This window comes from Vibrio sp. PNB23_22_6 (assembly GCF_052877535.1).
In genome coordinates this window covers 1-57,671 of record NZ_JBNFXP010000015.1, presented here as the reverse complement: position 1 = coordinate 57,671, position 57,671 = coordinate 1, and the positions used below count along the sequence as shown (strand labels likewise).

Below are 57,671 nucleotides of genomic sequence, written 5' to 3'. Positions count from 1 at the left end.
TCGTGAACCTGGTGTTGTGGGCGCTATTTACGATACGCCTGAAGTTTACGCAGGCATCATTGCAGACGGTTTCCATGTTGATTACGCGAACATCCGTATTGCGCATAAAATCAAAGGTGAAAAGCTTGTTTTGGTGACCGATGCCACAGCTCCAGCAGGTGCCGACATGGATCACTTTATTTTTGTTGGTAAGAAAGTATATTACCGAGATGGTAAGTGTGTTGATGAAAACGGCACACTAGGCGGCTCAGCTCTGACAATGATTGAAGCAGTTCAGAACACCGTTGAGCACGCGGGCATCGCTTTAGACGAAGCTCTACGAATGGCTACGCTTTATCCAGCTACCGCTATCGGTGTTGAGGAGCGTCTTGGCCGAATTCGAAAAGGTATGGTGGCAAACCTAACTATTTTCGATCGTGACTTCAATGTAAAAGCGACGGTTGTTAACGGACAATACGAGCAAAATTAAGCATGAATGGCGGACAGATTGGTAATGTAGATTTAGTAAAGCAGTTGAACAGTGCTGCTGTTTATAGGTTGATCGACCAACAAGGTCCTATCTCCCGCATACAGGTAGCCGATGTAAGTCAGCTTGCTCCAGCAAGTGTTACCAAAATAACCCGTCAACTTTTAGAGCACGGCCTAATTAAAGAGGTCGCGCAACAAGCTTCTACTGGTGGTCGCCGAGCTATCTCGTTGACCACTGAAGTGAAGCCATTCCACTCTATCGCCATTCGATTGGGCCGTGACTATGTTCAGTTCTGTTTATACGATCTGGGCGGAACGGCTTTAGTTACCGATCAGCACGAACTTCATTACTCAAATCAAGCTGACTTGATTACAGGGTTAATTGAGTTATTGAAAGGTTTTCGTGATCGTTGCCAAGATAAGATTGATCAGCTCATTGCAATTGGTATTACCCTTCCTGGTTTGGTTAACCCAACCACAGGGGTTGTCGAGTATATGCCAAACACTGATATCGATAACCTCGCGCTTGGGGAGATCATTAGTGAAAAGTTTAATACTGCCTGCTTTGTCGGTAATGATGTTCGCAGCATGGCATTAGCCGAGCACTACTTTGGTGCAAGTCAAGACTGCCAAGACTCTATTCTAGTTAGTGTTCACCGAGGTACGGGAGCGGGTATCATTGTAAAGGGAGAGGTATTCCTTGGTTTTAATCGCAACGTGGGTGAAATCGGCCATATTCAAATCGACCCTTTAGGCGAACAATGTCAATGTGGCAACTTTGGTTGCTTGGAAACGGTGGCTGCAAACCCTGCCATCGTAAAACGAGTCAGACAATTGATCGCGCAAGGCTACGAGTCCAGCCTCACTCAGCTGGAACACATCACTATCGAAGATGTTTGTAGTCACGCCATTAGCGGGGATGAATTGGCAAAACAAAGCTTGGTACGTGTGGGTAACCAGCTAGGTAAAGCCATCGCAATTACAGTTAACTTGTTTAACCCACAAAAGATTGTCATTGCGGGTGATATCACTGCGGCCGAAGAAATTGTTTTCCCAGCGATTCGACGTAATGTAGAAAACCAATCTTTAAAAACATTCCACAACGAACTCCCTATCGTCGCATCACATATTGATAAGCAACCAACCATGGGTGCATTTGCAATGATTAAACGTGCCATGTTAAACGGTGTTTTGTTACAAAAGTTACTAGAAGACTAAGTTTATACATCCAATTAAGTTACAATCTCGGGCTGTGATTTCACAGCCCGTTTTTGTATATCAGGAATATAGCTCAACAGTATGGAAATTATTCTAATTACAACGGCTTTTATAGCTGGTTTTATTGCGCTCAAGTGCAACCTCCCACCTCTGGTTGGCTTTCTGCTTGCGGGCTTTGGCTTGCATGCTTTTGGTTATCAGAGCAATGAGGTCATCATCACCCTCGCCGATCTCGGTGTGACGCTTCTACTTTTCACTATCGGTTTAAAGCTTGATGTCAAAACCCTACTTTCCAAAGAGATCTGGGGTGGCGCGACCGTGCACAATATTATTTCCACTCTGTTCTTTGCGCTGGTTCTTATCGGATTAAAGCTGCTTGGCCTGTCCTCGTTAACGGACATGGACAGCACGCAAATATTGCTCTTAGCGTTCGCCCTCTCATTCTCTAGTACCGTTTTTGCTGTTAAGACTCTGCAAGAAAAGGGGGAAATAAATGCCACTTACGGCACTCTGGCTATCGGTATTCTTGTTATGCAAGATATCTTTGCCGTGGTGTTCTTGACCGCATCAACAGGGAAAATCCCTGAATGGTATGCCATTGGCCTGTTTGCCCTGCCGCTACTTCGTCCACTGTTCTACAAAGTGTTAGACAAAGTCGGCCACGGTGAAATGCTGGTGCTATTTGGCATCTTTTTCGCACTCGTTGTCGGCGCAGGCTTATTTGAATTGGTTGGTATGAAGCCAGATCTCGGCGCGCTGATCCTTGGCATGCTACTCGCCGGCCACCGCAAAGCGTCAGAGCTTTCCAAAGCCCTATTTAACATGAAGGAACTGTTTTTAGTCTGTTTCTTCCTAAACATTGGCCTATCCGCATCACTGAGCTTTAACGGTGTAGGCCTCGCGCTGCTCTTTATTCTGTTACTACCAATCAAAGGGGTGCTTTACTTCCTAACCATCAACTACTTTAAGTTCCGTGTTCGTACCTCTTTACTTACATCACTTTCACTGTTCAATTACAGTGAATTTGGCCTGATTGTGGGTGGCCTTGCGTATAATATGGGATGGATGCCAAGCGATATACTAGCCGCGATTGCGGTCGCCGTTTCTATCTCATTCATCATTTCTGCGCCACTAAACAGACTTGGTCATCAAATTTACCAACACTCGGGTAAGTGGCTACAAGAAACGGCGGCAGAGAAGCTGAACCAACGTGACCAACTCATCAATCCAGGGCATGCGCAAATATTGATTTTAGGTATGGGTCGAATTGGTACAGGTGCTTATGATGAACTTCGCGCTCGCTATGGCAAGATCTCTCTTGGTGTCGAAGTTCGTGAAGACGCTGCCCATAAACACCGATCTGAAGGCCGTAATGTGATTTCCGGCGATGCGACTGACCCGGATTTTTGGGAACGTATCTTAGATACCGCGAACGTGAAGATGGTTCTTCTGGCGATGCCACACCATCAAGGAAACCAAACCGCACTTGAGCAATTACAAAGCCGAAACTACAAAGGCCAAATTGCTGCAATTGCCGAATATCCCGATCAGCTAGAAGGCTTACTAGAAAGTGGAGTCGATGCAGCATTTAACATCTACAGTGAAGCTGGTAGTGGCTTTGCTCGTCATGTTTGCGATCAACTTCAACCTCAATTTACCCCTATCAAATAAGCATCAAAAACCCTATTTTTATTGAGCCCTCTGCGAATAAGAGGGCTTTTTTGTACACTATTTCAACCAAACCTTAATCACATTCACCAAAAACTAGATTTTGTTAAATATTTTCCAACCAACAAGCCTTTTTATGATTTTTTTATTCATGAAACGTTGCTTTTTTTACTCAGAATGGCAAATTGGAGTCATACCGATTAAAAATTGTCTAGTTTAAAAAGGATGTTGTATGTGTTCAGTATTTGGCATTTTAGACATTAAAAGTGATGCTGCTTCATTGCGCCCTATCGCATTAGAGATGTCGAAAAAACTTCGCCACCGTGGCCCTGACTGGTCTGGTATTTACTCTTCAGAACGCGCTATTTTAGCGCACGAGCGCTTAGCCATCGTTGGCCTAAATAGCGGTGCTCAGCCACTATACAGCCCAGATAAAAAACTCATCCTTGCTGTAAACGGTGAAATCTACAACCACAAAGAGATCCGTGCGCGTTACGAAGGCAAATACGAATTTCAGACGGACTCTGATTGTGAAGTGATTCTCGCGCTTTACCAAGACAAAGGCGCAGACCTTCTTGAAGAACTCAACGGTATTTTCGCATTCGTCCTATACGACGAAGAAAAAGATGAGTACCTAATAGGTCGTGACCACATCGGTATCATTCCGCTTTACCAAGGTTACGACGAACACGGCAACTACTATGTCGCATCTGAAATGAAAGCACTTGTATCGGTATGTAAAACCGTCAGTGAATTCCCTCCTGGTTGCCATTACGCTAGTGCCGATTCAGAGCCACAACGTTACTACATCCGAGACTGGAACGAATACGCGGCCGTGCAAGGTAACTCAACCAGTAAGGAAGAGTTAACCGAAGCGCTGGAAGCCGCAGTAAAACGTCAGCTAATGACAGACGTTCCTTATGGTGTACTTCTTTCTGGCGGTCTGGACTCGTCGATCACTTCGGCAGTAGCAAAACGATTCGCCGCGATGCGCATTGAAGATGATGAGAAATCTGAAGCGTGGTGGCCACAACTGCACTCTTTTGCTGTTGGTCTAGAAGGTGCGCCCGATTTGAAAGCGGCCCGCGAAGTCGCAGAGCAAATTGGCACCGTCCATCACGAGATGACTTACACCATCCAAGAAGGCTTAGACGCAATTCGTGACGTGATTTACCACATTGAAACTTACGATGTCACAACAATTCGCGCATCAACACCAATGTTCTTAATGGGACGTAAGATTAAAGCGATGGGCATTAAGATGGTACTTTCTGGCGAAGGCGCGGATGAGATATTCGGCGGTTACCTTTACTTCCACAAAGCACCGAACGCACAAGAGTTCCATGAGGAAACCGTACGTAAACTGCTTGCTCTAAATATGTTTGATTGTGCACGAGCAAACAAATCGCTGGCAGCTTGGGGGGTAGAAGGCCGTGTGCCTTTCCTAGACAAAGAGTTCATCGACGTGGCAATGCGTTTGAATCCAGCAGACAAAATGTGCGGCAACGGTAAAATGGAAAAACATATTCTTCGTGAGTGTTTTGAGCATTACCTACCGGAGTCGATTGCATGGCGCCAAAAAGAGCAGTTCTCTGATGGTGTTGGCTACAGCTGGATCGATACGCTAAAAGAAGTCGCGGAACAGAAAGTGACCGAACAGCAAATGGAGACCGCTCAATACCGCTTCCCGTACAACACACCAACCACAAAAGAAGGTTATGTGTATCGTGAGATCTTTGAAGAGCTCTTCCCCTTACCTTCAGCTGCAGAATGTGTCCCTGGTGGCCCTTCTGTCGCATGTTCATCTGCGAAAGCGATCGAGTGGGATGAATCTTTCCAAAACTGCGTAGACCCATCAGGGCGTGCGGTACAAACCGTTCACAACGACGCTTACTAAGTCATTTTCATGACATAACGATTGGACTGGCTCCACCAGCCCTTTCAGACAAATAAATTCACTACGATCAAAAAGAGGTGCTTTCGCACCTCTTTTTGATTTGAATTCGTGTTACTTCAGATCCAAGTCACTGTTGTTTAAGCTAACTGGCACGTGCTTAGTGATCATCTGCACCAACAGAATAGAACGCTTCTCTCCATCTTGCTCTTGGTAGATAGCGTCAATACCGGCAAACTGCCCACTTTTGACTCTAATTTGGTCACCAGGTTGCGGCATACACTCCGAGTTTATATCTTCTACGGTGCATTGCTCTAACTGCTTAAGTTCGAAGATTAAATCTCCTTCGATTTCTTTTGGTTGAGCTCCAAAACGGACGAAGTCTACCACTCCACGAGTAGAGCGAATCGACGTAAAGCTCGGCCCTTGCTCATAGTCAAATCGAGCAAATACATAACATGGAAATAACGGTTCTTCGACTTTTTGTCGTTTACTACGCAAGATCTTTTCAACCTCAACAGTAGGGTAGAAACATTCCACACCTTGATTCTCTAAGTGTTGCTTCGCCCTTACTTGCTCTCCACGCTTGCAATAAAGTAGATACCAACGTTTCATTTCATGACTAGCCAATTATGTATTTTTTATCATCCTAGCATTAAGCCAATATTGAGTCATGGACATTCAAGCAATCTATGTGCATATGGCTAAATCTTCGCCATGATACTTTTTTATTTTCAGACACTTAACGGGCAAGTCCATAGACAAAAATGGAAAGTAAGTTTGTAACACATCAAATACACCGACAAATATTCCACAATATCACCACAAAACAGCAACATAATAAAGTTATTGAATCGTCACGTGAAATTTTATTGTTTGTCACCGCCTAAATAGCCATGTATACGTAGACTCCGTTAAAAAATGTAATAACGACTATTAGAAGAGCTTATGTCAAACCAACATCAATACTTTGGTCACCCACGTGGCTTGTTCTTATTGTTCGGAACTGAACTATGGGAACGCTTTTCTTACTACGCAATGCGCGCCATTCTAGTACTTTACCTGACTGACGCAACCATGAACGGTGGTCTTGGCTGGTCGACTAAAGATGCTCTAGATCTTTACGGCATCTATACTGGGCTTGTCTACATCACTCCTCTTATTGGTGGTTACCTTGCGGATAACTACTTAGGTCAACGCCGTTCTATCCTGATTGGTGGTGCGCTGATGGCGATAGGCCAGTTCACACTAGCAATGCCAGCAGACATTCTTGGCCTTAGTTCTCTACATACCTTTTACCTAGGCCTTGCTTTACTTATCTGCGGTAACGGTCTATTCAAGCCAAATATCTCGACCATGGTTGGTGATCTATACAACGAAGGTGATAACCGTCGTGATGGTGCTTTCACTATTTTCTACATGGGTATCAACATCGGCGCACTGCTCGCAGGTGTGATTTCAGGTTCAGTCACCAATGAGTTCGGTTGGAAAGCCGGCTTCGTAGCCGCTGGCATTGGTATGCTTATCAGCCTTGTAATGCAAATGACATTTGCTCAATCTTGGCTTGGTGATATTGGCCGTGAACCTGCTGCGAAGCGTGACCTAGCACTCAAGAAGTCAGCAAAAAAAGAGCCTCTGACCAAAGAAGAAGCGGATCGTATCAAAGTAATTCTTGTGATGAGCATGTTTACCATCGTCTTTTGGGCAGGCTTTGAGCAAGCAGGCGGTCTAATGAACATTTACACGCAGCAATACACCGATCGTATGATTGGTGGCTTCGAAGTACCTGCAGCATGGTTCCAATCACTAAACCCATTTTTCATCATCACACTAGCGCCGGTATTAGCTGTACTTTGGGTGAAACTAGGTAAGCGAGAGCCAAACTCACCGGTAAAATTTGCTTTGGCGATGTTCTTCCTCGCGCTTGGCTTCCTATGTATGGTTGGTGCGGTCATTGAACAAGGTGGCGACACTGCAGTGAAAACATCAATGCTATGGCTAGTAGGTGCATTCTTCTTCCATACGCTGGGTGAACTATGTCTATCTCCTATCGGTCTATCGCTAGTCACCAAGCTAGCTCCGCTACGTCTTGCTTCACTTATGATGGGAGCATGGTTTGGCTGTAACGCAATTGCAAACTATGTTGCTGGTTACGTGGGTTCTCACGTAGGTGAGCTCGGTGCTCTAGCAATCTTCAGCGGTATTGCAGTCACAGCAACGATCTCTGGTGTGATTCTACTACTGTTCTCTAACACGCTAGTACGCTGGATGCACGGTGCAGAAAAGACGAACAGCACAATAGAACAGATTGAAGAACAACAAACACAAGTTGCTTAATATAAAGTGTAAATAACAACAAAGGGTCGCAAGTGCGACCCTTTTTGTATTCAAAAAGAATTTAAAGCTTGGCTCGAACTAGCTCGGCCATCATCTCGATGTGTAAGTCGTTGTCATTTAAACAAGGAATATAGCTAAAGCTCTCGCCGCCCGCTTCTAGATAAATCTCATGACACTCTTCAGAAATCTCCTCAAGCGTTTCTAAACAATCGGCAGAGAACGCTGGTGTAATGACATTCAGCTTTTTCTTACCTTGGCTTGGTAGTACTTCCAACGTTTTGTCTGTATAAGGTTGTAGCCACTCTTCACGGCCAAAGCGTGACTGATATGTCATGCCGATTTGCTCTTCATTCAAACCCAGCGCTTCCCCCAACAAACGCGTCGTCGTTTCACAGTGTTGAGGGTAGATATCGCCATTATCGGCGTAGCGCTTTGGAATACCGTGGTAAGAACACAGCAGATAATCGCCACGGCCATGCTCAGCCCAATGGTCACGCACCGATTGAGCCAATGCCGCGATGTATTTGGGATGGTTGTGGTAATCACGAATAAAGCTGAACTCTGGCATTACTGGCATCTTTTTGAATGCCTTCGTCATGCCGTCAGAGACTGCGGCTGTCGTTGTGCCCGAGTACTGTGGGTAAAGAGGTAATACAATCACTTCCTCTACACCTTGAGCTTGCAGCGCTTCAAAGCCCGACAGCAAACTTGGGTTGCCGTAAGTCATACCAAGCTCAACTGGCATCTCTAATGCTGATCGCAGCTTCTCTGCTTGTCGTTTTGAGTACACCATTAAAGGCGATCCCTCTTCCATCCAGACGGATTGATAAAGCTTGGCTACTTTTGGTGAACGAATTGGCAAGATGACACCGTGAAGAATCGGACACCACAGCCACCTTGTCATGTCGACAACGCGGTGATCATGGAGGAACTGGCTTAAAAAGCGTTTTACCGCAGTCGTAGTTGGCTCGTCAGGCGTACCTAAGTTCACCAACAACACGCCCTGTTTATTATTGTTTTTCATAACATCCTATTCATGGTAAACGACTTTGCTTGTACGGTGAAATACACGAAATCGTTCACCATACTTACAGGCTGAATAAAAAAAGCGACCCTGAGGTCGCTTTTCAATATATCAAAATATTAAATTTTGCCGTTAGCAAATTATGCCAGTGCTTTCTCAATATCTGCACTGACTTCTGCAACTTGCTTAGTACCGTCGAATTTAAGGTACTTAGTGTTACCCGCTTCTGCTTCTTTACCGTAGTACTCGATTAGTGGTGCAGTTTGCTCATGGTAAACACCGAGACGTGCACGTACTGTCTCTTCTTTATCGTCATCACGAACAACAAGATCTTCGCCTGTCACATCATCTTTACCTTCCACTTTAGGTGGGTTGTAAACAACATGGTAAGTACGACCTGATGGTAGATGCGCACGACGACCAGCCATACGCTCAACAATAACGCTGTCTGCAACGTCGAACTCAATCACGTAATCTACGTCAACGCCCATTTCTTTTAAACCATCTGCTTGAGGGATAGTACGTGGGAAACCATCTAGTAGGAAACCTTTCGCGCAATCGTCTTGAGCGATACGTTCTTTGATAAGACCAAGGATGATTTCATCAGAAACTAGCTGACCAGCGTCGATAACAGCTTTAGCTTGCTTACCAAGCTCTGTACCTGCTTTGATAGCAGCACGAAGCATATCACCAGTAGAGATTTGTGGAATACCGTATTTTTCCATGATGAAGTTTGCTTGTGTGCCTTTACCTGCACCTGGAGCACCTAGAAGAATGATGCGCATGATTTATCCTCTTTACTATTTAAGATTTATACCGAAGCTCACAATAACTAACCTTCCCGGACATCAACCCTTAGAAGCACGCAACGATAAGTTTCGGTATAACGTATTAGGCGAGCCAAAATACACGCCTTATTAGTCACATTCAAGTTTGGGATTCTAACACAGGTTCATCATTCAATGAGCAGTTTAAGACTAAAGAATGTTAGTGAAGCCTGCTTTCTTGCCTTATTGATTACTAACTCAACACTTAAAGGGTGAATCTATGAGGTTGCAAACAAAAAGCCCACATTTTGCGAGCTTTTTGCTGATATTTGACTATTAAACCTTAGTCAAAAGCTTATTGATAGCACCTACAAATTGCGTAGGATCTTCCATAGAACCTCGCTCTGCCAGCATTGCTTGACCTAGTAAAACTTCAACCCAACGGCCAAATGCTTCTTCATCGGCTTCATCCGCCATGCGCTTCACTAGTTCATGTTCAGGGTTAATTTCGAAGATGTACTTCACTTCTGGTACCGCTTGGCCTGCTGCTTCAAGAAGCTTCGCCATTTGCGTTCCCATTTCAAAGTCATCTGTAACAACCACTGCCGGTGTTGTTGCTAGTTTGAAGGTAGTACGCACTTCTTTCACACGATCGCCTAGGTAAGACTTAGTGCGCTCAACGACAGACTTAAACTCTTCTTCCGTTTCTTTCTGCTTTTCTTTTTCCGCTTCGTCTTCAAACTTGCTTAAGTCTAAGCCTGCTTTCGTGATCGATTGGAACTGCTTGCCATCAAACTCTGTCAGGTAGTTCATCAGCCACTCGTCAATGCGGTCGAACATCAAAATCACTTCGATGCCTTTTGCTTTGAACTGCTCTAGGTGAGGGCTGTTTTTCGCTGCTGCGTAGCTATCTGCTGTTAGGTAGTAAATCTTATCTTGGCCTTCTTTCATGCGTTCAACGTAAGACGCCAAACCCACGGTTTGCTCAGCCGAATCCACTTCTGTTGTAGCAAAGCGCAATAGACCGGCCACTTTCTCTTTGTTTGCCATGTCTTCTGCAACGCCTTCTTTCATCACAAGGCCGAACTCTTTCCAAAATGATTGGTATTTCTCTTCATCATTCTTAGCCATGCGCTCAAGCATTGTCAGGACGCGTTTAGTACAAGCATTACGTAACGACTGAGTGACCTTGTTGTCTTGTAGGATTTCACGCGATACGTTTAATGGCAGATCATTGGAGTCAATCAAACCACGAATAAAGCGCAGGTAAGACGGCATGAACTGCTCTGCATCATCCATAATGAAGACACGCTGTACATACAGTTTGAGACCCGATTTATGGTCGCGATTCATCATATCCCAAGGCGCATTTGCTGGAATGTAAAGTAAGCTAGTGTAGTCGTTCTTACCTTCTACACGGTTATGACTCCAAGTAAGAGGGTCTGCGAAATCGTGAGAGACATGCTTGTAGAACTCTCGGTACTCCTCTTCAGAGATATCTGACTTATTGCGAGTCCAAAGTGCTTGAGCTTTATTAATTTGCTCCCACTTCTTCTCACCCGTTTCTTTACCTTCGTCATCGCGAACCGCAGTTTGGATAGAAACTGGGATGCCGATATGATCAGAGTATTTGCTGATCACATCACGTAGACGCCATTCATTTAGGAACTCTTTTCCTTCCTCACGCATGTGAAGCACGATATCAGTACCACGAGAATCTTTAGTGATGGTCTCGATGGTGTACTCTCCTTCACCCGCAGAGCGCCATTGTACGGCTTCATCAGCGGCAAGACCTGCGGCACGAGTGCGTACCGTTACCGTATCAGCGACGATGAACGCAGAATAGAAGCCTACACCAAATTGACCAATCAACTGAGAATCTTTACTTTGTTCATCAGATAATTTTGAGAAAAATTCTGCCGTGCCTGACTTTGCAATCGTACCAAGATGCTCGATAACGTCATCACGGCTCATACCAATGCCATTATCAGAAATCGTTAGCGTATTCGCATTTTCATCAAACGCCAGTTTTACGCCGAGATCCGCATTACCGTTATATAGGTCTGGATTCGATAACGCTTGGAAGCGCAATTTATCTGAGGCATCAGATGCATTTGAAATTAGCTCGCGTAAGAAAATTTCTTTATTGGAATAAAGAGAATGAATCATCAGGTGAAGTAACTGTTTTACTTCTGATTGAAAGCCACGAGTTTCTTTGTTTTGTGATACGGTTTCGCTCATGTTTACTCCATAACATCTAAATTAAGGGGGCGTTATCTGACATACCCCTAACAGCAATCTCATCGAAATTGCATTACTAATATGTCATTTAACATGTGGCTGACAAATGTAAATTCAAGGTCAAAATTGCTAAAAACAGTGTTTTTTAAGATAATTTTAATTATCCTACTTTCCTAAAATCATCTAAAACGTAACACGTGCCTTTGCGTCCGATCCAATTGTGTGACGTGAATCACTTTGTATATAGAATCATCCACTTAAGAAGAGCTAAATGACAAACATCGGCACCAAGTTTTTAATTGCTCAAAGATTTGTCTTTGATCCAAATAGCAATTCGCTCACTGACCAACAATGCGACAATGAAGTTGTTCGATTAGGAAGTAACGAAAGTCGTATCCTCCTGATGTTGACTGAGAGACCTAACGAAGTATTAACACGCAACGAACTGCACGAGTTTGTTTGGCGTGAACAAGGCTTTGAGGTGGATGATTCAAGCCTAACTCAAGCCATTTCAACTTTGCGTAAAATGTTGAAGGATTCAACAAAGTCACCTGAATTCATAAAAACCGTTCCTAAACGTGGCTACCAACTGATTTGTTCCGTTGAACGCTTAAGTCCACTTTGCTCAGATTCCCCCTTTTCTCACGAAAACCTTGATAGTGAAAGCGAAGCGCCTATCGTTGATTTAGAGCAGTCTACGGAACAGCCCACAGAAACCACTGCAGACGTAAACAAAGACGGTGAAACACCGCTAGAAACCTCACAAGCAGCCCCTGTTTCTACCACAAGCAACTGGCTAGTGCGTGCGCTTCTCCTACTGGCATTACTATTACCAATTTGTGTTGTATTGTTCACCTCTCCTGCAGAATCGCAATTCCGTCAAATTGGCGAGTATCACAATGTGCCCGTCATGACACCAGTGAACCATCCTCAACTGAACCGTTGGCTCCCGTCTATAGAGCAATGTATAAAGCGCTATGTTGAGCACCACATCGAAGACTCCTCTCCGATGAAGGTTATCGCAACGGGTGGTCAAAATAACCACCTAACCTTGAACTACATCCACGATAGCAACCATTCGTATGAGAATGTGACGCTGCGTATCTTCGCTGATCGTAACGACCCAACCGATATTTGTAATTAAAGGAGGCTGAAATGAAGATTAAAGTAGCATCTGCGGTTTTAGCCGTATCTATCCTTTTTAGTGGTTGGCTATATTGGGGCAGTGACCTAAAAATAGAACAAGTTCTGACCGCCAACGAATGGCAGTCAAACATGGTGACACTGATTAAGGATACCACCCCCGATAGTACGATGGGGCCACTTCGCCGTGTCAATGTTGAATCAAACGTAAAATACCTACCAAATGGTGATTACATTCGCGTGGCGAACATCAAGTTGTTTGCGCAAGACTCAACTTCTGAATCCACCATCAACATTTCAGAAAGAGGTCGCTGGGAAATCAGTGACAATTATTTGTTGGTCACGCCATCTGAATTCAAAGATATCTCCTCATCTCAGTCCAAAGATTTTTCTGAGGATCAACTTCACTTGATTACACAAATCTTCAAACTTGATGCGGAGCAAAGTCGCCGCATCGATATCGTTGACGAAAAAACACTGCTATTAACTAGCCTCAACCACGGTTCTACGGTACTGTTTAGAAACTGATTTTGATTCGATAGTAGGGGGCAAGACGCCCCCTTTATTTTGCTCATGGATTGGCTAAATACTCTTACTCTCTTTCTCGGCTCTCTTATCGCCAATACGCTAGCTTCGCTTTCTGGCGGCGGTGCTGGCTTGCTGCAATTCCCTCTTTTGATCTTTCTTGGGCTGCCTTTCTCTGTCGCGCTAGCGACTCATAAAGTCGCTTCAGTGGCGCTCGGCTTAGGAGCAGCGAGTACGCATCTAAAAGCAGGAACAATCAAAGCCAAAGTTGCACTCTACCTAATACTGGTTGGTAGCATTGGTGTGGTTCTAGGTGCCAACCTCATCGTGCAGCTCCCTGATGGTATTGCAGAAAAAATGCTTGGTACCATGATCCTTGCACTCGGTACTTATTCTCGCTTTAAAAAAGAACTCGGCCAAACTGAAACCAGATCGCACCGAGATCCCTTTGGCTTGGCTGTGGGCGGTATGGGCTTAATGGTTATCGGCGTGATCAACGGCTCACTGACAGCGGGTTCAGGTTTACTCGTTACGCTATTTTTAGTCCGCTGGTTTGGCTATGACTACAAACAAGCCGTTGCTTATACCATGGTATGCGTTGGGCTATTTTGGAATGGTATTGGGGGAATCGCCGTGGTTCAAGCTGGCGCTCCGATCCACTGGGCATGGCTTCCAATATTATTAGTGAGCTCTTTCTTGGGGGGGAGTCTAGGCGCATGGGCAGCAACGCGTTATAGCAATCGAGTGATTAAAATCGCCTTCGAAATCCTCACTTTTACTGTTGGCATCAAGCTGCTAATGTAATGTTGTTCAATCAAAAACAAAGGAAAAGAAAGGAAACCAATGGATCCCTTTCTATTCATTCGACTAAACGGCTAAATCGTTGTTTGTGCCAACACCTCACCTTCCGGTGTCTGCACTGTTAGCGTATTATTTTCCAGTAAGCCATAGCTTCTTGGTAAGCCATTACGTGGAAACGTCATCGAGCCAGGATTAAATATCACCGCGCCATTTTGCATCTCAGCAACCGGCACGTGTGTATGACCAAGCGCAATGACATCACCTTCACGTAGCGAAGGACGCTTTTCACTATTATACAAATGACCATGGGTCAAAAATAAACGCTTACCAGACTCAAGTAAAACCCAGGCGTAATCCATCATCATAGGGAAATTAAGTAGCATCTGGTCAACTTCGCTGTCACAGTTACCACGCACAGCAATAATCTGATCACTGTACTGATTCAGTAACTCTGCAACTTGCAGTGGGTCATGGCCATCTGGCAGCGGGTTTCTTGGACCGTAATTAAGTATATCGCCTAACAAAATTAAATGGTCAGCACCTGATGCCAAGTATAGCTGGATGGTCTCTTCGGTTGCCGGTAAAGAACCGTGCAAATCTGAGGCAAAAAATAGTTTCACAACACCGTCTCCTCAAAAAGTAAGCGGGTATTCTACGGTATTCTTGAGGAAGCTCAACCAACGTGCGAGATTACTGATGGCGAACAAACTCAATCAACATCGGGAGTAAATAAAACCAAGCGACGTATCCAACCCCAACTAGCACGATGAACCACACGGTGAGTGATAAGAACTTAGATTTCGCGAGATGGTTGAGTGGATCCGGTTCCCCACAACACGGGCAGGTATGAGCGCGTTTCGATATTGGCTTCTCACACACAGGGCAATCAACTAATGGCATGATGCGAATTCCTCAACGTCTTTCTGAATTATCAAAGAATAAGCATCAAGAAAAGGATATGCAACTCATACAGTCAATTCAGGCAAGGATACTTTTCGATTCAGAAAATGAGCAAATACTGAGCAAGGTGCACGAAATCGAACCTAGCTTACATCTCTTCCTTCACCATTCCATTTATAACAATATTGTTATAACTCACCATTCCAATCACTTGTCCATTTTCAATCACTGGCGCACGACTAACACCAAAGCGTTCAAACAAACGAGCGCAATATTTAACGTTCATGTTAGGGTCTACGCACAATGCAGGTTTTGTCATGATCTCATAGATATTTGTGCGCTGAGGTGCTCTGTTTTTCGCTAATACCTTCTTCGCAATATCATTCATCAGTACGATGCCGTATTCATCATCTTCATTGCGTTTTTTTACCACTAGCGCTTTCACCTGATTTTTTTTCGCTAATGTAATTCCCTCATAGACCGTCATCAATCCATCAACCATTACGTATGTCGCTGCCATAACGTCTCTTACCCGAATCCGCTCATGATCACTCATAACTCACCCTCTACCACTTTCGTCAATGTCTCTACCTGATGGGCCACCCCCACCGCATCTTCCACATCAATCTGCACCGCGATGCCTTGTCCCGACTCTTGGTCAAACTCACCGACTTCGTTAATGGTTTCCAATATGTGGCGTGACAAATGCTCTTCCACCACAAACAACAACACATCTCTTTGCACTTCGAGCGTAAGCCCGAAAAAAGTACGTTTTTGGTTTAGGCCTTCACCCCGAGCATTATTTATCACGGTGGCTCCGGTCGCCCCTGCTGCACGTGCGGCATCAAGTACTTTGTCTGTTTTACCATCTTCCACAAAAGCTAGGATGAGTTTAAAGCGCATTTTCTTTCTCCTCCGATGGTTTTTTATTTAACCACTGAGTTATTTGAGCGTATGCCATAACAGAAATAATAGGGAATAGGCTGGCAAAAGCGATCAAGCCGAACCCATCAATCATCGGATTACGACCAGGAACGGTAGACGCCAAACCAAGCCCTAGTGCGGTGACTAACGGCACCGTAACCGTGGATGTCGTAACCCCACCGGAATCGTAAGCTAACGGCACAATCAGACGAGGAGCGTAAAACGTTTGAATCACCACCACGATATAACCAACAATGATGTAATAATGAATCGGATCGCCAACCACAATGCGATAGCTGCCTAGCGCAATCCCTACGGCAACCCCTAACGCCACAGCCCCCCTCAAACCATTAACGCTAATACTCCCCCCGGAAACTTGATTTGCTTTTATCGCCACGGCGATCAAAGAAGGCTCAGCGATGGTGGTACTAAAACCAATCAAAAACGCAAATAAGTACACCCAGTAATAATCAACCCAACTCAGCACCTGGCCTACCGATATCTTAAATTCGTTCAGAAACTCTGGCGCGGTCAGTTGTACTGCCATCGTTTCACCAAGAGGAAATAACGCCATTTCTAAGCCAAGCAGAAATAGCGAAAGCCCAAAAATCACATATAAGAAACCCAGTAATACCTTAGGTAAGTTTGTAACTGGACGGCGCAACACCGCGAGTTGGAAGCCAAAGATTATCGTCGCAATAGGTACAACATCACGAATGGTAGAAAGAAAAGTGTCAGCGAAATGATCAAACGAAATCATGCAACCACCATCCCGTAAACCATCACAAACATCATAGGCAGCAATGAAGCAAAAGCTATCAACCCGAAACCGTCGATCATCGGGTTTCGTCCCTTAATGGCAGACGCTAACCCAACCCCAAGCGCCGTCACTAAAGGCACCGTAATGGTGGACGTAGTCACACCACCAGAATCATAGGCAACACCTATGATGGATTCTGGTGCAAACCCAGTCAGTATGACCACACCAATGTAACCACCAATAATCATATATTGAATTGGCCACCCTTTTAGAATTCTGAGTACACCAAGAACAATCGCAAGCCCCACTGAAAGCGCCACTGTCATTCGTAAACCCTCGGCATACTCTTGCATTGACTCCTCAGTATTTAGGATCATCCCCCCTTCGGCAGCGACCTCCGATGCCTCTTCTGCGACTGCCGTCAGTGCTGGTTCGGCAATGGTCGTTCCAAAGCCCAAACAAAAAGAGAAGATGAGAAGCCAAAACACGCTGCCTTTTCTCGCAAAGGCTTGCGCCATATTTTCACCAATAGGGAATAATCCAAGATCTAAACCGAAAATAAAAAAGGTGAGTCCAAATACAACCAGCAGTAGACCAAATAGAATTGAAAATAAATGGGGTAATGGCTCCTGTAACACAACGAGCTGAAAAAAAGAAATAACAACAACAATCGGTAACAGATCACGGGCACTATTGAGTAAGGCTCGAACTAGAGCAACAAACGAAGCCATATACTCTCCTTACCGTAAGTTGTGATTGTGATTAAATTCAGCATGGCATACTTTTCTATAGGTAAGTGTGAGCGACTCAAAAAGCTCCATAACATAATGTTACCATTAGCCAAAATTGTGAGCTTCGAGTAGAAAGTTAGAAAAATGCGTCTAACTCATTAGTTACTAATAATAAAAATAGCAGTACAAGTGGTTGAAATGAACACGCCTAGCGCACAACGACTATAATATGTACATCGTTTTAACAATCGAAGGGAATTCATGAAGATATTATTGACTGGTGGTACAGGCTTTATAGGGTCAGAATTACTCAAGCTCTTAACCACTCATCAAATTATGTTGTTAACGCGAAACCCTGCACAAGCGAAACAACGTCTAAAACATGCCGATGTTGGTAATATTGACTATTTGGATTCCCTTGATTCGATCGAAGATTTGAATGACGTTGACGCTGTAATCAACCTCGCTGGTGAGCCGATTGCCGATAAGCGTTGGACAACAAAACAAAAAGATCTTATTTGCAAAAGCCGTTGGAAGGTAACCGAAAGAATTGTAGAACTGATCCACGCCAGCACCGAACCACCTTCTGTATTTATCAGTGGCTCTGCGGTGGGGTATTACGGCGATCAACAAGATCACCCCTTCGATGAATGCTTACAAGTCAATAGCGATGAATTCACTCATACCGTCTGTGCGAAATGGGAGCAAATTGCTAAGCGCGCAGAATCAGAGCAAACTCGCGTGTGTCTGTTGCGAACTGGTGTGGTACTCGGCCAAAATGGGGGCGCACTTGCCAAAATGCTCTTGCCTTACAAACTGGGCTTAGGCGGCTATTTGGGCAATGGCAATCAATACATGCCTTGGATCCACATTCTCGATATGGTACGCGCCATTATGTATTTATTGGAAACACCACATGCCCACGGAGAGTTTAACTTGTGCGCTCCTCACCCTGTCAGCAACCGGAACTTCAGCCGTACCTTAGCAAAAACCCTCAAACGTCCTCACCTCTTATTCACCCCGAAATGGGTGATGACCATGGCAATGGGTGAATCCTCATGCCTGTTATTCGATAGTATTCGAGCCAAGCCAAAGAAGCTCACCGAGCTAGGCTTTAAGTTCAGTTATTCGCGAGTCGAACCTGCACTCAAGCACTTGCTTAACGATAGAAGTTGTTGAATGATAAGGATCACTGACCCTTTGTGAGCCTTCTACATGAAAAAATCGATTCTAATCACCGGATGCTCGACGGGCATCGGCTACGTATGTGCCCATGCTTTACAGAAAGAGGGGTTCAACGTCATCGCCTCTTGCCGTCGCGATCAAGATGTTGAACGTCTAAACCGAGAAGGGTTAACCTGCATAAAACTGGACCTCAATGATCCTGGCAGCATTTCCCTCGGGGTGAAGCGCACACTCGAATTGACAGATGGAAAGCTTTACGCCGTCTTCAATAATGGCGCTTACGGCCAACCTGGCGCATTAGAAGATTTACCTACTCAAGCACTTCAAGCGCAGTTTCAAACCAATTTCTTTGGCTGGCATCAGTTGGTTCGAGAAATCCTTCCTCAAATGCGAGCACAAGGTGAAGGGCGCATCATTCAAAACAGTTCAGTACTAGGCTTTGCGGCAATGAAATATCGTGGAGCCTATAACGCCTCTAAGTTTGCGCTCGAAGGTTGGACCGATACCCTCCGCTTGGAGTTGATGGACACCAACATCAAAGTCGCGTTGATCGAGCCTGGCCCAATTGAAACCCAATTTAGGCACAATGCTTTAAAAGCTTTTGAGCAATGGATTGACGTTGAAAGCAGCCCACATAAAGCGGCCTACGAAGGGCAAAAACAACGTTTAGACAATGATAAATCGAACAACAAATTCGTCCTCCCTGCGGAATCTTGCATTGATCCCGTGCTACACGCATTAACAAGCGACAAACCCAAAATTCGCTACCGAATCACGACACCAACCAAAGTCTTTGCCGTACTGAAACGCCTGTTACCGACTCGTTTACTTGATAAAATTTTGCGACAAACCGCATAAAAACTTTTTATCACCATGTAATTTTACCGTAACAATATGATGTCATTATGAGCATGTAGGTTAAGAAAACCTCAATGTTCGAATCAATTTCTTAGTCAGTATCTTTATCCATCAAGCCTGAACGCGATGCCGATACTCACTTAGATTTGGTATCGCCACCCTTTTCTGTTTTGTATTTGCACGAGACAATAATGACATTAAATCAGCTTAACTGGCTTAGTGTGGGTGTAGTGTTGGCCATGCTCATCCTATTTTGATTCCACACCTAGCACACCAATAACGTCTACTCTACATCGTACTGGAGCTGGCCAAATTTATTAGCACTTTCGCTTGCTATCTGGAACACGCTGCTTCGGTAGCGTTTTTCCTTTCTATCTGCTTGAACGCTTGAATTTCCATAATTTCAACTCCATATCTACAATCAACAACAAGAAACAAAAGCAAGGATACTCTGATGCAATCCCCATTTATCGTTGAGTTAACAGAACAAAATTTCCGCGAAACACTTGAAGGGTCAATGAACACGCCTGTGTTGATCCAATTCTGGGCGAGCGCTCAACCTGAAAGTGCGCAGGTAATTCCTGAGCTACAAATGCTGACTCAGCAATACAATGGCACATTCACACTTGCTTTATTGAACTGTGAGCAACAGCCCGCACTTGCCTCTCAGTTTGGTGTTCAAGTACTGCCAACCATCGCTTTATTTATCAACGGTCAAGCCGTCGATGGTTTAGGCGGGCCGCAAGCTATCGATACGATTGCGGCAATGCTACAAAAACATTTGCCAAGCCAAGATGAACTCCGGCTCCAACAAGCAAGTGATCTATTACAACAAGGTGAGCATGCGCAAGCGCTCACTATCCTACAAACCTTACCAGAAGAGATCCAAGCTCGTGGTGATGTAAAGCTCGCCAGCGCAGACTGTCTACTTGAAACCAAGCAGTTTGAGTTGGCACAAACGCTGTTGAACGCGATCCCACTTGAGTACCAAGACAACTACTATAAAGGCTTGATCGCTAAGTTAGATCTGCATCTTCAAGCAGCAGACAGCCCAGAACTTCAGCGCCTTGAGCAAGAGCGAGCAACAAATCCTGACAACTTAGAATTGGCGTGTGAACTTGCGATTCAATACAACCAAGTTGGCCGTGACGAAGAGGCATTAGAACTGCTTTGGAACATTCTCAAAGTAAATCTCGGCGCTCAGGATGGCGAAGTGAAGAAAACCTTTATGGATATCTTAAGTGCACTAGGCCAAGGTAACGTAACCGCAAGTAAATACCGTCGTCAGCTATACTCTATCTTGTATTAGCCTTATTAAGGCAACATGTAGTACAACTATAAGGCTGGATTATTCTGGCCTTTATTCTGTCAGGAATCTAGCACAACTCTCATTTATTCAATTGTTTAATCCCCCTTAATGCGCAAAAATAAACCAACACATTATGCACTTTAGGGAATAGCACATGCCAATTGACTCATTAATTACCATCGGTATTTTCGTCGCTCTGGCGATCATCATTCTCGCCTCTGCAATCAAAACGGTTCCGCAAGGCAATAACTGGACGGTAGAACGCTTTGGGCGCTATACCCACACTCTCAAGCCCGGGTTAAATTTGATTATCCCTTTCATTGACCGCGTTGGGCAAAAAATCAACATGATGGAGCGCGTTCTCGATATTCCAGCGCAGGAGGTCATTTCCAAAGACAACGCGAATGTCGTCATTGATGCCGTTGGCTTTGTTCAAGTGATTGATGCCGCTAAAGCCGCTTACGAGGTCAACGATCTTGAACATGCGATCCGCAACCTTACCCTAACCAATATTCGTACCGTCCTTGGTTCTATGGAGCTGGATGAAATGCTCAGTCAGCGAGACATGATCAATACAAAATTGCTGACCATTGTCGACCAAGCAACGAACCCATGGGGAGTAAAAGTCACTCGTATCGAGATAAAAGATGTCCAGCCGCCAGCTGACTTAACAGCAGCAATGAATGCACAGATGAAGGCAGAACGTAACAAACGTGCCGAGATCCTAGAAGCTGAAGGTATCCGTCAGGCAGAGATACTTCGAGCTGAAGGCCAAAAACAATCTGAAATATTAAAAGCTGAAGGTGAGAAACAGTCTGCTATTCTTCATGCTGAAGCACGTGAACGTGCGGCTCAGGCGGAAGCGAAAGCAACACAAATGGTTTCTGACGCGATAGCTCAGGGTGATATGCAAGCGGTCAATTATTTCATCGCTCAAGGGTATACCGACGCACTGAAAAGTATCGGCCAAGCGGAGAATGGCAAAATCATCATGTTACCTATCGAAGCGACGGGCCTGATGGGGTCTATTGCGGGCGTGGCAGAAATGTTTAAACAAGGCAAAGCGTAATGAGCTTATTTAGTTTTCTGCAAGGGGTAACTTTTTGGTATTGGATCGCATTTGGTCTCGCATTGCTTGCCGTGGAGTTGCTAGGGACAGCCGGTTATTTTCTCTGGCTCGGGATATCGGCTCTACTTGTCGGCATGATAATGTCCGTCCTCCCCATAAACTGGCAACTCCAGTGGCTTGCTTTTGCTACGTTCAGTCTCGTCACCACTTGGTTATGGTGGCGTCGCCAATGGGCGAAAGACAGGAAAAACGATCAAGAACGGGATCTTAACCAAAAACATAAACAGCTTATTGGTAATATCGTCACCCTTGAAGAAGATTTTAAGGTTGGAATCAACCGACTTCGTGTGGCAGATACCACTTGGTCTGCCCAATGCGAACATGATCTCCCTGCCGGGACCAGAGTCGAAATCGTCGCGATTGAAGGTATAATCTTAACCGTAAAACCCGTCTCTCAATAATTTTTGCCAAAATAAAGGGGTGACTATCACCCCTTACTTCAGTCCTTTCTAACTACCTATTATATTTCATTACGTTATTTTAATTACCAATGGAAATTAAGTGATAGATATATTAATAAAATCCTATCCATTTTTAAAACACCTTCCTTGAAGTTGATAAACATTCAGCAACATACATATCAAAATAGACTAAATGTAAATCTAAATTCATTTTAAAAAATAAAAGCTTATTGAATTTATTTTTGATCTTTTCGGGTCTCTATACATACTTAACGCATAAGCATGGGTATGAAGTGCTTATATTTTTAAAGGTAAGTAAGAGGGAAAACTATGAAATCATTTTTACCATTACTTCTCACAGCGTTGTTTGCATTTTCAGCATCAACGACTGCTAGTACACTAGGTTCAACCGCTTTAGGGCCTTTAGTAAATTGTAATATGGACAACAATTCTGTTGAGTACATCCCTAGCGAAATGTGTCGTATCCAAGGTGGTACATACTCTTGGCCGCAATAAAATAATGTTGGGGGCTTATATCGCCCCCAATTTGATCATTCTTGATTTATTAGCCATGTGGCAATTGACTTTTTACCGCTTTTTTCAGTCTCATTAAACCAATAAATCATCATTTCTAAACTCTGAGATTGTTGGTTATTTTCTTGTTTTATTTCTGAGTTTCTATTGCTTAATGCTAAATCAGTAAAGGTTTTTCTATCACTACTGTTGGCTTTTTCATACCAATACTTAATCATTTCAACCGATTTACTATTTGATTCCGCTTTCGCGTTTTCTACTGCATATGAATTATTATTGACACTACCTTTTTCGTCTTTTGCTGCTAAGTAGCCAATCGAGAAGCCGTTTTTGTGATTGTATTTGGCAACTTCTTTTTCATAGTCACGGGTTAGGCCGCCGCTGTCTGGCAGTATTGCTTGAACATTTTCGACGAGTTCACCTGATTTTTTGTTTCTCAAAATATAGCTTGGAGATTGATCAAATTTTTTCGCGTCTTCAATTTTGGTGAATGTAGTAGGTAAAAGCAGTTCAAGATCCGCATTCGATGATTCAAACGTAATGATAAATGGCTTTGAATTAAATTTTTCTCGTTCACCGTATTGATTTTGCACTAACTTACCAACACTCACGACCATTTGATTGAGTCCATCGTCTAGAGCAAGCACACTCTTTTTGTTAATAAAAAAACCCAGTTTTTCACCATTGACTACGATTGGCTCGATATCTCGATGCAAATCAATATTGACTGCTGACATCGCACTACAAGAAAAGACGCCTACAGATACTGCAAGCCACTTACCTATTGATTTCATATCCTTCCCCTCAACTAAAAAGCGAGCGTCAATGACGCTCGCTAATAATACATTAGATAATGACTTAGCTAAATTAGAAGTAGTATTCTACGCCAGCTAGGACACCGTTTGTCCACTTGTCAGAGTCATTCATCTTGTAGTTACGAGAATCTAGGTATAGGTATGTGCTCGGTAGTAGGTAACCAAGACGTGCTGTTACCGCTAGGTCGTTGGTATTAGCTTGCTTATCACCACCAACTTTTGCGTCATCAGTTGAGGCGTAACCCGCTTTAAATACCCACTGACCATCAAGTACGTATTGTGCTGTTGCAGAATAAGCATTTTGCTTAGCCTTAACTGCTTTGCCATCGTAAGCGTTGTTTTCCATACCTTTCATTGCTGCAGTCAATGTTAGGTTATCTAGGAATACGGAACCACCTACTACGTAGTAAGAGATGTCACCCGCTTTTTTAGAAACACCCTCAACTTCTGTGTCTACATTGTAACCTTTTTGCGTGTAGTAACCCGCGTGAACGCTGAACATCTCTTGTGAGTAAGAACCCGCAATGTTAGATACGATTTGCTCTGTAGACGCACCCATACCGCTTAATGTTGCTTGGAAGTTAAAACCATTAAAGTTCGCTGAATCAAAACGCAATACGTTGTTTGCACGATCTTCGTAACCAGCACCGATATCGTTGTTCCAGTCAAAAACGTTACCAAGACCTGGGTTTGAGTGCGGCCAGTCTACGTAGTTGTATGCTGCAACAAGTTGGCGACCCCATTTGAAAGAACCAACACCGTCAAAATCAAAACCTAGGTAAGTATCACGTGCACCTAACTGACCGTTATCTGTGTGCGTCCAAGATTGGTTAGGATCGAAACCGCCGTTGTTTGCGTTACCGCCTTCGATTTGCCAAATGAAGTTAGGGCCGAAATCTTCGAACTCAACCACACCACGGAAACCTATGCGAGATTCGATAGTTGTAGCAACTGAACCGTCACCTTCTGCTGGGTCGACATAAGTCATGAAACCTGCTGCTTGGCCGTAGAATTGAACCGCATCACCCGCTAGTGGGATTGCTGCGTTTGCTGTGCCCGCGAAACCTGCTGCAGCTACAGCAGCGCCTAGTAGTGTACGTTTAAACATTTTGTCCATGGAAAACTCCTAAAAATGGATATAGCTGTATTTTTCTTGCTCACCTTAAGTTGGCCGCCAAAGGGGAGAAGTAAATTCCTATGTGAACCTCATTGTTTAAAATTCAGTTCTTATTTTTTTCTGCATACACACTGTGTATCCATGGTGCTAGACTAACTTCGCGGCGATAAACATCCAAATGGAACTTATTTTTTTTCTAAAAAAATATGACCAACGCCAAAGTTCCATACAAGTTGTTGATCTAGATCTTACTTTTTACCATAAGATTTCATTCTCAGTAAAAAATAAATACTTTCAACAACTTAAGTGCTAGCACTGAAATTTAACTTGAAGCAGATCGCAGACTAAACAGAAGAATAAACGCAATAGCGTGTTGAGAGATCCCGATCACTGAAATGATTTCATTGCCATTGGCCAGCCTTAATTGCACGCTTTTTAATCAACACAAAAAAGCCTCAGGTGATTGTCATCTGAGGCTTTTAAGCTATTTCTTAGCTTTCTTGACAAGAATTATTTCATCAAATCAAGTAAGTCTTGCTCGGTTTGAATCTCAATTCCAAGCTCTTGTGCTTTGGCAAGCTTGGAACCAGCATTTTCCCCAGCAAATAGAATATCGGTTTTCTTAGACACACTGCCCGTGACTTTTGCTCCTAGACTCTGTAGCGCCTCTTTTGCTTCCGAGCGACCCAACTGGGAAAGCGTTCCTGTTAACACAACCGTTTTACCGTCTAGCGGAAGTTCAACACCTTCCTGTGGCGCAGCGATTTCTGGCCAATTGATACCTTGTGCGAGCAAGTCTTGCACCACGGCTTGATTGTTCTCTTCACCAAAAAAGGTCGTAATGTGCTTCGCCACAACCACACCAATATCTTGCACTTCAACGAGCTGCTCTTGCGTAGCGACTTGAATGGCGTCAAGTGACTTGAAATGTTGTGCTAAGTTGGCAGCGGTCGCTTCACCGACCTCTCGAATGCCGAGCGAATACAAGAAACGTGGCAATGTGGTGAGTTTCGACTTTTCTAACGCATTGACAATGTTTGTCGCCGATTTAGGCCCCATACGATCCAGAACCGTCAACACGCCCGCAGATAACTTGAACAAATCTGCCGGTGTTTCGACCATTTCACGGTCGACTAACTGTTCGATCACCTTCTCTCCAAGTCCGTCGACATCGAGCGCTTTACGAGAAACAAAATGTTTTAGCGCTTCTTTACGTTGCGCTTGGCAAACAAGTCCCCCTGTACAACGTGTTACCGCTTCCCCTTCGATACGTTCAACGTGTGAACGACATACTGGACACAAATTAGGGAAGACAATTTCACGCGCTGATTCAGGTCGACGTTCTTTGATTACAGAAACCACCTGCGGAATGACATCGCCCGCACGGCGAATCACAACTTGGTCGCCAACCATCACTTGTAAACGTTCGATTTCGTCCGCATTGTGCAGTGTCGCATTACTTACAGTCACACCACCAACGAAAACAGGCTCAAGCTTAGCGACTGGGGTAATTGCACCGGTACGACCAACCTGAAACTCGACATCATTTAGGGTTGTGATCTCTTCTTGCGCGGGGAATTTGTATGCAATTGCCCAACGTGGAGCACGAGCAACAAAACCGAGCCTCTCTTGAATCGCAATATCATCCACTTTGATAACCACACCATCAATTTCGTACGCTAGGGCTTCACGGCGTTCCAATATATCTTGATAGTAAACTTTGACATCATCTAGGCTACCTACACGCTTGGTTTCAGGGCACATGGGTAAGCCCCAAGATTTAATCTGTAGAAAGCGCTCATAGTGGCTGGCAGCCAACGTCGCCCCTTCCACAACCCCCACGCTGTAGGCATAAAAGCTTAACGGACGAGAGGCGGTAATGCGTGAGTCTAACTGACGCAAACTACCCGCAGCCGCATTTCTTGGGTTAACAAAAACTTTGTCACCTTTTTGACGAGCTAGCTCATTCAGTTTGTCAAACCCTGCTTTGGGCATAAATACTTCGCCACGTACTTCAAGGCGTGCTGGCCAGTCTTGCCCTTGTAGCTTGAGAGGAATCGCACTGATAGTACGCACATTCTCGGTAATGTTCTCACCCGTCGTACCATCACCGCGTGTCGCGGCTTGAACCAAAATACCATTTTCATACAGTAGACTGACTGCAAGGCCATCAAGCTTTGGCTCACAGCAGTACTGTTTGATGGTTTGTCCCGGAATTCGGTCTTGAGCACGCTTATGAAAACTGCCGAGCTCGCCATCATCAAACGCATTATCTAGCGACAACATCGGAACTTCGTGTGTCACTTGGCTGAATTCAGACAAAGGTTGACCACCTACGCGCTGGCTTGGTGAGTCAAGTGTGATCAGTTCTGGATGCTCGGCTTCAATATCCAGCAGTTCACGCATCATACGGTCGTATTCTGCGTCAGGAATCTCTGGGTTATCTTCCACGTAGTAACGAACGGCGTGGTAATGCAACGACTCTTTTAGCTCTTCTAGTCGCTGAAGTACGGATTCAGACATATTAAAGCCCCGTGTATAGTCAATCAATGTAGTTGGAAATCTAAGAAAAAGGGCTCCTAACGGAGCCCTATCATTATTTGGTGCTAAGATTATGCGCTAGCGGTGGTAAACTCAACTATTTGACGGCGATAAGACGATAATCGATCAGGCGTCATTAAGTTTCGTTTGTCATCAAGTACATTACCGCCCATATCATCAGCGATTAACTGCGCTGTGCGAAGCATAAGGTTAAAGTTCTGATCAGCCTCACCATAACAAGGTAAAGTCATAAAGAAGGAAATACCTTTGGTGGTAAACTCAGCCGGGTCATTGTGTGCCAATGTACCAGGATGCATCATATTGGCGACACTAAAGAGCACTTTTCCATTGCCAGACAAATCTACATGGCGGTGGAATATGTCCATTTCACCATAGATCAAACCATTTTGTTGCATACTATCAAACAGTTTAGTGCCAACAAATGGCTCATCACCTGCGCAATGTACGTTTAGCACGATCACTTGCATTTCTGGCGCTGACTTCGGCTCTTCTGCTTGCTCTGCCTGCAGCGGAGTATCTTCAACCGGCGTCACTTCAAGTGGTTCGAAAACAGGTTCAATGATGCTCTCATCAACAACAGGCTGAATGGGCTCTTGCATCAGTGGCTCAATATCACTTTCTGCTTTGGTCGCAACAAATGCAGGGATGGCCTCTTCTTTTCGCTCTCTCTCTTTTTCATCAAGAACATCATCAATAAGAGGATCTGAAGCGAATTTGTTGTCAAATGAACTCTCTATTCCAAAATCTGGTTCTTTGCGATCTTTACGGATAATCTCAAAGTCATCTTCCGGCGCAGGAGCAAACTCACGCTCTAGTTCTTTATTTTCTCTATCCACTTGGTCAACATCCAACTTACCAAGTGGCTTGTTACCAAATTTTGCTTTGCCTTCTTTTTTACTGGTCCACAAACCGTGAAACAGCAATGCGGCGATGGCTAGTGCGCCAACGACAATGAGTACGAATCGCAATTCCTGCATTATTTACTCTCAATCTACTTGTTCTTGACTACTCGCCATTCCATGAGTAGCAACCCAAGTGCAATAAATCTGAATGATGCTTTACTTTACCAAAACTATATGTAGGTTTAGAACAACTTAATGTAAGAAGTTCCATTTTTTGTTGTGATACTTGCCACGATTCTACTTTACAAGCCCATTTTTGTTGGGCATTGAAAGAAAAGTAACCACAGGTACAATGAGTATTCACTCCCCAAAATACATAATGGATATGAAATTAAACAACCAGAAAAGAACCGGATTCGGTTATTTCCTATACGGAATGCAACTCGCACTCTCTCCAGAAATTAGACGTTTTGTCTTGCTCCCTCTACTGGCGAATGTCTTGCTTGTGGGCGGTGCCATCTTTTATCTATTTTTTCATTTAGACCGTTGGATTGAAGGGTGGATTGGCCAGCTTCCTGAGTTTCTGTCTTGGTTAACTTATATTCTGTGGCCAATCCTAGCTCTGACAATTCTCGCCGCTTTCTCCTATTTTTTCAGTACATTAGCAAACTTCATTGCTGCTCCGTTCAATGGTTTACTGGCTGAGAAAGTGGAAGAGTTACTAACAGGACAAAAAGTGAATGACGACGGCTTAACTGCACTGATTAAAGATGTGCCTCGAGTCATGGCCCGTGAATGGCGTAAACTCCTTTATGTATTGCCTAAAGCGATTGGACTATTCCTGCTTTTATTAATCCCTGCGTTAGGGCAAACCGTCGGGCCTTTCTTATGGTTTTTCTTTACTGCATGGATGCTAGCAATCCAATACTGTGATTATCCGTTTGATAATCATAAAATGCCATTCAATGACATGCGTTACAAGTTGAAACAAAAACAGGGTAAAGCGTATGGGTTCGGTGTGTTGGTTTCGGTCTTTACTACCATTCCAATCCTCAATCTTATCGTAATGCCTGTTGCGGTATGTGGTGCGACCGCTATGTGGGTGGCAGAGTTTAAGCATCAGCGGTAAACCAGATTTATACCAACCGGAGAGGATATGTATACCTCCCCGGTTATTTTGCATAATTCTCGATCAACCTCATAAGATATAACTTTTTAATCCTTTTCCCTTTTTTCCATACAGCATATTCTTCTAAACATATTTACAAATCGTGTAATGAAGGAACATCACTATGAGCAAGATCTACGAAGACAACTCTCTTACCATTGGTAATACTCCTCTCGTTCGCTTAAACAAAGTGAGCAATGGCAAGGTTCTCGCGAAAATCGAAGCGCGTAACCCAAGTTTCAGTGTGAAATGCCGTATCGGTGCAAACATGATATGGGAAGCAGAAAAAGCTGGCACACTAAAACCCGGGGTTGAACTCGTAGAACCGACAAGTGGTAATACCGGTATTGCGCTTGCATTCGTAGCAGCCGCTCGCGGTTATAAGCTAACGCTCACCATGCCAGAGTCAATGAGTCTTGAGCGCCGTAAACTGCTTAAAGCTCTCGGCGCAAACCTTGAACTTACTGAAGCCGCAAAAGGCATGAAAGGTGCGATTGCTAAAGCGGAAGAGATTGTCGCCAGTAACCCAGAAAAATACCTACTTCTGCAACAATTCAACAACCCTGCCAACCCAGAAATTCACGAGAAGACGACTGGCCCAGAAATCTGGGAAGCCACTGACGGTGAAATCGATGTATTCGTCGCGGGTGTTGGTACTGGCGGTACGATCACAGGAACAAGCCGTTACATCAAAGGCGAGAAAGGCAAAGCCATCACCTCTGTCGCGGTTGAACCAGCAGAATCCCCTGTCATTGCACAAGCACTAGCAGGTGAAGAAATTCAACCAGCACCACACAAAATCCAAGGCATTGGCGCAGGGTTCATCCCCGGCAACCTAGATTTAGAGCTGATTGACCGCGTGGAGCAGGTAACCTCTGAAGAAGCGATTGAGATGGCTCGTCGCTTAATGTCTGAAGAAGGCATCCTTGCCGGCATCTCTTCAGGCGCAGCCGTTGTTGCAGCAAATCGCCTTGCAGAACTGCCTGAATTTGAAGGAAAAACTATCGTAACCGTCCTTCCAAGCTCTGGTGAACGCTACCTAAGTACTGCGCTATTTTCAGGCATCTTTACTGATAAAGAGAACCAACAGTAATATGTGGTCAAATCAATTTTTCGTTTAAAATAGCCCCGGTCAGGGGCTTTTTTGTTGATCCCTGCCTCACCTTTGGTAATATCAGGGCGTTTTATTTTAAGCTTCAAAATAAAGAAGCTAGACCAAAAAGGTTTCAAAGTTATTACGCACGCAAACAGTTGCGTAGTGACCAAACTTTTGACTAGTATCAATTCTGACGTGCTTGAACTCTCCCGCGGTAGCGCACAAGACATAAAGCAGTTAAGCTAGAATTTAGTCACAACTAACAAAAAATACATTTATTGGGGTATATCACATGTACGAGAAGCAAGTAGAAATCACTGCAGAAAACGGCCTTCACACTCGTCCAGCTGCACAGTTCGTTAAAGAAGCTAAAGCATTCGACGCAGACATCACTGTGACTTCTAACGGTAAAAGCGCTAGCGCTAAGAGCCTTTTCAAACTACAAACACTAGGCCTAGTAAAAGGCACACTAGTGACTATCTCAGCTGAAGGCCCACAAGCTCAACAAGCTGTAGACCACCTAGTTGCTCTAATGGACGAGCTACACTAATCCGGTCTCCTATTTCAGAAGCCATTTTGTGCAAGCAAAATGGCTTTGTTGGAAATAGACTCAAAACTAAGCTAAAACTATTCGTTAGCGCACCCATTATTCTCCCGTTTTATAAAGTTGACCAACTTAAGGTAAAGCTATGATTTCAGGCATCCTAGCATCTCCTGGTATTGCAATCGGTAAAGCACTACTACTTCAAGAAGATGAAATTGTCCTAAACACAAACACTATTTCTGATGATCAAGTAGAAGCAGAAGTTGCACGTTTCTTTGACGCTCGTAACAAATCATCTGCTCAACTAGAAACTATCAAGCAAAAAGCGCTTGAAACGTTTGGTGAAGAAAAAGAAGCGATCTTTGAAGGTCACATCATGCTTCTTGAAGACGAAGAGCTAGAAGAGGAAATCCTAGCCCTGATCAAAAACGACAAAATGTCTGCTGATAACGCAATCTACACCGTTATCGAAGAGCAAGCATGTGCTCTAGAATCTCTTGACGACGAATACCTAAAGGAACGTGCAACAGATATTCGCGATATCGGTTCACGCTTCGTTAAAAATGCTCTAGGCATCAACATTGTGTCTCTAAGTGACATCAATGAAGAAGTTATCCTAGTAGCATACGACCTAACGCCATCTGAAACAGCACAAATCAACCTAGACTACGTTCTTGGTTTTGCTTGTGACATCGGCGGTCGTACTTCTCACACTTCAATTATGGCTCGCTCTCTTGAGCTTCCAGCAATCGTTGGTACTAACGACATCACAAAACAAGTTAAGAACGGCGACATGCTGATCCTTGACGCGATGAACAACAAGATTGTTATCAACCCTTCTGAGCAAGAAATCGCTGATGCAAAAGCAGTTAAAGCGGCATTCATTGCAGAAAAAGAAGAGTTAGCGAAGCTAAAAGACCTACACGCAGAGACTCTAGACGGTCACCGCGTAGAAGTGTGCGGCAACATCGGTACGGTAAAAGACTGTGACGGTATCATCCGTAACGGCGGTGAAGGCGTTGGTCTGTACCGTACAGAGTTCCTATTTATGGACCGTGATGCACTTCCAACGGAAGATGAGCAATACCAAGCTTACAAAGAAGTTGCTGAAGCAATGAACGGTGAAGCTGTGATCATCCGTACTATGGATATCGGCGGCGACAAAGATCTTCCATACATGGATCTTCCAAAAGAGATGAACCCATTCCTAGGCTGGCGTGCAGTACGTATCAGCTTAGATCGTCGTGAAATTCTACGTGATCAGCTACGTGGCATCCTACGTGCGTCTGCACACGGTAAGCTACGTATCATGTTCCCAATGATCATCTCTGTTGAAGAAATCCGTGAGCTTAAGAAAGCAATCGAAGAATACAAAGCAGAGCTACGCGCTGAAGGCCATGCATTCGACGAAAACATCGAAATCGGTGTAATGGTTGAAACTCCAGCTGCAGCAGCTATCGCGCACCACCTAGCGAAGGAAGTGGCTTTCTTCTCTATCGGTACCAACGACCTGACTCAGTACACGCTAGCCGTTGACCGTGGTAACGAGATGATTTCTCATCTTTACAACCCACTATCACCAGCAGTACTGACTGTTATCAAACAAGTTATCGACGCGTCTCACGCGGAAGGTAAATGGACAGGCATGTGTGGTGAGCTAGCAGGCGATGAGCGTGCAACACTTCTACTTCTTGGTATGGGGCTAGATGAGTTCTCTATGAGCGGCATCTCTATCCCAACCGTGAAGAAAGTGATCCGTAACGCTAACTTCGCAGAAGTAAAAGCGATGGCGGAAGAAGCATTGGCTCTACCAACAGCTGCAGAAATCGAAGCCGTTGTAGAAAAGTTCATTGCTGAAAAAACTCAGTAATCGCTAGTACCAGGTTATTCAATACTTAATGGTCATTAGGCGGCGAAAAAAGTCGTCTAATGAACGTTATTGGTATACTATAATTCGACAGAATAAAATCAAACCTTAGGAGCATGACACAATGGGTCTGTTTGACAAACTTAAGAAGCTTGTATCTGATGACAGCGCTGCCGCTGGTGCAATCGAAATCATCGCGCCACTTTCTGGTGAAATCGTGAACATCGAAGATGTGCCAGATGTTGTTTTCGCTGAAAAGATCGTTGGTGATGGTATTGCTATCAAGCCTGCAGGCAACAAAATGGTAGCTCCTGTAAACGGTACTATCGGTAAGATCTTCGAAACTAACCACGCATTCTCTATCGAGTCTGACGACGGTGTTGAGCTTTTCGTTCACTTCGGTATCGATACTGTTGAACTTAAAGGCGAAGGCTTCACGCGTATCGCTGAAGAAGGTCAAACTGTCAAAGCTGGCGACACTGTAATCGAATTCGATCTAGCTCTACTAGAAGAGAAAGCGAAATCGACTCTTACTCCAGTTGTTATCTCTAACATGGACGAAATCAAAGAGCTGAACAAGCTTACTGGTTCTGTAACTGTTGGTGAAACTCCAGTACTACGTGTAACTAAGTAATCACTACTTAGCTCAGCACGAAAAAACGCTGCCAATGGCAGCGTTTTTTATTTTCTAAAATTGATTAGTTGAGTAATCCCAACGCCTCCCTTGGCCTTTGCTTTGCTTGTGCCAATAACGCGCTTGTCGCATCTTGTAAGACTTGAGAACGCACCATCTCCGTTGACTCCCGAGCAAAATCGGTATCGCGTATCCGGCCTTTTGATTCAGTCACACTGCGGTTAACCGTGTTTAAGTTATCCATAGCACTGCTGACGCGATTTTGAAATCCACCGATTTCGCTTCGGTGTGAATCGACATACTTAATTGCCGCATCGATCACCCCAATAGAAAGCTGTGCGCCTCCAACGGTTGACATGTTGATGTCATCCATCGTCACCAGCACGCCTGAGCTCACATCAAGCTCATCAGCTAGACTTCCGGTCAGCTTAAGCCCTTCAGGGGTGTTCAATGTAGAGGAAAAGAATTGCAGCTCGTTGTCCTCAGTCACCGACACACTCACCGCCGATTGCTGGGCATTAATATAAGTCGCCACTTGCTCTATACGGTCACCCAACTTAAGCATAATAGACTCATTTTGGCTCTGGCCGGTACTGTCTTGATATTCTAATACGAGCGTTTGATTGTCTTTGGTAACTCGCCAGTCCTTATCGATGGCATCCCCAATATAATGTTGACCACCCATCTCGGGGATATGGTTACGCATGTTTTTAAGAGTCAGAGAAATCGAATTAGCATTCGCCCCAATATGGAAACTTTGCGATCCGTAGGAGCCATCAAACAAGTTCTTGTCGCCAAATGTCATCGTGATCGCAAGACGTTCAAGCTCATCTTGTAGCGCGATGACTTCGTATTGAATACTTTGCCGATCACTTGAATCGTGACTGCCGTTTGCCGCTTGAAGCCCGAGAGAGCGTAAGCGTTGCAAAACCTCGCTACTCTCATGCAAAGCACCTTCCGCCGTTTGTGCGACAGAATAAGCGTCATGTGCATTTCTCAACGCAACATCAAGCCCTCTCGTTTGAACATTCAGAGTATTGGAAATCTGTAAACCAGCAGCATCGTCACTGGCCGAATTAATCCGATAGCCAGAAGTCAGATTGCGTTGTGACTCAATGCTTTGCTCAGCTGCATGGCTGAGATGCCGCTGCGTCATCATCGCCGTAATATTGGTATTTAGAGAGACCATTTAATCGAAATAAACGCCTTGCACCATTCACTTATTAGCTTGAAGCAAAAAGCCAGGAATAAACCTGGCTTTGGTATCTTTCGTATGAAGTCGGTTAACCTAGCAGACTTAACGCTGAGTTTGGCGCTTGTTTCGCTTGCGCAAGGATAGAGCTTGATGCTTGCGATAGAATTTGTGACTTCGTCATTTGAGTCGTTTCTTTCGCAAAGTCAGTATCTTTGATTCGGCTCTTCGACGCATTCACGTTCTCGTTGATGTTGTCTAGGTTGTTAATTGCATGGTCGAAACGGTTTTGGAAGGCACCTAGCTCTGCGCGGTGGCTATCAACATATTTTAATGCAGCATCGACAATAGCCACTGATTCTTGTGCACCACCAACCGACGTTACGTCGATGGTATCAACGGTTACGTTTTTACCTTCACCGAAACCGAGTTCACCCGATAGACCACCAGAGAAAGAAACTTCGCTATCTACCTTGTTGTTATCAGCAAAGATCTGCAATTTGCCATCTTGGTCTACTGATGCTTTTACTAAATCAGTTTGACCGTTGATGTAGGTTGCTAACTCTTCGATGTCATCGCCCGCTTTCGCATTGATGTTGATTTCTTGCTCTTGACCAAAACTATCCGTTAAGCTGATTTTTAGATCGTTTTTACCCTCAGCAACGTTCCAGTTTTTGCCTTTGCCATTTTCAGCTTGGTAACTTACACCACCCATCATCTTGTTGTCTGAACGCATGTCTTTTAGCTCAAGCATCACTGCTTCACCGTTGTCAGCGCCGATTTGGAATGATTTTGAACCGTGCGTACCGTTCAGTAGCTTGTTACCACCGAAAGACGTGGTTTCCGCAATACGATTTAACTCGTCATTTAGCGCTGTCACTTCTTCTTGGATCGCCACGCGCTCTGCTTTTGAGTTAGAGCCGTTTGCTGATTGAAGAGAAAGATCACGCATGCGTTGCAGGATGTTCGTGGTTTCATTCATTGCACCTTCAGCGGTTTGTGCAATTGAAATGCCGTCGTTCGCATTACGAACGGCCACATCAAGACCGCGGCTTTGTACGTTCAAACGGTTTGAGATTTGTAGACCCGCAGCGTCATCTTTCGCGCTGTTGATTTTTGAACCTGAAGCCAAACGCTCCATTGAAGTTTGCTGTGCTGAATTTGCGCTATTTAGGTAACGCTGAGCGGTCATTGCTGATACGTTTGTGTTTACATTCACTGCCATGGTGATTTCTCCAATTGATTTTCCGTTGGTGCGGTTTCCGACGTCTCGGAAAACCAAGTAGTTCTCTCAAAGTTACTTTTATTAACGACACCAAATACAGAACCTTTAGATAAATTTTCAAAAAAGTGAAATAGCGAGATTTGTCTAGAAGAATTGAGGAAAAGTCGATAAACGTGCTCAAGTTTCTTCGACTTAAGCCGAGTGACGAAAATCGAACAAAAAAACAGCCGTTACCCTTTTAAAAATCGTCAGTTCGAGATAACAAAAGAAAGGTTTTATGCGCGGGTGACGTCAAACAGATTAGTTCTACGAGAATGGCTTGGTTTGCAACCACGACAGCACTTGGATCCTGCCTATTAAAGAGAAGCTTGGGTATAGAAGGAATGAGAAAAGAAGAAGCCCCTATCCTTTGAGAGAACTGGGGCTGGGTTGGTAGCCAGAGCCAATGTGGAGATCAAGAGAAATAAACACATTTCCAGCACACCGGGTGCAACCCTACACGAAAAATGATTGGCAGGTGAGAGATGAGAGAGCCGCTCATTTCGTTTTGGTAAGGTTGCTTGCCAATAACCTGCATTTGCATCCACGTCTGAATAGCGAACATGCGGGCTAGGTAAACTACTGCAATAACGTCATCGCAGAGTTTGGCAATTGTTTTGCTTGAGCAAGAATCGAAGTACCTGCCTGTTGCAAAATTTGCGCTTTGGTCATTTGCGTGGTTTCTTTCGCAAAGTCCGTGTCTTTAATTCGGCTGTTCGACGCTTCAACGTTCTCTTGAATGTTCGCCAAGTTGTTGATGCTGTGGCTCAAACGGTTTTGCTTCGCACCTAAATCTGCACGTTGAGAATCAACATACTTCAGGGCAGAATCCAAAACGGCAACCGCATTCTGAGAACCTTGGACGGTCGTCATATCGATATCTTGTACCGCTGTTGCAACGCCTTCATCACTCAAACCTAGCTCAGATGCAAGACCACCAGAGATGGAAATAGCGCCTTGCACGTTCGGGTGAGCAACAAAAACTTGTAGCTTACCGTCTTCACTCACCGATGCGTTAATCATATCAGATTGGCCATTGATGTACGTTGCCAGTTCTTCAATATCATCGCCAGCTTTTGCGTTAATACTGATTTCTAGATCATCAACATTGCCATCTTCATCTTCACCCAACCCAGGAAGGATAATTTTCAAATCTGCTTTGGTTGGATCAACGCCCCAATCTTTGCCTTTACCATTTTCAGACAAGAACGTCATGCCGCCCATACGTTCATCATCAGCACGAATACTGGTCAATCCCATGATCATGGCTTCACCTGAGTTAGAGCCGATTTGGAATGCTGCTTCGCCGAATGAACCATTAAGCAGACGGCGACCACCGAATGACGTCGTTTCAGCAATACGGTTTAGCTCATCAATTAACGCCATCGATTCTTCATTAATCGCCTGACGCTCTGCTAGTGAGTTAGTACCGTTTGATGACTGTAAAGCTAGGTCACGCATACGCTGCATCACCGACGTGGCCTCGTTCATTGCACCTTCGGCAGTCTGGGCAATCGAGATACCATCGTTCGCGTTACGCATCGCTACGTCAAGGCCACGAGACTGTGCCGTTAGACGGTTCGAGATCTGAAGACCTGCAGCGTCATCTTTTGCACTGTTGATCTTATGACCTGAAGATAGACGTTCCATCGAGGTATTAAGTTCGTTGGTCGCCTTGTTCAAATAACGCTGCGCGGTCATCGCGGAGACGTTGGTACTAACTGTTACAGCCATTTTGCTCTCCTTTTGAGTTCGCAAGCTCATGCGAAGCGGCCAGCTTTACTCTCATTTGGAAAGGCACTGACCGTATAAATTACTGACTAAATCTGCCCCAAGGTAGGGTTTAGAATCTCGTAAACCTGTTCTGACATCATCATAGCAATTAGTATGCCAACTTGAAAATTCAAAACCGCAAAACAATAAAACCAGTGAATAAACAGAATATTGCATGCATCTTGAGAGGTTTAGCCGTGTTTATTTTCCGTGATGAATAACTCTTCGTTCACTGTTTAACCATTGCCGCTCACTTTGCCACCTATACATTGCCGCTTTCGGTAAAAACATGCCGTAGGTCCATCTTCTGTCGCGCTTCAATCGAAGCTCTTGCACTTAAGGCTTGGCACATAAGGGGCGGAGTTCATGCGACTGAGAGATGATCGCTAACGTTAGATGTAATTAAACAGGGTTAAGTCTTTCGTTTTACCAAAAGCTTGTTGTGAGGCTTGGAGCGCACGTGAATTCTCACTGAACTCAATGACCGCTTTGGAATAATCCAAGTCCTCAAAATTGCTCTTCGCTTTCGCCAGAGATAAGTTAAAATCTTCGTGGTTTTGTTCCTGGATATCGAGCGTACTTAGCTTGGCACCGATATCCGTTCTCACCTTGTTCATATGAACAAACGCAGCGCGAAACTCTTCTGTCATTTGATGCAGTTTTGCCGTTGCAGATGCATCTGATACCGAACTCTCTGACCATTTCATGGTTTCTTTAAACGAGTCAAAAATACTAAATGCCTTTCTTGGCTCAAGAGTCAGACTGTCGCCCGCAGTGACCTGACCTTTCAGCTGAATGTTGACACCTTCATATAAGATGCCCACAACCGGAGAGTAATCGTCCACTTGCACGATACTGCCGTTTTTCTCCAACTGGTAGCCAAACTTGCCATTACTCATATCAACAAACGTAATCTTGTAGTTAGATTCGTCGCGTGAGCGGCTCAATGCCTGGGAAAGCAGCAGTTCAGAACCATCTTTCAAGTCATACTGCGGTTCAAAATCACCAAATGGGTTTGGAACTTGGGTGAAAAGATGGTTGCCAGGATAGTTAATCCCCAACTCAATGTTGCTAGCAATCTTCATCTTGCGCTGATAATCGTCACCGGTGTATTGCACACTGCCATCATAGTCACGAAAAAATGGCTGACTCTTTGGTTTTGTGCCCGCAAACACGTAGTTTCCCGATTCATCTTGGGTGTTTACTAAGGCCAAAAAGTTATCGGCAATTTCTTCTAGCTCGCGCTTTTTCGCCGCTCGATCTTCCGGAGAAAAGGCACCGTTGATCATTTCCATCGAAATGCGTTTTGATTCATCGGTAAATTGCTCCGCATTCGCAATCACAACTTCTTGATTCTCTAGGCGATTACGCACTAACACTATCGCATCAAGGTACTGTTTTAGTTGCTCTTCTTGTTGGCCAATGCTTTGAATATAGTGAGTCGCTAGCGGATCATCACTCGGTTTGGTGAGTTGCTTACCCGACGCCAGTTGGGCCTGATTATGGTGTACTTTATTTTCCTGACGGCGCAGATCATTTTGCACCGACTGGTAATTATGGAAGCTAGAAATACGAGTTAACATCTATGGCCCCCTTTATCGCAATTGCAAGATGGTATTGAAGGTGTCGTTTGCCGCTTGCATCACACGAGAAGATGCCATGTATGCCTGTTGAAACTTCATCATATTGGCCGCTTCTTCATCCAGGTTAACTCCTGAGATCGATGCCATGCGCTCTTGCGCCGCTTCGCTTTCTAACCGTGCAACATCTGCCAAACGCGTCGCCGTTGACGTTTTCAAACCGACATCGGTATTCAGATTGAAGTACACGCTCAAAATCGTCGACTCGTTATCATTCATTTTTTTGTCTGTCTGAATATTCTGCATCTTACGCAAGTTGCCGTTATCACCTTCAGAAGGGACAAGGTTAGCGGTGAATTTATCATTCGCCAGCGCACCGCTGCTCAGTTCAAATACCGTCTCTGCTCCGTTTTTGTAACCTGGGTGATTACTCGGGAGAGAAACAGACACTGAACCACTTGGTGGATACGGTTGGGGCGCCATGATCACATTACCTTGGGTATCCGTAACCGCAAATTGATCGCCTGTTGGGGATACCACAACTTCAAACTCACGCAGATCTCCGGCATCGATGATTTCGAATTTTGCATTACCTTGAGCAAACGTCGTCGAGGCTTCATAACTTTGTGCCGCAATCGCTTTTGGATCCGTCGTTTCCACTTTCATTTGTGCAGCGCTGCTACGAGTTGGACGAAGCAATACTTGTTCACCGACTTTAGGCTCGTTGCGCACTTCTACCCGCATACCATCAAGGTAAAACGCATTACTGGATGAAACGGTGTCAACTTTAATCGTCTCGCCATTTGGCTTAGTCACGCTGTAGCGGTCGCCATCATAACGCAGGGAATATTCACCGCCCTTCAACGCGCTAATATTATCGATATAGACCGCCATATCCGCAGTAGACTGCGGCCCAGTAATCACGCGAGACGTAGCCAGTACCTCTGAGTTCACATCGGTAAACAGCGGGTCGCCCACATTGCCGTTATGATCCAAACCTTGCGATTGCAAATGGTTAATTTCACTAGAAAATGCAGTAGCCAGACGGCCAAGTTCATCCATCACTTGTGGAATGTGCTCATCGCGCATATTCAGCAGTGCGCCAATTTTGCCGTCGATGTCATCTGACTTGATCGCTTTGATACCGCCACCTTCCACCATAGCAAGGCGACGTTGGTGTACATCTGGAGAGCCATCAATCATCTTAAGTTGGCTGGCTTCTGTGCCTGAAACGAGCGTATGACCATTGCCAATATGGACGTTGAAGCCTTCTGAGTTTTTGCGCGGTGTGACCGTTACTTTGGTGTATTCGGAAAGCTCTTTGACCAATTTTTCGTGTTGGTCCATCAAATCATTGTGAGGGCCTGGAGTGCGCATCATTAAGCGGTGCATATCACGGATTTCGACCGCCAGTTGGTTCACGCGCTCAATCCCCATATCCAGCGATTTGTTCGTCACATCAGATTGCCGGCGCACAGTCTCATGAAATTCGTTTAGGGTATCACTCAGTAGCTTGGCTTTTTCCAATACGACTTTACGTGCGCCCATATCATTTGGTGTATCCGCCATGGTTTTCACCGCATCAAACCATTCATTGAGGTTCTCTGGGATTTTCTTCGATGCCACCGATGACAACATGCTTGAAAGCAAATCAAGATTTTTTTCGTTGTCGAGCTTATTCGCATAGTTAGTGGTGGAGAGATTAAGCTCTTTCACGGCAAACTCATCCCAAGAGCGGCGAACATTTTCCACATGCACGCCCATGCCGTAGGTAGAACCACCAAATTGACGCGGATCGTTGGTGCCTTGTATGACAGACTGACGGCTGTAACCTTCTGTATTAGCATTAGAAATATTATGACCAGTCGTATTTAACTGTCTCTGAGCAGTAAGCACACTTTGAGTACCTACATTCAGAAGATCTGACGCCATACATGCCCCCAAAAAACGAAATAAAATCGGTATTAACCGATCACCTAAATAGGAATTAGCAAAAGGTGTGCCAATTTATATCAGAGGTTCAACAGCTAAAAAGAAAGGCTTGCGATTGAGCAAGCCTTAGGGAAATTGAATGTGACAATGTCGAAGATATATCACCGTTAAAAACGTGAGTTACATGCTTTCGATTTTTTTCTTCACTTGCAGAACTTTGTCCGCGTAGTGAGGGTCCGTGGCGTAACCTGCGCTATGTATGCCACGAATAAATGCTTCAGAGCCACCACCTTGCTGAAGTGCGGTCTCGTAACGAGGATTATCACTCAAAAAACGGACATAATCATTAAAGCTGTCTTGGTAGCTAGAGTAAGCGCGAAAGGCCGCAGTCTCTTTCACTGGGGTATTATCATGAAACTCCAGTGTCTGGGTGGTGACTTTGTCACCCTGCCAACTACGATCCGCTTTGATGTTGAACAGGTTGTTACTGCTGCCACGTGCGTTTTGCACCACCTTTTGTCCCCAACCCGTTTCTAGAGCGGCTTGAGCAAGCAATAATGAAGGCTCAACACCTAATGCTTTTGCCGCACGATCTGCGTATGGCTTCATCGAATTAACGAAAGATTCAGGTGTATCAAAACGAGATGGTTCTGACTCCGGGCGCGCAATGTCTAACCCAGAGCGAGACAGTTGACCGGATTCGATCAAGCGTTGTTCAATTTCACGCGCTTTCTTCGGATCCACACGACGGTATTCCACCGCATTGTTTACCGCATCGCGCATTGCCGTTTCACTCTTGTCGTTGCTCTGACCAACCGTCAACTGCTGAACAATCATGTCAGCCAAGCCCATTGAACCAGACGCACTCAACTCACTGGCCATCTGCTCATCCAGCATTTGACGATAAAACTTTTCATTTTGACTGTTCATGAAATTTGATTCGAAGCCTTCATTGGCTTCGCGCATCGATTTTAGCATCATCGAAGTAAAGATAGATTCAAACTGACGAGCCGCAGCGCGCAGCGCTTCTTGTTCACCCTCTTTGCCTTCTTTTACTGCCTTTTGACGCAGTGAATCTAGCGAGCTGATGTCATGAATAAAGCCGATATCGTTAGGATTGTTTACCACCGTTCACCTCCTAATCGATTAGATGATGATCAGCTGGCCTTCAATAGCGCCAGCTTGTTTCAATGCTTGTAGAATGGCCATTAAGTCAGAAGGTGCAGCGCCTACTTCATTGACTGCGCGAACCAGATCATCAAGCGTCAAGCCTGGTTCGAACTTAAACATTTTGCCTTTCTCTTCGTTCACTTCGATATCAGAGTCTGGCACAACCACCGTTTGACCGCCCGAGAAGCCGTTTGGTTGGCTCACATTAAAGCTTTCTTTAATCGCTACCGTCATACCACCGTGCGTCACTGCCGCAGGCTTAAGACGAACATGCTTGCCAACAACGATAGTACCCGTACGAGAGTTCACTATGATCTTCGCCGCGCCATCAGCCGGGTCGAACTCTAAGTTTTCGATGGCTGACAAGAATGCGACTCGTTGGCTTACATCGCGTGGTGCACGCACGCGGACCGATGTGGCATCGACGGCACTCGCCATTTGCGGGCCAAGGAAACTGTTCACTGCATCAGCCATGCGCTGCGCTGTAGTAAAGTCTGATTCAAGTAGGTTAAAGGTGATGTAATCGCCACGGCCAAATGGGCTTGGTATCTCGCGCTCGACCATTGCACCACTAGAGATAAGGCCTACTGTTGGATTGTTACCGACAATCTTTGAACCGTCCGCGCCCTCAGCACTGAATCCGCTTACCACCAAGTTACCTTGTGCAACCGCGTAAACTTGTCCATCAAGACCTTTCAAAAACGTTTGTAGTAATGTACCGCCACGTAGGCTTTTCGCACTGCCGATAGAAGAAACGGTCACATCAACTTGCTGACCCGGCTTTGAAAATGGAGGAAGCTCTGCCGTTACCATGACAGCGGCAACGTTTTTAATTTTTGGCTTGGTACCTGGCGGCATTTGAATGCCGAAGTTTTGCAGCATGGCCGCAAAACTTTGCTCTGTAAACGGGTTAGATTCCCCAGTACCGGGTAAGCCTGAGACCAAACCGTAACCCACAAGTTGGTTGCTACGCACACCTGCCACTTGCGCGACGTCTTTGATACGTGCAGCTTGGGCTGAGGTTGCAAACAGTGAAACGCTCAGCAGTGCTAATAAGATTCTTTTCATGCTTACTTAATCTCTTGCCGTCAATTTGCCGTCATTTGCGGCGTCTTACAAAGCGACATTAAAGAATCGTGCCAAGAAGCCCGGCTCTTGCATATCTTGTGCTAGGCCTGTGCCTGAGTATTGAATTCTTGCGTTAGATACACGGTTTGACGCAATCGTATTGTCGAAGTTGATATCATCAGGACGAATTGTACCGCTCAAACGAATGTACTCATCGCCAGTATTTAACGTCATCCATTTCTCACCACGGATCACAAGGTTACCGTTTGCCAGCACTTCAATCACTTCCACCGTGATGTAACCGCTAATGCTGTTGCTTTGCTTAGCAGAAGAGTCACCGACGAAGGTGTTGGTGTTGTTTAGTTCGTACGAGAAGTTGTATTTGCCGCCAATTTGCAGCTCTTGACCACCGACAGACAGAGGTTCCATCGTTGCATCGTTGGTTTTCGATAAGTCCGCGTTCGCGCTCTTAGTCGCACGTGTGGTTTCATCTAGCGTTACAGTAATGATGTCACCGATACCACGCGGCTTAGAGTCATCATAAAGATCGGTAATGTGCTCAGCGCTGAACAATGAACCTGTTGCCGCAGCGTAATGCTCTGGCTTCTGTTTAGGGTGAATCGGTGCCCACGCAGGATCGCCAGCGACCGGATCCGTTCTGCCACGTAAAGTGTCAATGATGCCGCTACTCTCTTCTTGCGATTTATCACCTTCAACCGCATCCACAACGGTGGTCGTTTGCGTCACTTCAACCGTCTCGATGGGGTCGAGCATTGTGCAACCAGACATCGTGGCGATAAGTGCAAGTAGACAAATACGTTTCATCATTGGCTCCTTAATTATTCGTCCTAGTTATCACAACTGCTGATTCACAAAGCTCATCATCTTATCAACCGATGAGATCACTTTTGAGTTCATTTCATACACGCGCTGCGCTTCAATCATGTTGACCAGCTCTTCAGTCACATTCACGTTGGATGCTTCCAACATCGACTGACGGATCTCACCCAAACCATCGAGACCAGGGACACCTTCTTGTGGGTCACCACTTGCGCCTGTTGGTAAGTAAAGGTTTTGACCAATTGGCTCTAAGCCGCCTGGGTTAACAAAATCCGTAATCGTCAACTGTCCAACAACCTGATTGTCTTGCTGGCCTCGTACTCGCACCGACACTTCACCATCGGTACCAACAGTGATAGAAATCGCGTCTTCAGGAATGACAATTTCTGGTTCTACCGGGTAGCCAGAACCAGAGGTCACCAGTGTACCTTCACCATTTAACGTGAATTGACCATTACGGGTGTAACCGATATTGCCGTCAGGCATCGTGACTTGGAAGAAGCCATCGCCTTCCACCATCATATCTAATGCGTTGGTCGTGGTTTGCGCGTTACCGTGGGTGTGCACCTTTTGCGTTGCCACGACTTTAGAACCCGCCCCTAGCATTAAGCCACTTGGAAGCTCTGTATTTTGAGATGACTGACCACCTGGTTGGTTGATGTTTTGGTAAAACAAATCTTCGAATACTGCACGGCTCTTTTTGTAGCCCACGGTTGAAGCGTTCGCCAAGTTGTTCGAAATCGTTGCGATATTGGTCTGCTGAGCGTCTAGACCCGTTTTACTTACCCATAGTGCTGGATGCATTGTGAACCTCTAACTCTGTTAACTCATACGAAGCAATGAATCTGAAGATTTATCCATCTCTTCAGCGGTGCTCATCATTTTGACCTGCATTTCAAACTGACGCTGTAGATCAATCAGTGCGGTCATTTCACCTACGGCGTTGACGTTACTACCTTCAATTGCACCAGTTTGGATGCTGATGGTTCCATCTGCTTCGTAAGGCTGATTTGGAGTTTTGTGGCGAAATAAGCCATTGGTATCTTTAAACAAACTTTGATCGTCTGTACGCACAAGCTTAATACGATCAACCACGGCTAATTCTTCAGCCGGCGCACCTTGAGGCAGTACAGAGATGGTGCCATCACGACCGATTTCAATTTTTGAGACAGGAACAGGTAAGGTAATCGGTGCGTTGTTTTCACCAAGCACCACGTGACCACTTGCGTTAGTCAGTAAACCGTTTTGATCCACTTTTAGATTACCGTTACGCGTCAAACCTTCTTTACCGGTGTGATCCATAACAGAGATCCAACCACTGCCTTCAACGGTAATATCGAGATCGCGGCCTGTCGTAATCACACTGCCTTGAGCAAAGTTATGCCCAGGACGTTCTGTCATACTGAATACACGCGAAGGGTGACCTTCACCATAAGCTTGCATAGAACGAGCTTGAGCTAAATCAGCACGAAAGCCAGTCGTACTTACGTTTGCCAGGTTGTTGGCACGCAATTGCAGGGCCTGCATATTTTGCTTGGCGCCACTCATTGCGAGAAACAGTGCGCGATCCATAAATTACTCCAAAAATTCTCTGTACCATGGAGTAAACAGCAAAAGCTATGCCAACATTAAAATGTCACTATTAATCAAAGAGTTGAGTTGAAATGCGCGGATTATCGGAAGTAATTTAAGATGAATATACCGAAGGAGAGGCAAGGTTTTTAACCACCGAGCGGCAACAGCGGCAAACAGGAGATCAAAACAAGCTCAACCTGAACTGAGGTGTGTTCCGGTTGAGCATTAGATGAATGCCATACTATTATCAAACGAAGCGGCAAGCGCACGCAGCGTTTGATGAAACAGATTATCGAACTATCGGCCTAGCGCCCTAGCGAATCTGCAGGATATTTTGTTGCAGTTGGTTGTGTACTTCTAGCGCACGTGAGTTTGCTTGGAAGTTGCGTTGAGCAGAAATCAGATCCACCAACTCCTGAGTCATATCAATGTTTGACTGTTCCAACGTACCGTTGTTGATCGTGCCAAAAGAGCCTTTGTTTGACTCACCCCAGATCTTGTCACCAGAAAACTGAGTTGAATCCCATTGAGTGCCGCCTTTCTTATCTAGGCCTTGTTCGTTAGGAACTCGTACTAATGCCACTCGCCCCAACGTCACGTTTTCACCGTTTGAGTAAGTACCCAATACGCTACCGTACTCATCAAAATCGATCTTTGTTAAGAAGCCCGTGGTTGCACCGTCTTCATCAAACTTGGTTAGCTCAAACGGCGCGGCAAACTGAGTCGCTGAATTTAGACCGAAGTTAAGCGTCTGTGCTGGATCGGCACCATTTAGATCCACCGGACTGCCATTTGTTGCTGGGTCACCCAGTGCAACAGAAGTGATTGGCTGACCATTGTTCAAGCTTGCCAACGTACCATCGTTGTTGAACTTCATTGTGTGGCCAATGTGTCCCGTCTGCGTTGCAGCATCACCATTAGCAACGTTTAGCGGTTTCTCACCTGCTTTGTCTGTTACGGTATAGTAAGTTTGCCACGTGTTCGGCTGGGTTTGATCTTTCAAGTAGTAGGTCGTTAACTTGTAAGATTGACCCATCGAGTCATAAATCGTTGAAGACGTAGAACGGTTATAGGTCTCTGGATTTGAAAAATCGAATTGGGTTGGATCTTTCAAATCACCATTTGCCGGCAAGTTCACGCCCACTTCAATATTTGCTGTCTGCTTTGGCTTACCAAATTCAGCAGGAATTTTGAGTGGTTGAGGCTCATAAGAGAGAACGTCACCTGTGTCTTTATTCACTTCGTAACCAAGCAAAAACTCATCGTTGGCCGTTACCATGTAGTTATCTTTGTTCAAATGAAAGGCACCATTACGGGTCAATTCATTCTGTTGTGGCACCATGCGTTCTTTTGCCACCGCAAAGAAGCCAGAGCCCGCTACACGTAAATCCATTGGGTTGTTGGTATAAATGCTTGAACCTTCGTGAAACTGCTGCGCCACTTGGTTTGCTTGCGCACCACCACCCGGTGTGGTCTTTGCGTTAGTGAACAAAGAGTTTGAATACACATCGCTGAACTCCGCACGAGACTCTTTAAAACCGTAGGTGTTGGCGTTCGCAATGTTATTACTTGTGGTGTTCAAATCCAGTTGAGCGGAGGACAGACCGCTTAAAGATACATATGACATTCCAAAATCTCCTAATCTAACATGCTATTGATTACGCTTTGCCGACTTCCAACACTTCTGCAAGTCGAACTGGCGATTCAAAGCCTGCCAGATTGAGTAATACGTTTCCGTCGCCCTTACCTAGCAACACACTATTCACGTTCGCATAAGTCGATACTGGAAACTCTTGCGATGTCCCTTCGACCAAGCCAGACGCTTTCACATTGTATTTGCCAGCAGGTAATGGATTTCCGTTTTCATCATTACCGTCCCAAAGCACACGAGTGTCACCGGCTGGTTTCGCACCTACCTCAAAAGTACGCACCAGTTGGCCAGCTTCGTTTTCCACTCGAACAAATAGGTTATCGAGTGGCTGTGTAAGCTTCACCATTGCCGCCATGCTCGCATTGTCTTGCTTCACACCCGCCGCACCTGGGACCAAAACGTCACGACCAACCAAAGAGGAAGCCTGCAATGCTTGGTTTGACGTCATTGACGAGTTTAAGCTCTCAAACTGAGAGTTCATCTTGCCGATACCATCTACGGTCGCAAATGACGCCATTTGCGCAATCATCTGGTCATTACCTACCGGCTTAAAAGGATCCTGCTGAGACAATTGCTTAGTGAGCAAAGATAGGAAGTCTTCCTGTTTCAGGTCCTGCTTACCTGTGCTCTCGTTGGCTTTTTTGTTCTCTTGTAGGCTTTTAAGCTGGTCGATGTAGGACAAGCCGCTTTGACCAATGTTATTAATTCCGGCCATACGCTACCCCCTTACCCTATTGACCCATCTGCAGCGTACGCAGCAGCATCTGTTTACTAGAATCAGCCACTTGCACATTGGTTTGGTAAGCGCGAGAAGCTGAAATCATATTTGCCATTTCTTCCATTACATTCACGTTTGGCTTGTAGATGTAGCCTTCTTCGTTTGCAAGGGGATGATCAGGGTTGTACTCCGCATTCAGCGGTTTATCGCTTTCTACAATACCCAGAACTTTCACCGGCACCGTATCACCGCCACGCATGGCATTACTTAACTCAGCACCAAACACAGCATGACGCGCCTTGTAAGTGTCTTTCGCAGAGCTGCTGACACTGTCGGCGTTGGCCAAGTTGCTCGAGGTAGTATTCAGACGAACAGACTCAGCGCTCATTGCAGAACCTGTCACATTAAAAACGTTAAATAAGCTCATCTAAATTATTGCCCTTTGATTGCTTTGGTTAAGTTCTTGAATTTGCCGCCTAGAAAGTCTAGCGAGGCTTGGTGTCTAATTTGGTTTTGCATAAACAAGTTACGCTCTAAATCCAAATCAACTGTATTGCCATCGCCTGTATCTGGTTGAGTAGGAAGACGATATAGTTTATCCCCCGTCAACGTAGTAGTGGCAGGAATGTGCCGACCATCCGTTCGGCTAAGACCGATGCTTGCCCCTGAACTTGCCGCCTGTAATTCCTTAGTAAAGTCTAAACCTCTTGATTTGTAGCCAGGCGTGTTTGCTTGCGCGATGTTGGTGGAAATCACCTCCGCGTTGCGCTCGCGTACACCCACCGTGTGTTGGTGAATACCTAGTGCATTGTCAAAAGAAATAGCCATGTTTGCCTCTACATTAAGAACTGACCGTCATTAGTAACCAAAAGCAATTAGCATGCCAAAAAGCGATGTGCCGTTTTGCCGTTTGGTTATCAACGTAATGGATCGCAATAAGCAAGCCAAAGTAGGTGATTGAATGTCATATCAAGTCAGTTAATCAATCTGACTCACTAAAAAATATACACCCTTTGATGCATTGAAGGCAAAAATGGCCAGATCTTTAACGAGGAGAAACGCAGAAATGAGTAACGAAATGGTGGGATGGAAAGGAACAAAAAGAAAAGCCTGAAACAAGGTCAGGCTTCATTGTTTTAAAAAGAGTCCGCTATTTTAGCTTATCGCTACTTTAACTTGTAAATAATACCTGGATTACAGCGCACCATTTCAAATTTGTCGGTCAAACCAGTGAGCGATTCCGAAGCACCCAACAGCAGGTAACCACCAGGGTTTAAGCTGTTTGCCATTTGGTTCAGCACTTTCGATTTCATCTCTGGTGAGAAGTAGATCAAGACATTACGACAAAAAATAATGTCGAATTTCCCTAAAAGGGCGTAACTGTCCATCAAGTTCTGAGGACGGAAATTCACCATACGTTTTACGTTATCTTTTACTTTCATGCGTCCATCACCTGCGTCTTCAAAGAACGTACGGCGACGTTCTGGTGAAAGACCACGCCCCAAAGCAAGGTTGTCGTAAACACCCGCACGGCACATATCCAACATATTTGAAGAGATATCGGTAGCCGTGATCGATACGCTAGGCAGCAATCCAGGCTTACGTTGCTGTGTCTCTAGCACCGTCATCGCCATTGAGTACGGCTCCTGACCAGAAGAGCTAGCCGCTGACCAAATCTTAATTGGTCGTTTATTTGCCGCCATCTCCGGCAAGAGTTTGTCAGCTAATACCGTGAACGGATAAGCATCTCGAAACCACAATGTTTCGTTCGTCGTCATTGCATCCACTGCAGCAATACGCAGTTCACGATTGCGCCCTGTTACGACATCACGCAGCAAATCAGACAACGATGCGAGCTTAAACTTAGTCACCAGTGGGCTCAATCGGCTGCGTACGAGGTATTGCTTACTGTCACCTAATACGATGCCACATTGTGATTCTAGAAAACGGCTAAAGTCACGATACTCTTGATCACTGATTGTAATAGCAGTCATTAATGTCTCTTTTATTGTATTAATGCAGATTTAACTGCGTTCCCCAACTCACCTGGGTTAAATTTCGCAATGAAGGAGTTTGCCCCTACTCGCTCGACCATCGCTTGGTTGAAGACACCACTCAATGAAGAGTGAAGAATAACATAAAGGTTCTTCAAATCTGCATTTCTGCGAATTTCAGCGGTTAACGTATAGCCATCCATTTCTGGCATTTCGATATCAGAAATGACCAAAGAAATCTGATCGTAGATGCTACCTTCTTGCGCCATTTCTAGCAGCTTATTGTATGCTTCTTTACCATCTTTCACCGAGATCACTTCAAATCCGATGGCGCTAATCGCTCGTTCCACTTGCTTACGAGCGACCGTTGAGTCATCCGCGATTAAAATGCGGCGTACTATCGGCTTCGCCTGCTCTGCTTGAGCGATTTCTTCACCAATGGTCGAATCCATGGTTTCGTCTACCGGTGCAATCTCTGCCAAGATTTTCTCAACGTCCAGGATTTCTACTAGCTCGTTGTCGATGTTGGTTACTGCGGTTAGATAATGTGCTTTACCTGCGCCGTCAGGCGGCGGCAAAATCGCTTCCCAGAGCATGTTAATAATGCGCTCAACTGAAGAGACTAAGAACGCTTGAATAGTTCGGTTAAATTCCGCGATCACAACAAAACATTTATCGATGTCTGTGGTTGGGCGACCACCGATCGCCAAACTCAAGTCAATCACTGACACGGTATGGCCACGGATATGAGCAACACCTTTTACTAGAGGGTGTAGATTTGGCAATAACGTCAATTTAGGACACTGCAGTACTTCTTTTACTTTGAATACGTTAATACCGTAGCGCTGTCGTCCCATCAACCGAAAAGTCAGTAGCTCCAATCGGTTTTGGCCGACGAGTTGCGTACGCTGATTCACCGAATCAAGAATCCCCGTCATATGCTCATCTCCATCTCAAACTTTTTGTTTTTAAATGATACTCTACGACTGGCAGGCATAATACCAGGGAAACAGTATGGCGCACCATAATATAATAGCGACACCATTGACTATGACTATAGGTAGAGCAGTCATCACAAAGTACGCTAAGTCTATCGGCATTATGCTCAGTATGTTTAGCTTTTTTGTGCAGTCAGCAACAGAAAACCAACTTGAACAAATTAGAACCGCTGCCGAGCAACATATTCTTACCACGGTCGAGCAACCAGTCGGAGGAGAATTGTCAGTGGGCGCGGCAAATATTGATCCACGTATTAGAGCCACTGATTGCCCTGAGCCCCTTACTACGTCTGCATCTTCAACCAGTAGCACACGCAGTAATATCAATGTATTAGTTGAGTGTCCGATCGATAACTGGAAGGTGTATGTTCCGGTTCGGATTTCTGCATCTGTACCAATGATCGTTGCGACTCGTCAACTGGGGCGTGGCGAAATCATCAGTGCTTCGGATATCACTACATCGATGATCGAATTACAGCGCTTTCGTAAAGATGGCTTTACTCGCGAGGAACAAGTGATTGGGGCAAAACTAAAACGCAATGTACGCTTGGGTGATGTGGTCGAGCGCAATGATGTGTGTGTGGTTTGCCGCAATGAAAAAGTGACGATCAAAGCGGTGAAATCAGGCATGACCATTACCACTAAAGGTACGGCATTACAGGATGGTTCCACTGGTGATCAAGTAAGAGTGAAAAATGACAAGTCCCAACGTATAATAGAAGGCATTGTGACTGGCATTGCGGAAATCACCATCACCTTTTAGTCCTGTTTGATAACTTACTGGCGGTGATGGAAAAATGTACAATAAAAATGCAAAAATTCCCTAAAGTTATTTTGCTAATGGTCGATAGTCTGGATACCAGTATTACGATACGAATTTAAGGTTGAAATATGGTAAGTATAGATAATATACGCTCAGGCCAGATGACGACGACAAGTCGCTCACCTGCCCGTAATGATTCTACGGCGACAAGCACCACGGAATCAAAAAAAGCGCTAGCACAACAAGACGCCGTCTCATTGAGCCAGCAAGGTAAGGCCGTCAGCAAGCTGCAAAAGGATATGGCTGCATCTCCAGCTTATGACAGTGCAAAAGTAGCGGCAATTAAAGAAGCAATCGCAAACGGCTCATACAAAGTTGATCCAGAAAAACTGGCCGACAATATGATTAAGTTTGAAAACGAATTGCAAGGCAAAAGCTAACTGACTTAGGCCCAAGGTAAGTATTGATGGCAGCATTAGTCGATCTTGTTAACTTCCAGCTGGAAAATGCAAAAGCACTTTCTGGTGTGTTACGCCAAGAAACACAAGCGATCACCGCTCGTGTCTCTTCTGAGATCGAGAAATTTGCCAAAGAAAAAATGACACTCATTGATCAACTGAGAACCACCGATCAACGAATTGCCTCTCACCCGCACGTCAATCAACTTACTGATGACGCAAACCTAAGTCAGGTTGTCGCACAGATCCAATCCATCATCCTCGATTGCCAACACACCAATCAAATAAATGGGGAATCGCTCAACCGTGCTCAATTGAGCTTCAACAAGCTCAACAATATGCTTCAGCATACCCACGGTAAGATCGGCATGACCTACAATGCCGGCGGTAAAACTCATACCATCTCAACGCTCGGCACGAACATCAAAGCCTAAAAACGCGCCTTGCTCTCCTGCCCATCCCTGTTAGCACTGAATGTCGCACATAAAAAAGCAACCAATTGTTGCCAATCAGTCGCTAGAAAAAATTACCTGATTCGTAGAAATGGGTTAAAACAAGGTCTGCTGACGCTTCTCAGGTACCTGTTGTACTTCACCGTAATCACGCAGTTTATCCATCTTACGGATGTCTAAACGAAGCTCAGTAACGTAACTGTCTTCAACTAGATAGCTACGCACGACCTCCGCCCCACGGATCACACCATCAACGGCACCCGTTGTCGTTTCAATACCAAGACGCTGATCTTCTAGCTCAGCACGGCCGCTTACTCGCATACCATACACTTGCTCAGCTAACTCTCGGTAAGCATCAATCTTCGACGCACGCATAGCACGAACACGCTTCTCTTCTACCGTGCGGCCAGTTTGCTCACTCACGCTCGCGTAGCCCACCGCAACTAAAATATCATCTTGGCGCATCTGTTGTAATGGCTGACAGCCCACCAGCACCAATGTCACTAGAATAAATAATAACTTTTTCATGCTTGTTTCCTACGGGCGGAGAATCACAGTGTATGGTTGTCGAATGGTAGGATCAGAACGAATCAATACCCCGTCTTGAGTACGGATACTATTCAGTGTATCTAAATCACGGCCAATACGATCTGCTGGCAAAAATGCTTGTGCTGAAGCCACAACAATACGGCTTTGCATACCGACAATACGTGCATTCACTAAAACGCCACCTTCCTGACGTAACATCGTTCCAGTCAGTACGTATTGAATTTGTTGTTCATGCGCCAAATCTTGCCAATCACGACTTAGAGCAAAGTCACCTTGTTGAGTCACCTGAATAGACCCTGTCGTTTTAAAGTCCACGACCTTAAAACCACGACGTTGGAATTGGTGAATAAACCCTTCCGATATCGAGTTACCCAACCAGTTAGTCGCATCCATATTTTGCAAATCAACAAATGATGTAATCGCAACAGGTGTACGTGATGACACCGCTACGTTTGAAACCATCAACTCTTCCGTCATGCTTTCAATAAAGAAGTCCATTGTGTGGCGTGGGCTGTCCATGAGCATGAACTGGCTGCCGGAATACGGTTCTTTACCATTGTAAATTGGTGAGTACGCGCACGATGTCAAAAGCGTCATCATCGATGCGGCAACAAGCCATCTTTTCATGGTTTGATTCTCCAGATAATCTTAGGTGTCACTGTTTTTTTGATTACTTCTCTGCCGAGAAATGCAATATTGGAACAGTCCTTGCTTTCTTCTGTTGTCAAACTTACAAAAAGCCACCAAACTTCATTGCAATTGATAAAGCAATATCTATACCCAAACGGCAAGAAACAATGAAAAAAATATTTTTTAGCGTAATTTCAATTACTTTTATATTACTTCTGCCATTTCGTACGGCAGCGTCATGGTATGAAGTGACAGGCATTGCCACGATCGTTTCTTCAGATGAAGCGGCAAGGTTGCACGCATTAGAGGATGCACTCTTCAAAGCCGTCAATTTTTCGGGCGCAGATATTGGCAGCATTAGCAATTTGATGCCACTGCTAGAAGAAAACCGCAAAGAGTACCTATTCACTAATCATGAAGTACGCTACATCTTGGTGGAATCAGAGCGCAAACGCCGTGGCAAAATGGAAATGAAGATCCGTGTGGATATCTATCCATCGGCAACGGGTTGCCACGTGAATCAATATAAGAAAACCGTGTTGGTCGGCAACATCGACGTCGTGTCACCGCAGCAAGCAGTGATGGGACAAATTTACCGTGTGGGTGATGATTTCAGTGATGTAGTAAACCGCCAATTGGACCAAACTTCTCGTAGCTTTGTCTCGGTTGGCACAACCGATTATTCAATCCATAGCCACTATCCAGAGCGAACCCAAATGATCGCCCAGGACAACGGTGCACAGTACATCATTGGCGGAGAAGTCACCGACCTGACGGCGACGGTTGATGCTAAAGTGCTTAAAGATGATATCATCAATCGACAGTTTGCATTGGAAATAAAGGTTTACGATGGAAAAACCGGTCACGAGGTTTACCAAAAAAACTACCGTGAAGTCGCGCGTTGGCCATTTGCCAAAACCAGTCAAGTCGATACAAGCAGCGCACGTTTTTGGGCATCCACTTACGGTGAAATGATGCTGCGTGTAAGCCGTAATATTATGCTCGACTTAGAATCAGAGCTGTCTTGCAAAATCACTTTACCAGAAGTAGTAGCCGTGTTTGGTAATACAGTCACCATGGATCTCGGTCGCATGCACGGCGTGAAAGAAGGCGACAAGCTGCAATTGTGGCATACCGCCTCTTTCATCGACCAAAAGGGTCTGCCACGTAATAAAGTCTCGCAGAGCGCTATCACGTTAACGGTTTCACGACTCTACGAGCACGAAGCAGAGCTGACCATTGACCAGCCAAATCTGGCATCAAGCGTACAGATTGGTGACGTAATGAACAAAGTGCTTTAAAAACATGAACAGAGTCTTGTTATGTGACTGTTTTTTTATATCATACACCACGTATCTGAATTAACGCCCCCATGGCACAGCTGGATAGCGCAGTCCCCTCCTAAGGGACAGGTCGTAGGTTCGAATCCTACTGGGGGCGCCATCTTTTTTCAGCTCGTTAGTATTACTTTCCAGAGTCAAGAAACATAGAAATTAAATCGTTGTTATCCATGCTCTCTCCATTTAATAACCGAGCGAGCACCTCACTGCCAAGTAATTGTGGCGATAATAAAACATCAGGCTGAACTCTTTTTATTTTGTTCATGTTTTTACTATCATTGACAATTACCACCGTTTTTGCATTTGGATTAAGATCCTTTGCAGACAGAACAATAAATGCGTTGTCTGCATCGGTGTCAGTGAGAGCAAGAATCGCTTTGCAGTTTTCTAATCCCGCACTCTTTAACACTGATGTATCGCAGCTGTCTCCGGATATAATGTCATACTTTCCTTCCAGACTTTGTTCAATTTGCTGAAATTCATCGGTTGGTCGAATAGTAATAATCGTAATTGCCAAACCGCGCTCTCTTAATCGAAGCACCGTATTCATGGCCATTGTAGAGGTACCGCAAATAATAAAATGATCTTTCCTTTCCATCACTTTTCTATCTCCCTGAATTAACTTACCAAAACTTTTATTGAGTAATGGACCAAGCACGGTGCTCAATGATGTTGCAAAAATGGCAATCCCAGCAGTAATCATGGAGGCAGAAAAAAGTCTCGCAGAATCACTCACTGGCAAAATGTCACCATACCCCACCGTTGTCATCGTAACCAGAGAGAAATAGAACGCCGTTGTCAGCGAATCAATTTCTGGCTTAAACCCGTCTCCAAAGTACAAGCTGCCATAAGTAGAGTAGATAATAAGAATGATAATACTGATAAAAGCAACGATACTACCTGCTGCTGTACTGCTATGATGAAAATGCTTTCGTAAAAAAAACATGACAAACAGCGTCAATACACCTAATGAAAAGTTAACAGTGAGATTAGGAAAGTACTGGGCAGTAAATATGAGATAAACGATCAGCAAAATACAGCTCATCGCCCATGCAGCTCTTGCTTTGAAAAATAGTCCAATGCAATTTAACAATTGAAAGACGCCAAGCAATAGCCAAGGCAAGTTCTTTATCGTTTCAAAGTTAAGCTTTGAAATATCATCAATTAAAAAAATAATATCAAAAGATTGATTTGCACCAAAAGCGACGTCAAATATTAATATACTATTAAGTAACACCATCAATGATGCTATAATATATCCGTACTTTTCCCACATATTATTCACCCATCATTGACATTACTCATGCACTCGTAAATGTTATTCATTTACGCGTGCATTAAAAATATTCCATCCCATTTTGTTTGCAACAGACTTGATCATCAACTGACCTCGAACACTGTTTCCGGCTTCATCCAAAGGCGGGGAAAACGCTGCCAGCGCCCCAACATTGGGAATAACGGCAACCAAGCCGCCCCCTACGCCACTTTTACTAGGTAACCCCACCTCAAATGCCCAGTCCCCACTGCGTTCGTACAATCCCTCTGTTGTCATTTCTGCCAACAAGGAAGGAACCAATGAATTCTTTAAAACCGTTTCTGAAGTAACAGGATTAACGCCGCCGTTGGCAAGACACGCCCCCATTGTGGCAAGATCAACACAATTAAAAAGCGTAGAGCATTGCCTGGTATACACATCACACGCTTCAAAAGGATCAGAGTACATGCATTTTGAGGCCCCAAGAAGCAGAGCAATCGCTTTGTTATGCGTGTTCGTGCTCTGCTCTGATTTGTTAACTTGTGCAGATAATTTGATCTTGCTCCCCGCCATAGCCGATTGCATCTCCAGTATCTTGCTCCATCGTTCTTCTGCGCCCGTTTCACTCGTCGCGGCAGAATTGGCGCAAGTTCCATCAGATTTGACTGGGCTGTGCTTTGTATCGGTATCTGGTCATATGCATGCCATTGACGATACAGAATATAAATTTGCCATAGAGTCGATTTCCCAAGTGATGACGTTGGCATTAGCGCTTAATCAGCATGGCAGTAAAGTGTTGCATGAAAAAATTGGCGCTGATGCGACTGGACTACCATTTAATTCGGTGATGGCGTTAGAGCTTCATAACGGAAAACCGTTAAGCCCGTTAGTGAATGCAGGGGCAATGGCCACAGTAAGTTTGGTGAAAGCAACGGGCGCAGAAGAACGATGGAGCAAGATACTGGAGATGCAATCGGCTATGGCGGGGAGCAAGATCAAATTATCTG

General features: G+C 44.9%; 56 protein-coding genes, 1 tRNA gene and 1 pseudogene (1 of these 58 running past the window's edge). 24 read left to right on the top strand and 34 right to left on the bottom strand.

Annotated features, from left to right (window positions below; translation table 11 throughout):
- From nagA to asnB, 4 genes are all read left to right on the top strand, one after another.
- Window positions 1–469 carry the end of an N-acetylglucosamine-6-phosphate deacetylase gene (gene nagA, locus ACVA54_RS12885; RefSeq protein WP_099079318.1) on the top strand. It extends 668 nt beyond the left edge of the window, so 469 of the gene's 1,137 nt are visible here — the last part of the coding sequence; the start codon falls outside the window, past its left edge; it ends in the stop codon at window positions 467–469.
- A gap of 2 nt (window positions 470–471) precedes the next feature.
- The gene (gene nagC, locus ACVA54_RS12880; RefSeq protein ID WP_099079317.1) at window positions 472–1,686 is read left to right on the top strand and encodes a DNA-binding transcriptional regulator NagC; all 1,215 of its coding nucleotides are present in this window, start codon (window positions 472–474) and stop codon (window positions 1,684–1,686) included.
- A gap of 81 nt (window positions 1,687–1,767) precedes the next feature.
- A complete protein-coding gene (locus tag ACVA54_RS12875; RefSeq protein WP_099079316.1) occupies window positions 1,768–3,357 on the top strand; it encodes a cation:proton antiporter family protein in 1,590 nt (529 codons plus the stop codon).
- A 229-nt stretch (window positions 3,358–3,586) separates the two neighbouring features.
- Entirely contained in the window at window positions 3,587–5,251 is a 1,665-nt protein-coding gene (gene asnB, locus ACVA54_RS12870; RefSeq protein WP_119463677.1) for an asparagine synthase B, read from the top strand.
- A 111-nt stretch (window positions 5,252–5,362) separates the two neighbouring features.
- On the opposite strand, the gene rfaH is transcribed toward asnB, so the two are convergent.
- Window positions 5,363–5,863, bottom strand: a complete 501-nt coding sequence (rfaH, locus tag ACVA54_RS12865) for a transcription/translation regulatory transformer protein RfaH (RefSeq protein ID WP_099079314.1) — start codon at window positions 5,861–5,863, stop codon at window positions 5,363–5,365.
- Window positions 5,864–6,196: 333 nt separating this feature from the next.
- Here rfaH and ACVA54_RS12860 point away from each other — a divergent pair, with 333 nt between their 5' ends.
- Complete coding sequence (locus tag ACVA54_RS12860; protein ID WP_119463678.1) at window positions 6,197–7,585, top strand: peptide MFS transporter; 1,389 nt, start codon at window positions 6,197–6,199, stop codon at window positions 7,583–7,585.
- 61 nt (window positions 7,586–7,646) lie between these two features.
- On the opposite strand, the gene hemH is transcribed toward ACVA54_RS12860, so the two are convergent.
- The 3 genes from hemH to htpG all read right to left on the bottom strand — a co-directional run bounded on the left by hemH (window position 7,647) and on the right by htpG (window position 11,617).
- A complete protein-coding gene (hemH, locus tag ACVA54_RS12855) occupies window positions 7,647–8,609 on the bottom strand; it encodes a ferrochelatase (protein WP_119463679.1) in 963 nt (320 codons plus the stop codon).
- Between the two features lie 140 nt (window positions 8,610–8,749).
- Window positions 8,750–9,394, bottom strand: coding sequence for an adenylate kinase (adk, locus tag ACVA54_RS12850; RefSeq protein ID WP_099079311.1), 645 nt, complete (start codon window positions 9,392–9,394; stop codon window positions 8,750–8,752).
- Window positions 9,395–9,712: 318 nt separating this feature from the next.
- Window positions 9,713–11,617 (bottom strand): molecular chaperone HtpG, encoded by a 1,905-nt coding sequence (htpG, locus tag ACVA54_RS12845; protein ID WP_099079310.1) that lies wholly within the window; start codon window positions 11,615–11,617, stop codon window positions 9,713–9,715.
- 271 nt (window positions 11,618–11,888) lie between these two features.
- On the opposite strand from htpG, the gene ACVA54_RS12840 reads away from it, so the two are divergent.
- From ACVA54_RS12840 to ACVA54_RS12830, 3 genes are read left to right on the top strand one after another with little or no spacing between them, the layout of a single operon-like run.
- Window positions 11,889–12,761, top strand: a complete 873-nt coding sequence (locus ACVA54_RS12840; protein ID WP_099079309.1) for a winged helix-turn-helix domain-containing protein — start codon at window positions 11,889–11,891, stop codon at window positions 12,759–12,761.
- Between the two features lie 11 nt (window positions 12,762–12,772).
- On the top strand, window positions 12,773–13,288 hold the full coding sequence (locus ACVA54_RS12835) for a regulatory protein ToxS (RefSeq protein ID WP_099079308.1): 516 nt from the start codon (window positions 12,773–12,775) through the stop codon (window positions 13,286–13,288).
- Window positions 13,289–13,333: 45 nt separating this feature from the next.
- Window positions 13,334–14,089 (top strand): sulfite exporter TauE/SafE family protein, encoded by a 756-nt coding sequence (locus ACVA54_RS12830; protein ID WP_446649665.1) that lies wholly within the window; start codon window positions 13,334–13,336, stop codon window positions 14,087–14,089.
- Between the two features lie 71 nt (window positions 14,090–14,160).
- Here ACVA54_RS12830 and yfcE read toward each other — a convergent pair whose 3' ends face one another.
- The 6 genes from yfcE to ACVA54_RS12800 form a co-directional block, all read right to left on the bottom strand.
- Window positions 14,161–14,706: a phosphodiesterase gene (gene yfcE, locus ACVA54_RS12825; protein WP_099079306.1), complete on the bottom strand. Its 546-nt coding sequence runs from the start codon at window positions 14,704–14,706 to the stop codon at window positions 14,161–14,163.
- 70 nt (window positions 14,707–14,776) lie between these two features.
- A complete protein-coding gene (locus tag ACVA54_RS12820) occupies window positions 14,777–14,986 on the bottom strand; it encodes a hypothetical protein (protein ID WP_099079305.1) in 210 nt (69 codons plus the stop codon).
- A gap of 148 nt (window positions 14,987–15,134) precedes the next feature.
- Entirely contained in the window at window positions 15,135–15,542 is a 408-nt protein-coding gene (locus tag ACVA54_RS12815) for a CBS domain-containing protein (protein ID WP_099079304.1), read from the bottom strand.
- Window positions 15,539–15,889, bottom strand: coding sequence for a P-II family nitrogen regulator (locus ACVA54_RS12810; RefSeq protein ID WP_446617476.1), 351 nt, complete (start codon window positions 15,887–15,889; stop codon window positions 15,539–15,541). Before ACVA54_RS12810 ends, ACVA54_RS12815 begins: the two co-directional genes overlap by 4 nt.
- Window positions 15,879–16,670, bottom strand: coding sequence for a DUF1538 domain-containing protein (locus ACVA54_RS12805; RefSeq protein ID WP_099079302.1), 792 nt, complete (start codon window positions 16,668–16,670; stop codon window positions 15,879–15,881). The genes ACVA54_RS12810 and ACVA54_RS12805 overlap by 11 nt, the downstream gene beginning before the upstream one ends.
- A complete protein-coding gene (locus ACVA54_RS12800; RefSeq protein ID WP_099079301.1) occupies window positions 16,667–17,401 on the bottom strand; it encodes a DUF1538 domain-containing protein in 735 nt (244 codons plus the stop codon). Before ACVA54_RS12800 ends, ACVA54_RS12805 begins: the two co-directional genes overlap by 4 nt.
- 261 nt (window positions 17,402–17,662) lie before the next feature.
- Between ACVA54_RS12800 and ACVA54_RS12795 the strand changes: the two genes are divergently transcribed.
- The 5 genes from ACVA54_RS12795 to ACVA54_RS12775 all read left to right on the top strand — a co-directional run bounded on the left by ACVA54_RS12795 (window position 17,663) and on the right by ACVA54_RS12775 (window position 22,283).
- On the top strand, window positions 17,663–18,580 hold the full coding sequence (locus ACVA54_RS12795) for a TIGR01777 family oxidoreductase (protein WP_119463681.1): 918 nt from the start codon (window positions 17,663–17,665) through the stop codon (window positions 18,578–18,580).
- A 36-nt stretch (window positions 18,581–18,616) separates the two neighbouring features.
- A complete protein-coding gene (locus tag ACVA54_RS12790) occupies window positions 18,617–19,444 on the top strand; it encodes an SDR family oxidoreductase (RefSeq protein WP_119463682.1) in 828 nt (275 codons plus the stop codon).
- A gap of 454 nt (window positions 19,445–19,898) precedes the next feature.
- Entirely contained in the window at window positions 19,899–20,753 is an 855-nt protein-coding gene (locus ACVA54_RS12785) for a thioredoxin family protein (protein WP_099079298.1), read from the top strand.
- A 154-nt stretch (window positions 20,754–20,907) separates the two neighbouring features.
- Entirely contained in the window at window positions 20,908–21,822 is a 915-nt protein-coding gene (locus ACVA54_RS12780) for an SPFH domain-containing protein (protein WP_099079297.1), read from the top strand.
- Complete coding sequence (locus ACVA54_RS12775) at window positions 21,822–22,283, top strand: NfeD family protein (protein WP_446640138.1); 462 nt, start codon at window positions 21,822–21,824, stop codon at window positions 22,281–22,283. The genes ACVA54_RS12780 and ACVA54_RS12775 overlap by 1 nt, the downstream gene beginning before the upstream one ends.
- A gap of 551 nt (window positions 22,284–22,834) precedes the next feature.
- On the opposite strand, the gene ACVA54_RS12770 is transcribed toward ACVA54_RS12775, so the two are convergent.
- The 4 genes from ACVA54_RS12770 to zipA form a co-directional block, all read right to left on the bottom strand.
- Window positions 22,835–23,611, bottom strand: coding sequence for a YccT family protein (locus tag ACVA54_RS12770; RefSeq protein ID WP_119463684.1), 777 nt, complete (start codon window positions 23,609–23,611; stop codon window positions 22,835–22,837).
- A gap of 73 nt (window positions 23,612–23,684) precedes the next feature.
- A complete protein-coding gene (locus tag ACVA54_RS12765; protein WP_119463685.1) occupies window positions 23,685–24,749 on the bottom strand; it encodes a porin in 1,065 nt (354 codons plus the stop codon).
- 510 nt (window positions 24,750–25,259) lie between these two features.
- Window positions 25,260–27,272: an NAD-dependent DNA ligase LigA gene (gene ligA, locus ACVA54_RS12760; RefSeq protein WP_119463686.1), complete on the bottom strand. Its 2,013-nt coding sequence runs from the start codon at window positions 27,270–27,272 to the stop codon at window positions 25,260–25,262.
- 89 nt (window positions 27,273–27,361) lie between these two features.
- Window positions 27,362–28,288 (bottom strand): cell division protein ZipA, encoded by a 927-nt coding sequence (gene zipA / locus ACVA54_RS12755; protein WP_099079291.1) that lies wholly within the window; start codon window positions 28,286–28,288, stop codon window positions 27,362–27,364.
- Window positions 28,289–28,538: 250 nt separating this feature from the next.
- Between zipA and cysZ the strand changes: the two genes are divergently transcribed.
- From cysZ to crr, 5 genes are all read left to right on the top strand, one after another.
- Window positions 28,539–29,282, top strand: a complete 744-nt coding sequence (gene cysZ / locus ACVA54_RS12750; protein WP_099079358.1) for a sulfate transporter CysZ — start codon at window positions 28,539–28,541, stop codon at window positions 29,280–29,282.
- A gap of 163 nt (window positions 29,283–29,445) precedes the next feature.
- Window positions 29,446–30,414: a cysteine synthase A gene (gene cysK, locus ACVA54_RS12745; protein WP_119463687.1), complete on the top strand. Its 969-nt coding sequence runs from the start codon at window positions 29,446–29,448 to the stop codon at window positions 30,412–30,414.
- A gap of 295 nt (window positions 30,415–30,709) precedes the next feature.
- Entirely contained in the window at window positions 30,710–30,967 is a 258-nt protein-coding gene (locus tag ACVA54_RS12740; protein WP_099079289.1) for an HPr family phosphocarrier protein, read from the top strand.
- A 139-nt stretch (window positions 30,968–31,106) separates the two neighbouring features.
- On the top strand, window positions 31,107–32,831 hold the full coding sequence (gene ptsI / locus ACVA54_RS12735) for a phosphoenolpyruvate-protein phosphotransferase PtsI (protein ID WP_099079288.1): 1,725 nt from the start codon (window positions 31,107–31,109) through the stop codon (window positions 32,829–32,831).
- A 121-nt stretch (window positions 32,832–32,952) separates the two neighbouring features.
- The gene (gene crr, locus ACVA54_RS12730; protein WP_099079287.1) at window positions 32,953–33,462 is read left to right on the top strand and encodes a PTS glucose transporter subunit IIA; all 510 of its coding nucleotides are present in this window, start codon (window positions 32,953–32,955) and stop codon (window positions 33,460–33,462) included.
- Window positions 33,463–33,526: 64 nt separating this feature from the next.
- Here the strand turns inward: crr and ACVA54_RS12725 are convergent, their stop codons facing one another.
- From ACVA54_RS12725 to ACVA54_RS12650, 16 genes are all read right to left on the bottom strand, one after another.
- On the bottom strand, window positions 33,527–34,651 hold the full coding sequence (locus ACVA54_RS12725) for a flagellin (RefSeq protein WP_446645753.1): 1,125 nt from the start codon (window positions 34,649–34,651) through the stop codon (window positions 33,527–33,529).
- Between the two features lie 94 nt (window positions 34,652–34,745).
- Window positions 34,746–35,879 carry a flagellin gene (locus ACVA54_RS12720; RefSeq protein ID WP_119463690.1) on the bottom strand — a complete coding sequence of 378 codons (1,134 nt, stop codon included), beginning with the start codon at window positions 35,877–35,879 and terminating at the stop codon, window positions 34,746–34,748.
- Window positions 35,880–36,497: 618 nt separating this feature from the next.
- On the bottom strand, window positions 36,498–37,652 hold the full coding sequence (locus ACVA54_RS12715) for a flagellin (protein ID WP_446649664.1): 1,155 nt from the start codon (window positions 37,650–37,652) through the stop codon (window positions 36,498–36,500).
- A gap of 431 nt (window positions 37,653–38,083) precedes the next feature.
- Complete coding sequence (gene flgL / locus ACVA54_RS12710; protein WP_119463708.1) at window positions 38,084–39,274, bottom strand: flagellar hook-associated protein FlgL; 1,191 nt, start codon at window positions 39,272–39,274, stop codon at window positions 38,084–38,086.
- 12 nt (window positions 39,275–39,286) lie between these two features.
- Window positions 39,287–41,203 (bottom strand): flagellar hook-associated protein FlgK, encoded by a 1,917-nt coding sequence (gene flgK / locus ACVA54_RS12705; protein WP_446649663.1) that lies wholly within the window; start codon window positions 41,201–41,203, stop codon window positions 39,287–39,289.
- A gap of 180 nt (window positions 41,204–41,383) precedes the next feature.
- On the bottom strand, window positions 41,384–42,331 hold the full coding sequence (gene flgJ / locus ACVA54_RS12700; RefSeq protein WP_119463710.1) for a flagellar assembly peptidoglycan hydrolase FlgJ: 948 nt from the start codon (window positions 42,329–42,331) through the stop codon (window positions 41,384–41,386).
- An 18-nt stretch (window positions 42,332–42,349) separates the two neighbouring features.
- Window positions 42,350–43,441, bottom strand: coding sequence for a flagellar basal body P-ring protein FlgI (locus ACVA54_RS12695; RefSeq protein ID WP_099079280.1), 1,092 nt, complete (start codon window positions 43,439–43,441; stop codon window positions 42,350–42,352).
- A 45-nt stretch (window positions 43,442–43,486) separates the two neighbouring features.
- Window positions 43,487–44,266, bottom strand: coding sequence for a flagellar basal body L-ring protein FlgH (flgH, locus tag ACVA54_RS12690; RefSeq protein WP_099079279.1), 780 nt, complete (start codon window positions 44,264–44,266; stop codon window positions 43,487–43,489).
- A 30-nt stretch (window positions 44,267–44,296) separates the two neighbouring features.
- Complete coding sequence (gene flgG / locus ACVA54_RS12685) at window positions 44,297–45,085, bottom strand: flagellar basal-body rod protein FlgG (protein WP_099079278.1); 789 nt, start codon at window positions 45,083–45,085, stop codon at window positions 44,297–44,299.
- Between the two features lie 18 nt (window positions 45,086–45,103).
- Window positions 45,104–45,853, bottom strand: coding sequence for a flagellar basal body rod protein FlgF (locus ACVA54_RS12680; RefSeq protein ID WP_099079277.1), 750 nt, complete (start codon window positions 45,851–45,853; stop codon window positions 45,104–45,106).
- Between the two features lie 316 nt (window positions 45,854–46,169).
- On the bottom strand, window positions 46,170–47,483 hold the full coding sequence (gene flgE, locus ACVA54_RS12675; RefSeq protein WP_099079276.1) for a flagellar hook protein FlgE: 1,314 nt from the start codon (window positions 47,481–47,483) through the stop codon (window positions 46,170–46,172).
- Window positions 47,484–47,514: 31 nt separating this feature from the next.
- On the bottom strand, window positions 47,515–48,222 hold the full coding sequence (flgD, locus tag ACVA54_RS12670; protein ID WP_099079275.1) for a flagellar hook assembly protein FlgD: 708 nt from the start codon (window positions 48,220–48,222) through the stop codon (window positions 47,515–47,517).
- Window positions 48,223–48,238: 16 nt separating this feature from the next.
- Window positions 48,239–48,652, bottom strand: coding sequence for a flagellar basal body rod protein FlgC (gene flgC / locus ACVA54_RS12665; protein WP_099079274.1), 414 nt, complete (start codon window positions 48,650–48,652; stop codon window positions 48,239–48,241).
- A gap of 5 nt (window positions 48,653–48,657) precedes the next feature.
- Window positions 48,658–49,053 carry a flagellar basal body rod protein FlgB gene (gene flgB / locus ACVA54_RS12660; RefSeq protein ID WP_446649662.1) on the bottom strand — a complete coding sequence of 132 codons (396 nt, stop codon included), beginning with the start codon at window positions 49,051–49,053 and terminating at the stop codon, window positions 48,658–48,660.
- A 338-nt stretch (window positions 49,054–49,391) separates the two neighbouring features.
- Window positions 49,392–50,219: a protein-glutamate O-methyltransferase gene (locus tag ACVA54_RS12655; protein WP_446640824.1), complete on the bottom strand. Its 828-nt coding sequence runs from the start codon at window positions 50,217–50,219 to the stop codon at window positions 49,392–49,394.
- 11 nt (window positions 50,220–50,230) lie between these two features.
- Complete coding sequence (locus ACVA54_RS12650) at window positions 50,231–51,157, bottom strand: chemotaxis protein CheV (protein WP_099079271.1); 927 nt, start codon at window positions 51,155–51,157, stop codon at window positions 50,231–50,233.
- Window positions 51,158–51,233: 76 nt separating this feature from the next.
- On the opposite strand from ACVA54_RS12650, the gene flgA reads away from it, so the two are divergent.
- The 3 genes from flgA to ACVA54_RS12635 all read left to right on the top strand — a co-directional run bounded on the left by flgA (window position 51,234) and on the right by ACVA54_RS12635 (window position 52,872).
- Window positions 51,234–51,980, top strand: a complete 747-nt coding sequence (flgA, locus tag ACVA54_RS12645) for a flagellar basal body P-ring formation chaperone FlgA (protein WP_099079270.1) — start codon at window positions 51,234–51,236, stop codon at window positions 51,978–51,980.
- Between the two features lie 128 nt (window positions 51,981–52,108).
- The gene (gene flgM, locus ACVA54_RS12640; protein ID WP_099079269.1) at window positions 52,109–52,420 is read left to right on the top strand and encodes a flagellar biosynthesis anti-sigma factor FlgM; all 312 of its coding nucleotides are present in this window, start codon (window positions 52,109–52,111) and stop codon (window positions 52,418–52,420) included.
- Window positions 52,421–52,446: 26 nt separating this feature from the next.
- On the top strand, window positions 52,447–52,872 hold the full coding sequence (locus ACVA54_RS12635) for a flagella synthesis protein FlgN (protein WP_099079268.1): 426 nt from the start codon (window positions 52,447–52,449) through the stop codon (window positions 52,870–52,872).
- Window positions 52,873–52,986: 114 nt separating this feature from the next.
- Here the strand turns inward: ACVA54_RS12635 and flgP are convergent, their stop codons facing one another.
- Both flgP and ACVA54_RS12625 read right to left on the bottom strand, forming a co-directional pair.
- Window positions 52,987–53,418: a flagellar assembly lipoprotein FlgP gene (gene flgP / locus ACVA54_RS12630; RefSeq protein ID WP_099079267.1), complete on the bottom strand. Its 432-nt coding sequence runs from the start codon at window positions 53,416–53,418 to the stop codon at window positions 52,987–52,989.
- 9 nt (window positions 53,419–53,427) lie between these two features.
- Window positions 53,428–54,066, bottom strand: coding sequence for a FlgO family outer membrane protein (locus ACVA54_RS12625; RefSeq protein WP_099079266.1), 639 nt, complete (start codon window positions 54,064–54,066; stop codon window positions 53,428–53,430).
- A gap of 170 nt (window positions 54,067–54,236) precedes the next feature.
- On the opposite strand from ACVA54_RS12625, the gene ACVA54_RS12620 reads away from it, so the two are divergent.
- Window positions 54,237–55,370, top strand: coding sequence for a flagellar assembly protein FlgT (locus ACVA54_RS12620; RefSeq protein ID WP_446649661.1), 1,134 nt, complete (start codon window positions 54,237–54,239; stop codon window positions 55,368–55,370).
- 65 nt (window positions 55,371–55,435) lie between these two features.
- A tRNA-Arg gene (locus ACVA54_RS12615) sits at window positions 55,436–55,512 on the top strand.
- A 21-nt stretch (window positions 55,513–55,533) separates the two neighbouring features.
- Here the strand turns inward: ACVA54_RS12615 and kch are convergent.
- Together kch and ACVA54_RS12605 are read right to left on the bottom strand one after the other, a co-directional pair.
- On the bottom strand, window positions 55,534–56,685 hold the full coding sequence (gene kch / locus ACVA54_RS12610; RefSeq protein ID WP_182852595.1) for a voltage-gated potassium channel protein: 1,152 nt from the start codon (window positions 56,683–56,685) through the stop codon (window positions 55,534–55,536).
- 42 nt (window positions 56,686–56,727) lie between these two features.
- A pseudogene (locus ACVA54_RS12605) lies at window positions 56,728–57,282 on the bottom strand (glutaminase); the annotation flags it as partial.
- On the opposite strand from ACVA54_RS12605, the gene ACVA54_RS12600 reads away from it, so the two are divergent.
- On the top strand, window positions 57,260–57,671 hold a 412-nt coding region (locus ACVA54_RS12600), incomplete at its 3' end, for a glutaminase (protein ID WP_446644452.1). The pseudogene ACVA54_RS12605 and the gene ACVA54_RS12600 overlap by 23 nt on opposite strands.

What these genes read in the sequence shown, in the direction of transcription:
- nagC (WP_099079317.1), top strand. Translation starts at nt 472, where the DNA reads ATGAATGGCGGACAGATTGGTAATGTAGATTTAGTAAAGCAGTTGAAC.
- ACVA54_RS12875 (WP_099079316.1), top strand. Translation starts at nt 1,768, where the DNA reads ATGGAAATTATTCTAATTACAACGGCTTTTATAGCTGGTTTTATTGCG.
- asnB (WP_119463677.1), top strand. Translation starts at nt 3,587, where the DNA reads ATGTGTTCAGTATTTGGCATTTTAGACATTAAAAGTGATGCTGCTTCA.
- rfaH (WP_099079314.1), bottom strand. Translation starts at nt 5,863, where the DNA reads ATGAAACGTTGGTATCTACTTTATTGCAAGCGTGGAGAGCAAGTAAGG.
- ACVA54_RS12860 (WP_119463678.1), top strand. Translation starts at nt 6,197, where the DNA reads ATGTCAAACCAACATCAATACTTTGGTCACCCACGTGGCTTGTTCTTA.
- hemH (WP_119463679.1), bottom strand. Translation starts at nt 8,609, where the DNA reads ATGAAAAACAATAATAAACAGGGCGTGTTGTTGGTGAACTTAGGTACG.
- adk (WP_099079311.1), bottom strand. Translation starts at nt 9,394, where the DNA reads ATGCGCATCATTCTTCTAGGTGCTCCAGGTGCAGGTAAAGGCACACAA.
- htpG (WP_099079310.1), bottom strand. Translation starts at nt 11,617, where the DNA reads ATGAGCGAAACCGTATCACAAAACAAAGAAACTCGTGGCTTTCAATCA.
- ACVA54_RS12840 (WP_099079309.1), top strand. Translation starts at nt 11,889, where the DNA reads ATGACAAACATCGGCACCAAGTTTTTAATTGCTCAAAGATTTGTCTTT.
- ACVA54_RS12835 (WP_099079308.1), top strand. Translation starts at nt 12,773, where the DNA reads ATGAAGATTAAAGTAGCATCTGCGGTTTTAGCCGTATCTATCCTTTTT.
- ACVA54_RS12830 (WP_446649665.1), top strand. Translation starts at nt 13,334, where the DNA reads ATGGATTGGCTAAATACTCTTACTCTCTTTCTCGGCTCTCTTATCGCC.
- ACVA54_RS12820 (WP_099079305.1), bottom strand. Translation starts at nt 14,986, where the DNA reads ATGCCATTAGTTGATTGCCCTGTGTGTGAGAAGCCAATATCGAAACGC.
- ACVA54_RS12815 (WP_099079304.1), bottom strand. Translation starts at nt 15,542, where the DNA reads ATGAGTGATCATGAGCGGATTCGGGTAAGAGACGTTATGGCAGCGACA.
- ACVA54_RS12810 (WP_446617476.1), bottom strand. Translation starts at nt 15,889, where the DNA reads ATGCGCTTTAAACTCATCCTAGCTTTTGTGGAAGATGGTAAAACAGAC.
- ACVA54_RS12805 (WP_099079302.1), bottom strand. Translation starts at nt 16,670, where the DNA reads ATGATTTCGTTTGATCATTTCGCTGACACTTTTCTTTCTACCATTCGT.
- ACVA54_RS12800 (WP_099079301.1), bottom strand. Translation starts at nt 17,401, where the DNA reads ATGGCTTCGTTTGTTGCTCTAGTTCGAGCCTTACTCAATAGTGCCCGT.
- ACVA54_RS12795 (WP_119463681.1), top strand. Translation starts at nt 17,663, where the DNA reads ATGAAGATATTATTGACTGGTGGTACAGGCTTTATAGGGTCAGAATTA.
- ACVA54_RS12790 (WP_119463682.1), top strand. Translation starts at nt 18,617, where the DNA reads ATGAAAAAATCGATTCTAATCACCGGATGCTCGACGGGCATCGGCTAC.
- ACVA54_RS12785 (WP_099079298.1), top strand. Translation starts at nt 19,899, where the DNA reads ATGCAATCCCCATTTATCGTTGAGTTAACAGAACAAAATTTCCGCGAA.
- ACVA54_RS12780 (WP_099079297.1), top strand. Translation starts at nt 20,908, where the DNA reads ATGCCAATTGACTCATTAATTACCATCGGTATTTTCGTCGCTCTGGCG.
- ACVA54_RS12775 (WP_446640138.1), top strand. Translation starts at nt 21,822, where the DNA reads ATGAGCTTATTTAGTTTTCTGCAAGGGGTAACTTTTTGGTATTGGATC.
- ACVA54_RS12770 (WP_119463684.1), bottom strand. Translation starts at nt 23,611, where the DNA reads ATGAAATCAATAGGTAAGTGGCTTGCAGTATCTGTAGGCGTCTTTTCT.
- ACVA54_RS12765 (WP_119463685.1), bottom strand. Translation starts at nt 24,749, where the DNA reads ATGGACAAAATGTTTAAACGTACACTACTAGGCGCTGCTGTAGCTGCA.
- ligA (WP_119463686.1), bottom strand. Translation starts at nt 27,272, where the DNA reads ATGTCTGAATCCGTACTTCAGCGACTAGAAGAGCTAAAAGAGTCGTTG.
- zipA (WP_099079291.1), bottom strand. Translation starts at nt 28,288, where the DNA reads ATGCAGGAATTGCGATTCGTACTCATTGTCGTTGGCGCACTAGCCATC.
- cysZ (WP_099079358.1), top strand. Translation starts at nt 28,539, where the DNA reads ATGAAATTAAACAACCAGAAAAGAACCGGATTCGGTTATTTCCTATAC.
- cysK (WP_119463687.1), top strand. Translation starts at nt 29,446, where the DNA reads ATGAGCAAGATCTACGAAGACAACTCTCTTACCATTGGTAATACTCCT.
- ACVA54_RS12740 (WP_099079289.1), top strand. Translation starts at nt 30,710, where the DNA reads ATGTACGAGAAGCAAGTAGAAATCACTGCAGAAAACGGCCTTCACACT.
- ptsI (WP_099079288.1), top strand. Translation starts at nt 31,107, where the DNA reads ATGATTTCAGGCATCCTAGCATCTCCTGGTATTGCAATCGGTAAAGCA.
- crr (WP_099079287.1), top strand. Translation starts at nt 32,953, where the DNA reads ATGGGTCTGTTTGACAAACTTAAGAAGCTTGTATCTGATGACAGCGCT.
- ACVA54_RS12725 (WP_446645753.1), bottom strand. Translation starts at nt 34,651, where the DNA reads ATGGTCTCTCTAAATACCAATATTACGGCGATGATGACGCAGCGGCAT.
- ACVA54_RS12720 (WP_119463690.1), bottom strand. Translation starts at nt 35,879, where the DNA reads ATGGCAGTGAATGTAAACACAAACGTATCAGCAATGACCGCTCAGCGT.
- ACVA54_RS12715 (WP_446649664.1), bottom strand. Translation starts at nt 37,652, where the DNA reads ATGGCTGTAACAGTTAGTACCAACGTCTCCGCGATGACCGCGCAGCGT.
- flgL (WP_119463708.1), bottom strand. Translation starts at nt 39,274, where the DNA reads ATGTTAACTCGTATTTCTAGCTTCCATAATTACCAGTCGGTGCAAAAT.
- flgK (WP_446649663.1), bottom strand. Translation starts at nt 41,203, where the DNA reads ATGGCGTCAGATCTTCTGAATGTAGGTACTCAAAGTGTGCTTACTGCT.
- ACVA54_RS12695 (WP_099079280.1), bottom strand. Translation starts at nt 43,441, where the DNA reads ATGAAAAGAATCTTATTAGCACTGCTGAGCGTTTCACTGTTTGCAACC.
- flgH (WP_099079279.1), bottom strand. Translation starts at nt 44,266, where the DNA reads ATGAAACGTATTTGTCTACTTGCACTTATCGCCACGATGTCTGGTTGC.
- flgG (WP_099079278.1), bottom strand. Translation starts at nt 45,085, where the DNA reads ATGCATCCAGCACTATGGGTAAGTAAAACGGGTCTAGACGCTCAGCAG.
- ACVA54_RS12680 (WP_099079277.1), bottom strand. Translation starts at nt 45,853, where the DNA reads ATGGATCGCGCACTGTTTCTCGCAATGAGTGGCGCCAAGCAAAATATG.
- flgE (WP_099079276.1), bottom strand. Translation starts at nt 47,483, where the DNA reads ATGTCATATGTATCTTTAAGCGGTCTGTCCTCCGCTCAACTGGATTTG.
- flgD (WP_099079275.1), bottom strand. Translation starts at nt 48,222, where the DNA reads ATGGCCGGAATTAATAACATTGGTCAAAGCGGCTTGTCCTACATCGAC.
- flgC (WP_099079274.1), bottom strand. Translation starts at nt 48,652, where the DNA reads ATGAGCTTATTTAACGTTTTTAATGTGACAGGTTCTGCAATGAGCGCT.
- flgB (WP_446649662.1), bottom strand. Translation starts at nt 49,053, where the DNA reads ATGGCTATTTCTTTTGACAATGCACTAGGTATTCACCAACACACGGTG.
- ACVA54_RS12655 (WP_446640824.1), bottom strand. Translation starts at nt 50,219, where the DNA reads ATGACTGCTATTACAATCAGTGATCAAGAGTATCGTGACTTTAGCCGT.
- ACVA54_RS12650 (WP_099079271.1), bottom strand. Translation starts at nt 51,157, where the DNA reads ATGACGGGGATTCTTGATTCGGTGAATCAGCGTACGCAACTCGTCGGC.
- flgA (WP_099079270.1), top strand. Translation starts at nt 51,234, where the DNA reads ATGGCGCACCATAATATAATAGCGACACCATTGACTATGACTATAGGT.
- flgM (WP_099079269.1), top strand. Translation starts at nt 52,109, where the DNA reads ATGGTAAGTATAGATAATATACGCTCAGGCCAGATGACGACGACAAGT.
- ACVA54_RS12635 (WP_099079268.1), top strand. Translation starts at nt 52,447, where the DNA reads ATGGCAGCATTAGTCGATCTTGTTAACTTCCAGCTGGAAAATGCAAAA.
- flgP (WP_099079267.1), bottom strand. Translation starts at nt 53,418, where the DNA reads ATGAAAAAGTTATTATTTATTCTAGTGACATTGGTGCTGGTGGGCTGT.
- ACVA54_RS12625 (WP_099079266.1), bottom strand. Translation starts at nt 54,066, where the DNA reads ATGAAAAGATGGCTTGTTGCCGCATCGATGATGACGCTTTTGACATCG.
- ACVA54_RS12620 (WP_446649661.1), top strand. Translation starts at nt 54,237, where the DNA reads ATGAAAAAAATATTTTTTAGCGTAATTTCAATTACTTTTATATTACTT.
- kch (WP_182852595.1), bottom strand. Translation starts at nt 56,685, where the DNA reads ATGTGGGAAAAGTACGGATATATTATAGCATCATTGATGGTGTTACTT.